Annotated in this window: 55 protein-coding genes and 1 tRNA gene (1 of these 56 only partly in view); 32 read left to right on the top strand and 24 right to left on the bottom strand. The window is 69.1% G+C overall.

All coding sequences use genetic code 11. From position 1 onward, the window contains the following. Positions 1-153: the beginning of a 50S ribosomal protein L21 gene (gene rplU / locus VF522_RS10205; RefSeq protein WP_330908147.1), read on the bottom strand. It extends 159 nt beyond the left edge of the window; 153 of the gene's 312 nt are visible here — the first part of the coding sequence; it begins with the start codon at positions 151-153; its stop codon lies beyond the left edge, outside the window. Positions 154-329: 176 nt separating this feature from the next. Here rplU and VF522_RS10200 point away from each other — a divergent pair, with 176 nt between their 5' ends. From VF522_RS10200 to VF522_RS10165, 8 genes are all read left to right on the top strand, one after another. Beyond that, a complete protein-coding gene (locus VF522_RS10200; RefSeq protein WP_330908146.1) occupies positions 330-1,313 on the top strand; it encodes a polyprenyl synthetase family protein in 984 nt (327 codons plus the stop codon). Between the two features lie 33 nt (positions 1,314-1,346). Beyond that, positions 1,347-1,423 (top strand) — tRNA-Pro (locus VF522_RS10195). Between the two features lie 224 nt (positions 1,424-1,647). Then, positions 1,648-3,384 (top strand): type IV-A pilus assembly ATPase PilB, encoded by a 1,737-nt coding sequence (pilB, locus tag VF522_RS10190; RefSeq protein WP_330908145.1) that lies wholly within the window; start codon positions 1,648-1,650, stop codon positions 3,382-3,384. A gap of 27 nt (positions 3,385-3,411) precedes the next feature. Continuing rightward, positions 3,412-4,623, top strand: a complete 1,212-nt coding sequence (locus tag VF522_RS10185) for a type II secretion system F family protein (RefSeq protein WP_330908144.1) — start codon at positions 3,412-3,414, stop codon at positions 4,621-4,623. After that, entirely contained in the window at positions 4,623-5,483 is an 861-nt protein-coding gene (locus VF522_RS10180; protein ID WP_330908143.1) for a prepilin peptidase, read from the top strand. Before VF522_RS10185 ends, VF522_RS10180 begins: the two co-directional genes overlap by 1 nt. A gap of 7 nt (positions 5,484-5,490) precedes the next feature. After that, complete coding sequence (gene coaE / locus VF522_RS10175) at positions 5,491-6,093, top strand: dephospho-CoA kinase (RefSeq protein ID WP_330908142.1); 603 nt, start codon at positions 5,491-5,493, stop codon at positions 6,091-6,093. Between the two features lie 40 nt (positions 6,094-6,133). Further along, complete coding sequence (zapD, locus tag VF522_RS10170; protein ID WP_330908141.1) at positions 6,134-6,886, top strand: cell division protein ZapD; 753 nt, start codon at positions 6,134-6,136, stop codon at positions 6,884-6,886. An 8-nt stretch (positions 6,887-6,894) separates the two neighbouring features. Continuing rightward, the gene (locus tag VF522_RS10165; protein WP_330908140.1) at positions 6,895-7,110 is read left to right on the top strand and encodes a DNA gyrase inhibitor YacG; all 216 of its coding nucleotides are present in this window, start codon (positions 6,895-6,897) and stop codon (positions 7,108-7,110) included. Between the two features lie 148 nt (positions 7,111-7,258). Here VF522_RS10165 and VF522_RS10160 read toward each other — a convergent pair whose 3' ends face one another. The 5 genes from VF522_RS10160 to VF522_RS10140 are packed head-to-tail and all read right to left on the bottom strand — an operon-like array spanning position 7,259 to position 11,128. Further along, complete coding sequence (locus VF522_RS10160) at positions 7,259-7,729, bottom strand: NUDIX domain-containing protein (protein WP_330908139.1); 471 nt, start codon at positions 7,727-7,729, stop codon at positions 7,259-7,261. Beyond that, complete coding sequence (locus tag VF522_RS10155) at positions 7,726-8,598, bottom strand: ATP-binding protein (protein WP_330908138.1); 873 nt, start codon at positions 8,596-8,598, stop codon at positions 7,726-7,728. The genes VF522_RS10160 and VF522_RS10155 overlap by 4 nt, the downstream gene beginning before the upstream one ends. Continuing rightward, positions 8,595-9,821 (bottom strand): bifunctional glutamate N-acetyltransferase/amino-acid acetyltransferase ArgJ, encoded by a 1,227-nt coding sequence (argJ, locus tag VF522_RS10150; protein WP_330908137.1) that lies wholly within the window; start codon positions 9,819-9,821, stop codon positions 8,595-8,597. The genes VF522_RS10155 and argJ overlap by 4 nt, the downstream gene beginning before the upstream one ends. A 37-nt stretch (positions 9,822-9,858) precedes the next feature. Then, on the bottom strand, positions 9,859-10,302 hold the full coding sequence (locus VF522_RS10145) for a rhodanese-like domain-containing protein (RefSeq protein ID WP_330908136.1): 444 nt from the start codon (positions 10,300-10,302) through the stop codon (positions 9,859-9,861). A 37-nt stretch (positions 10,303-10,339) separates the two neighbouring features. Then, a complete protein-coding gene (locus VF522_RS10140) occupies positions 10,340-11,128 on the bottom strand; it encodes a fumarylacetoacetate hydrolase family protein (RefSeq protein WP_330908135.1) in 789 nt (262 codons plus the stop codon). Between the two features lie 150 nt (positions 11,129-11,278). Between VF522_RS10140 and VF522_RS10135 the strand changes: the two genes are divergently transcribed. The 4 genes from VF522_RS10135 (at position 11,279) to icmF (ending at position 18,569) form a co-directional block, all read left to right on the top strand. Further along, positions 11,279-12,391, top strand: a complete 1,113-nt coding sequence (locus VF522_RS10135; RefSeq protein ID WP_330908134.1) for a TRAP transporter substrate-binding protein — start codon at positions 11,279-11,281, stop codon at positions 12,389-12,391. Positions 12,392-12,494: 103 nt separating this feature from the next. Then, positions 12,495-13,148, top strand: coding sequence for a TRAP transporter small permease subunit (locus tag VF522_RS10130; RefSeq protein ID WP_330908133.1), 654 nt, complete (start codon positions 12,495-12,497; stop codon positions 13,146-13,148). Next, positions 13,148-15,130, top strand: coding sequence for a TRAP transporter large permease subunit (locus VF522_RS10125; protein ID WP_330908132.1), 1,983 nt, complete (start codon positions 13,148-13,150; stop codon positions 15,128-15,130). The genes VF522_RS10130 and VF522_RS10125 overlap by 1 nt, the downstream gene beginning before the upstream one ends. 145 nt (positions 15,131-15,275) lie before the next feature. Continuing rightward, positions 15,276-18,569: a fused isobutyryl-CoA mutase/GTPase IcmF gene (gene icmF, locus VF522_RS10120; protein ID WP_330908131.1), complete on the top strand. Its 3,294-nt coding sequence runs from the start codon at positions 15,276-15,278 to the stop codon at positions 18,567-18,569. Positions 18,570-18,616: 47 nt separating this feature from the next. On the opposite strand, the gene VF522_RS10115 is transcribed toward icmF, so the two are convergent. Then, positions 18,617-19,717, bottom strand: coding sequence for a 3-deoxy-7-phosphoheptulonate synthase (locus VF522_RS10115; protein ID WP_330908130.1), 1,101 nt, complete (start codon positions 19,715-19,717; stop codon positions 18,617-18,619). A gap of 38 nt (positions 19,718-19,755) precedes the next feature. On the opposite strand from VF522_RS10115, the gene VF522_RS10110 reads away from it, so the two are divergent. Beyond that, complete coding sequence (locus VF522_RS10110; RefSeq protein ID WP_330908129.1) at positions 19,756-20,529, top strand: alpha/beta hydrolase; 774 nt, start codon at positions 19,756-19,758, stop codon at positions 20,527-20,529. 101 nt (positions 20,530-20,630) lie between these two features. Here VF522_RS10110 and glgX read toward each other — a convergent pair whose 3' ends face one another. After that, on the bottom strand, positions 20,631-22,751 hold the full coding sequence (glgX, locus tag VF522_RS10105) for a glycogen debranching protein GlgX (RefSeq protein ID WP_330908128.1): 2,121 nt from the start codon (positions 22,749-22,751) through the stop codon (positions 20,631-20,633). Continuing rightward, positions 22,751-23,128, bottom strand: coding sequence for a DUF192 domain-containing protein (locus VF522_RS10100; protein WP_330908127.1), 378 nt, complete (start codon positions 23,126-23,128; stop codon positions 22,751-22,753). Before VF522_RS10100 ends, glgX begins: the two co-directional genes overlap by 1 nt. A 94-nt stretch (positions 23,129-23,222) precedes the next feature. On the opposite strand from VF522_RS10100, the gene VF522_RS10095 reads away from it, so the two are divergent. Genes VF522_RS10095 through VF522_RS10080 form a run of 4 tightly spaced genes read left to right on the top strand, consistent with a single transcriptional unit; the run spans position 23,223 to position 28,006 of the window. Continuing rightward, complete coding sequence (locus VF522_RS10095) at positions 23,223-24,443, top strand: MFS transporter (RefSeq protein WP_330908126.1); 1,221 nt, start codon at positions 23,223-23,225, stop codon at positions 24,441-24,443. Beyond that, positions 24,440-26,167, top strand: coding sequence for a sensor histidine kinase (locus VF522_RS10090; protein WP_330908125.1), 1,728 nt, complete (start codon positions 24,440-24,442; stop codon positions 26,165-26,167). The genes VF522_RS10095 and VF522_RS10090 overlap by 4 nt, the downstream gene beginning before the upstream one ends. 49 nt (positions 26,168-26,216) lie before the next feature. Next, positions 26,217-27,203, top strand: a complete 987-nt coding sequence (locus VF522_RS10085; RefSeq protein ID WP_330908124.1) for an NADPH:quinone reductase — start codon at positions 26,217-26,219, stop codon at positions 27,201-27,203. A 17-nt stretch (positions 27,204-27,220) separates the two neighbouring features. Continuing rightward, the gene (locus VF522_RS10080) at positions 27,221-28,006 is read left to right on the top strand and encodes an SDR family oxidoreductase (RefSeq protein WP_330908123.1); all 786 of its coding nucleotides are present in this window, start codon (positions 27,221-27,223) and stop codon (positions 28,004-28,006) included. A 21-nt stretch (positions 28,007-28,027) separates the two neighbouring features. Here VF522_RS10080 and VF522_RS10075 read toward each other — a convergent pair whose 3' ends face one another. The 7 genes from VF522_RS10075 to VF522_RS10045 all read right to left on the bottom strand — a co-directional run bounded on the left by VF522_RS10075 (position 28,028) and on the right by VF522_RS10045 (position 33,569). Next, positions 28,028-28,444, bottom strand: a complete 417-nt coding sequence (locus VF522_RS10075) for a response regulator (RefSeq protein WP_330908122.1) — start codon at positions 28,442-28,444, stop codon at positions 28,028-28,030. A 144-nt stretch (positions 28,445-28,588) separates the two neighbouring features. Next, positions 28,589-28,807: a hypothetical protein gene (locus VF522_RS10070; RefSeq protein ID WP_330908121.1), complete on the bottom strand. Its 219-nt coding sequence runs from the start codon at positions 28,805-28,807 to the stop codon at positions 28,589-28,591. 61 nt (positions 28,808-28,868) lie between these two features. Continuing rightward, positions 28,869-29,189: a hypothetical protein gene (locus VF522_RS10065; protein ID WP_330908120.1), complete on the bottom strand. Its 321-nt coding sequence runs from the start codon at positions 29,187-29,189 to the stop codon at positions 28,869-28,871. A gap of 83 nt (positions 29,190-29,272) precedes the next feature. Further along, positions 29,273-30,502: an MFS transporter gene (locus VF522_RS10060; protein ID WP_330908119.1), complete on the bottom strand. Its 1,230-nt coding sequence runs from the start codon at positions 30,500-30,502 to the stop codon at positions 29,273-29,275. A 124-nt stretch (positions 30,503-30,626) separates the two neighbouring features. Further along, positions 30,627-31,460, bottom strand: a complete 834-nt coding sequence (gene fghA, locus VF522_RS10055; protein ID WP_330908118.1) for an S-formylglutathione hydrolase — start codon at positions 31,458-31,460, stop codon at positions 30,627-30,629. Next, positions 31,460-32,569, bottom strand: a complete 1,110-nt coding sequence (locus VF522_RS10050; protein ID WP_330908117.1) for an S-(hydroxymethyl)glutathione dehydrogenase/class III alcohol dehydrogenase — start codon at positions 32,567-32,569, stop codon at positions 31,460-31,462. The genes fghA and VF522_RS10050 overlap by 1 nt, the downstream gene beginning before the upstream one ends. A gap of 25 nt (positions 32,570-32,594) precedes the next feature. Beyond that, positions 32,595-33,569 (bottom strand): tripartite tricarboxylate transporter substrate binding protein, encoded by a 975-nt coding sequence (locus VF522_RS10045; protein ID WP_330908116.1) that lies wholly within the window; start codon positions 33,567-33,569, stop codon positions 32,595-32,597. Positions 33,570-33,756: 187 nt separating this feature from the next. On the opposite strand from VF522_RS10045, the gene VF522_RS10040 reads away from it, so the two are divergent. Next, complete coding sequence (locus VF522_RS10040) at positions 33,757-34,011, top strand: DUF6139 family protein (protein WP_330908115.1); 255 nt, start codon at positions 33,757-33,759, stop codon at positions 34,009-34,011. A gap of 215 nt (positions 34,012-34,226) precedes the next feature. On the opposite strand, the gene VF522_RS10035 is transcribed toward VF522_RS10040, so the two are convergent. Genes VF522_RS10035 through VF522_RS10025 form a run of 3 tightly spaced genes read right to left on the bottom strand, consistent with a single transcriptional unit; the run spans position 34,227 to position 40,025 of the window. Next, complete coding sequence (locus tag VF522_RS10035; RefSeq protein WP_330908114.1) at positions 34,227-35,618, bottom strand: efflux transporter outer membrane subunit; 1,392 nt, start codon at positions 35,616-35,618, stop codon at positions 34,227-34,229. A gap of 8 nt (positions 35,619-35,626) precedes the next feature. Beyond that, positions 35,627-38,797 carry an efflux RND transporter permease subunit gene (locus VF522_RS10030; RefSeq protein ID WP_330908113.1) on the bottom strand — a complete coding sequence of 1,057 codons (3,171 nt, stop codon included), beginning with the start codon at positions 38,795-38,797 and terminating at the stop codon, positions 35,627-35,629. A 10-nt stretch (positions 38,798-38,807) separates the two neighbouring features. Continuing rightward, positions 38,808-40,025 (bottom strand): efflux RND transporter periplasmic adaptor subunit, encoded by a 1,218-nt coding sequence (locus tag VF522_RS10025; RefSeq protein ID WP_330908112.1) that lies wholly within the window; start codon positions 40,023-40,025, stop codon positions 38,808-38,810. Positions 40,026-40,121: 96 nt separating this feature from the next. Here VF522_RS10025 and VF522_RS10020 point away from each other — a divergent pair, with 96 nt between their 5' ends. Next, complete coding sequence (locus VF522_RS10020; protein ID WP_330908111.1) at positions 40,122-40,739, top strand: TetR family transcriptional regulator; 618 nt, start codon at positions 40,122-40,124, stop codon at positions 40,737-40,739. Positions 40,740-40,826: 87 nt separating this feature from the next. Here VF522_RS10020 and VF522_RS10015 read toward each other — a convergent pair whose 3' ends face one another. From VF522_RS10015 to VF522_RS10005, 3 genes are all read right to left on the bottom strand, one after another. Next, a complete protein-coding gene (locus VF522_RS10015; protein WP_330908110.1) occupies positions 40,827-41,264 on the bottom strand; it encodes a hypothetical protein in 438 nt (145 codons plus the stop codon). Between the two features lie 131 nt (positions 41,265-41,395). After that, positions 41,396-41,908: a hypothetical protein gene (locus VF522_RS10010; protein ID WP_330908109.1), complete on the bottom strand. Its 513-nt coding sequence runs from the start codon at positions 41,906-41,908 to the stop codon at positions 41,396-41,398. A 78-nt stretch (positions 41,909-41,986) separates the two neighbouring features. Beyond that, complete coding sequence (locus VF522_RS10005; RefSeq protein WP_330908108.1) at positions 41,987-42,376, bottom strand: thiol-disulfide oxidoreductase DCC family protein; 390 nt, start codon at positions 42,374-42,376, stop codon at positions 41,987-41,989. 143 nt (positions 42,377-42,519) lie between these two features. On the opposite strand from VF522_RS10005, the gene VF522_RS10000 reads away from it, so the two are divergent. Together VF522_RS10000 and VF522_RS09995 are read left to right on the top strand one after the other, a co-directional pair. After that, the gene (locus VF522_RS10000) at positions 42,520-42,978 is read left to right on the top strand and encodes a hypothetical protein (protein WP_330908107.1); all 459 of its coding nucleotides are present in this window, start codon (positions 42,520-42,522) and stop codon (positions 42,976-42,978) included. Positions 42,979-43,118: 140 nt separating this feature from the next. After that, on the top strand, positions 43,119-43,970 hold the full coding sequence (locus VF522_RS09995) for a hypothetical protein (protein WP_330908106.1): 852 nt from the start codon (positions 43,119-43,121) through the stop codon (positions 43,968-43,970). A 6-nt stretch (positions 43,971-43,976) separates the two neighbouring features. On the opposite strand, the gene VF522_RS09990 is transcribed toward VF522_RS09995, so the two are convergent. Further along, complete coding sequence (locus VF522_RS09990; protein ID WP_330908105.1) at positions 43,977-44,372, bottom strand: hypothetical protein; 396 nt, start codon at positions 44,370-44,372, stop codon at positions 43,977-43,979. Between the two features lie 49 nt (positions 44,373-44,421). Here VF522_RS09990 and VF522_RS09985 point away from each other — a divergent pair, with 49 nt between their 5' ends. From VF522_RS09985 to VF522_RS09970, 4 genes are read left to right on the top strand one after another with little or no spacing between them, the layout of a single operon-like run. Then, the gene (locus tag VF522_RS09985; RefSeq protein WP_330908104.1) at positions 44,422-44,919 is read left to right on the top strand and encodes a cupin domain-containing protein; all 498 of its coding nucleotides are present in this window, start codon (positions 44,422-44,424) and stop codon (positions 44,917-44,919) included. Between the two features lie 30 nt (positions 44,920-44,949). After that, complete coding sequence (locus VF522_RS09980; RefSeq protein ID WP_330908103.1) at positions 44,950-45,465, top strand: ureidoglycolate lyase; 516 nt, start codon at positions 44,950-44,952, stop codon at positions 45,463-45,465. Further along, positions 45,459-46,673 (top strand): FAD-dependent oxidoreductase, encoded by a 1,215-nt coding sequence (locus tag VF522_RS09975; protein ID WP_330908102.1) that lies wholly within the window; start codon positions 45,459-45,461, stop codon positions 46,671-46,673. The genes VF522_RS09980 and VF522_RS09975 overlap by 7 nt, the downstream gene beginning before the upstream one ends. Continuing rightward, on the top strand, positions 46,670-47,266 hold the full coding sequence (locus VF522_RS09970; RefSeq protein WP_330908101.1) for a DUF6151 family protein: 597 nt from the start codon (positions 46,670-46,672) through the stop codon (positions 47,264-47,266). Before VF522_RS09975 ends, VF522_RS09970 begins: the two co-directional genes overlap by 4 nt. Positions 47,267-47,357: 91 nt before the next feature. Here the strand turns inward: VF522_RS09970 and VF522_RS09965 are convergent, their stop codons facing one another. Next, entirely contained in the window at positions 47,358-48,269 is a 912-nt protein-coding gene (locus VF522_RS09965) for a LysR family transcriptional regulator (protein WP_330908100.1), read from the bottom strand. Between the two features lie 75 nt (positions 48,270-48,344). On the opposite strand from VF522_RS09965, the gene VF522_RS09960 reads away from it, so the two are divergent. The 7 genes from VF522_RS09960 to VF522_RS09930 all read left to right on the top strand — a co-directional run. After that, the gene (locus VF522_RS09960) at positions 48,345-49,328 is read left to right on the top strand and encodes a hydroxyacid dehydrogenase (protein ID WP_330908099.1); all 984 of its coding nucleotides are present in this window, start codon (positions 48,345-48,347) and stop codon (positions 49,326-49,328) included. A 1-nt stretch (position 49,329) separates the two neighbouring features. Further along, complete coding sequence (locus VF522_RS09955; protein ID WP_330908098.1) at positions 49,330-50,022, top strand: RraA family protein; 693 nt, start codon at positions 49,330-49,332, stop codon at positions 50,020-50,022. Between the two features lie 26 nt (positions 50,023-50,048). Further along, positions 50,049-51,017 carry a tripartite tricarboxylate transporter substrate binding protein gene (locus tag VF522_RS09950; RefSeq protein ID WP_330908097.1) on the top strand — a complete coding sequence of 323 codons (969 nt, stop codon included), beginning with the start codon at positions 50,049-50,051 and terminating at the stop codon, positions 51,015-51,017. A gap of 29 nt (positions 51,018-51,046) precedes the next feature. Next, on the top strand, positions 51,047-52,021 hold the full coding sequence (locus tag VF522_RS09945) for a tripartite tricarboxylate transporter substrate binding protein (protein ID WP_330908096.1): 975 nt from the start codon (positions 51,047-51,049) through the stop codon (positions 52,019-52,021). A 13-nt stretch (positions 52,022-52,034) separates the two neighbouring features. Then, positions 52,035-53,273, top strand: a complete 1,239-nt coding sequence (locus VF522_RS09940) for an alpha-hydroxy acid oxidase (protein WP_330908095.1) — start codon at positions 52,035-52,037, stop codon at positions 53,271-53,273. After that, positions 53,270-54,139 (top strand): CoA ester lyase, encoded by an 870-nt coding sequence (locus VF522_RS09935; protein ID WP_330908094.1) that lies wholly within the window; start codon positions 53,270-53,272, stop codon positions 54,137-54,139. Before VF522_RS09940 ends, VF522_RS09935 begins: the two co-directional genes overlap by 4 nt. A gap of 17 nt (positions 54,140-54,156) precedes the next feature. Continuing rightward, on the top strand, positions 54,157-55,116 hold a 960-nt coding region (locus VF522_RS09930; RefSeq protein WP_330908093.1), incomplete at its 3' end, for a CoA transferase.

Genomic DNA, 55,116 nt, shown 5'->3' with positions numbered 1-55,116 from the left:
GGCGCCGATCTTCAGGTCGCTGCCGTTGCCGAGAGCGAGTACCTGGTCGATCGTGATTTCCTGGCCGATGTCCGCAGCAATCTGTTCTACTTTGATCTTGTCGCCGGAAGCAACGCGATACTGCTTGCCACCGGTTTTTATGACCGCGTACATGGTTGACCTTTCAACGAATCGGGACCCTCATGGGCCCCTTCCTTCTTCCCCGGACGGATTTCCGGAAAAGCCCGCGACTATAGCATAGTTGGTGGTTGCTCACAAGGCGGGGCGCCTGCTTCCCCGTAGCGTTGCGGGGTGCTTCCTATAATCCTGCAACTCTGCAGGTTCCCGCCTTGACCGATTCCTCTCCCAGCGCCGCCGCCGTGCTGTCCCTGATCGCGGACGACATGCGGCAGGTCGATGCCGTGATCGCCCGCCGCCTCGATTCGGGCGTGCCCCTGGTAGGCGAGGTGTCGCGCTACATCATCCAGTCCGGCGGCAAGCGCCTGCGCCCCGCGCTGCTGCTCCTGGTCTGCGGCGCGCTCGGCTACCGCGGCGACCAGCAATTCAACCTGGCCGCGGTGGTGGAATTCATCCACACCGCGACCCTGCTGCACGACGACGTGGTCGACGAGTCCACGCTGCGCCGCGGCCGCGCCACCGCCAACGAGAACTTCGGCAATCCGGCCAGCGTGCTGGTGGGCGACTTCCTCTATTCGCGCGCCTTCCAGATGATGCTCGACGCGCACGACATGCGCGTGATGGAGATCCTGGCCGAGGCCACCAACGTCATCGCCGAGGGCGAGGTCATGCAGTTGATGAACATGCACGACCCCGGCCTCGACGAAACGGCCTACCTGCAGGTGATCCGCTCCAAGACGGCGAAGCTGTTCGAAGCCAGCGCGCGCCTCGGCGCGGTGCTGTCGAAGGCCGATCCCCAGGTCGAACGGGCCTGCGCCGATTACGGCCAGGCGCTGGGCACGGCCTTCCAGGTGATCGACGACGTGCTCGATTACACGGGCGATGCCGGCGAGCTCGGGAAGAACCTGGGGGACGACCTGCGCGAGGGCAAGGTCACGCTGCCCCTCATCGCCGCCATGCGCCGCGGCAGCGAGCAGCAGCACGCCGTGATCCGCCGCGCCATCGAGTCCGGCGCGCTGGAAGAACTCGATCACATCCTCGCGATCGTGCGCGAAACCGGCGCGCTGGAAGTGGCGCAGGAAGCCGCGGCATCGGAAGCCCGGCGTGCGATGTCAGCTGCGAAACAGCTACCGGCGAATGAGCACGCTCAGGCTTTGCTACAATTGGCGGCTTCACTGCTGCAGCGTCGTTACTGAGGTTCCTCAGCCACGCGACGAGTCGCCGCGAATCGGGGTGTAGCTTAGCCTGGTAGAGCGCTACGTTCGGGACGTAGAGGCCGGAGGTTCGAATCCTCTCACCCCGACCAGTTTTCACGAACTGGTCACCAGCCCGCAAGCTGGTCCGTTTTCCCCTCGGGAAGTAACAAGTCATTGCGCGATGCAGCCTTCCTGCGTCCGAACGTGACTTCCTGCCAACGCCGGCGACCTGCGTTGGGCCGTTTCGTTTACACCAACTCGGCTTTTCGGGATGATCGGAGCCGACACCGCTCGTTGGGGGCGGAGTATCCGCTCACCCCTAAAAATACACACCATGGCCGCAGTCGATCCCGCAGAACTCTCCGCCGTCGCCCTCCCGGGCCTCGGCCGGGCGCTGGTCTCGGCCGGCAAGCTGGGACAGAAGGCGGCGGAAGAGATCTACCGCAAGGCGAAGCAGAAGCGCACCAGCTTCATCGCCGAACTGACCGGTTCGGGTTCGGTCTCCGCCGCCGACCTCGCGCACACCATGTCCCAGTCCTTCGGGGCCCCGGTGCTGGACATGGATGCCATCGACATCCAGCGCCTGCCCAAGGGCCTCCTGGACGGCAAGATCTGCCAGGACTACCGCGTGGTCGTCCTGTCCAAGCGCAACAACCGCCTGATCTGCGCCACCGCCGACCCGTCGGACCAGCAGGCGGCGGAGAAGATCAAGTTCTCGACCCAGATGGGCGTGGACTGGGTGATCGCGGAATACGACAAGCTGTCCAAGATGGTCGACGGCCTCGCCACCACGGCGACCGAGGCCATGGACAGCATCATCGGCGACGACTTCGAGTTCGACGAGTCGAACATCGACTCCTCGAACCCCGAGGAGGAGGACAAGGGCGCGACCTCCGACGTCGAGGACGCGCCGGTCGTCAAGTTCCTGCACAAGATGCTGCTGGACGCGATCGGCGCGCGCGCCTCGGACCTGCACTTCGAGCCCTACGAGCACACCTACCGCGTGCGCTTCCGCATCGACGGCGAGCTGCGCGAGATCGCGTCGCCGCCGGTGGCGATCAAGGAAAAGCTGGCTTCCCGCATCAAGGTGATCTCCCGCATGGACATCTCCGAGAAGCGGGTGCCGCAGGACGGCCGGATGAAGCTGAAGGTCAGCGCCGACCGCGTGATCGACTTCCGCGTCTCGACGCTGCCCACGCTGTTCGGCGAAAAGATCGTGATCCGTATCCTGGATCCGAGCTCCGCCAAGCTGGGCATCGACGCCCTGGGCTACGAGCCGGAGGAGAAGGCGCGCCTCATGGACGCGATCGTCCGGCCCTACGGGATGATCCTGGTGACCGGTCCGACCGGTTCGGGCAAGACGGTGTCGCTGTACACCTGCCTGAACCTGCTGAACAAGCCGGGCGTGAACATCGCCACCGCGGAAGACCCGGCGGAAATCAACCTCCCCGGGGTGAACCAGGTGAACGTGAACGACAAGGCGGGCCTGACCTTCGCCGTGGCACTGAAGTCCTTCCTGCGCCAGGACCCGGACATCATCATGGTGGGCGAAATCCGCGACCTGGAAACCGCCGACATCGCCATCAAGGCCGCCCAGACCGGCCACATGGTGCTGTCCACGCTGCACACGAACGACGCGCCGACCACCCTCACCCGGATGCGCAACATGGGCATCGCGCCCTTCAACATCGCGTCGTCCGTGATCCTGATCACCGCGCAGCGCCTGGCGCGCCGGCTGTGCGGGCAGTGCAAGAAGCCGCAGGACATCCCCTACGAGAACCTGCTCGACGCGGGCTTCAAGGAGGAGGACGTCGACGGCAGCTGGACGCCCTACCACCCGGTGGGCTGCTCGGCCTGCAACAACGGCTACAAGGGCCGGGTGGGCATCTACCAGGTCATGCCGATCAGCGAGGACATGCAGCGCATCATCCTCGCCGACGGCAGCGCGCTGGAAATCGCCGTGCAGGCGCGCAAGGAAGGCGTGCGCAGCCTGCGCGAGTCCGGCCTGCACAAGGTCCGGCTGGGCCTCACTTCCCTCGAGGAAGTGCTGGCCGTCACGAACGAATCATAAAAGCGAAAGCAGTCAAGAGGAGCGCAGATGGCCACCGCAGCAGCGACGAAAGAATTCGTCTTCGAATGGGAGGGGCGGGACCGCAACGGCAAGACGGTGCGGGGGGAAACGCGCGCTGCCGGCGAGAACCAGGTCATGGCCTCGCTGCGGCGCCAGGGCGTGTCGCCCCTGAAGATCAAGAAGCGCAAGATGCGCTCGGGCGCCAAGATCAGGCCCCGGGACATCGCGATCTTCACCCGCCAGCTGGCCACCATGATGAAGGCGGGCGTGCCGCTGCTGCAGTCCTTCGACATCGTGGGACGCGGCAACACCAACCCCAGCGTCACCAAGCTGCTGAACGACATCCGCACGGACGTCGAGACCGGCACCTCGCTGTCGTCCGCCTTCCGCAAGTACCCCCTGTACTTCGACAGCCTGTACTGCAACCTGGTGGAGGCCGGTGAAGCGGCCGGTATCCTGGAAAGCCTGCTGGACCGCCTCGCCGTCTACATGGAAAAGACGGAGGCGATCAAGTCCAAGATCAAGTCCGCGCTGATGTACCCGATCGCGGTGATGGTGGTGGCCTTCGTGGTGGTGTCGGTGATCATGATCTTCGTGATCCCGGCGTTCAAGGAGGTGTTCACCTCCTTCGGCGCCGACCTGCCCGCGCCCACGCTGTTCGTGATGTCCATGAGCGAAATTTTCGTGAAGTGGTGGTGGCTGATCTTCGGCAGCATCGGCGGCGGCCTCTACTTCTTCATGCAGGCGTGGAAGCGCAACGAGAAGGTCCAGATGTTCATGGACCGCCTGATGCTCAAGCTCCCGCTGTTCGGCGCCCTGGTCTACAAGTCGGTCATCGCCCGCTGGACGCGCACGCTGGCGACCATGTTCGCGGCCGGCGTGCCGCTGGTGGAAGCGCTCGACTCCGTGGGCGGCGCCTCCGGCAACTCGGTCTACGAAATGGCCACCCAGAAGATCCAGCAGGAAGTGTCCACCGGCACCAGCCTGACGGCGGCCATGACCAACGCCAACGTGTTCCCCTCGATGGTGCTGCAGATGTGCGCCATCGGCGAAGAATCCGGCTCGATCGACCACATGCTGGGCAAGGCCGCCGATTTCTTCGAAGCGGAAGTCGACGAGATGGTGGCCGGCCTGTCCAGCCTGATGGAGCCGATCATCATCGTGTTCCTGGGCACCATCATCGGCGGCATCGTGGTCTCCATGTACCTCCCGATCTTCAAGCTGGGCGCGGTGGTCTGATGGGCTTCGGTACGGGACTCGACGCCGCGCTCGTCGCCGGCGTCCTCGGGCTGCTCGTGGGCAGCTTCCTCAACGTGGTGATCCACCGCCTGCCCAAGATGATGGAGCGGGAGTGGGCGGCCGACTGCGCGGAGTTCTCCGGCCAGCCGGCGCCCGAGCAGGAGCGCCTCGACCTGCTGGTGCCGCGCTCGCGCTGCCCGCACTGCGGCCACGCGATCCGCTGGTACGAGAACATCCCGGTGGTGAGCTGGCTGGTGCTGCGCGGCAAGTGCTCCAGCTGCAAGGCGGCGATCGGCGTGCGCTACCCCATCGTGGAACTGGTCACCGCGGCCTTCTTCTTCCTGTGCGGCTGGCGCTGGGGCCTGACCCTGCAGGCCGCGGCCTGGGCCGCCTTCGCCGCGCTGCTGATCTGCCTGTTCCTGATCGACATGGACACGCAGATCCTGCCCGACGACCTCAACTACATGCTGCTGTGGCTCGGCCTGCTCGTGTCCGCGGTGGGGTGGACCGTGCCGCTGCGCTCGGCCGTGTGGGGCGCGGCCCTGGGCTACCTCGTCTTCTGGGCGATCTTCAAGGCCTACAAGCTCGCCACCGGCAAGGAAGGCATGGGCTACGGCGACTTCAAGCTGCTGGCCGCGCTGGGCGCCTGGCTGGGCGCGGAGTACCTCCTGGCCATCATCCTGCTGTCGTCCATCGTGGGCGCGGTGATCGGCGTCCTGCTGCTGGTGATCGGCAAGCTGGCCAACAAGGACATCCCCATGCCCTTCGGCCCCTACCTGGCCGGTGCCGGCCTGCTGGCACTGGCCCTGAGCCCGGCCACGGTGCCGGTGCTGCTGCCCTTCGCCTTCCCCTTCCGGTAGGGACGCCATGGCGGTGCGCATCGGGCTCACCGGCGGCATCGGCAGCGGCAAGAGCACGGTGCTGCAGATGCTGGTGGAGCATGGCGCGGCGGCGGTCGACGCCGATGCGATCTCCCGCGCAACCACCGCCCCGGGCGGCGCCGCCCTTGCGCACATCGTCGCGAGGTTCGGGCCGGAATTCATGGCGGCCGACGGAGGGCTGGACCGCGCGCGCATGCGCGAACGCGCCTATGCCCACCCCGAAGCGCGCCGCGAGCTGGAACGGATCGTCCATCCGCTGGTGGGCGAGGAGATCGCGCGGCAGGTCGACGCGGCGCTGGCCGCCGGCGCCCGCTGCATCGTGTTCGACATCCCGCTGCTGGTGGAGACCGGCCGCTGGCGCGCCCAGGTCGATCGCGTGCTGGTGGTGGACTGCGAGCCGGAAACGCAGGTTGCCCGCGTGACCGCACGCAGCGGCCTGGCGCCGGACGAAGTGCGCGCCATCATCGCGGCACAGGCCCCGCGCGCGCTGCGGCTCGCGGCGGCCGACCTCGTGATCTGCAACGAGGGCCTGAGCCTCGAAGCACTGCGCAACGAAGTGGAACAGGCGGCGCGATCCTTCGGGCTATGATGGCGCCCTGCCGCCCGTCAGCCCCGCACGACACCTCCGCGTGATCCTCTACGAATATCCCTTCAACGAACGCATCCGGACCTACCTGCGGCTCGAACACCTGTTCCGCCGCCTGGGCGAGCTGATCCCCCGCAGCCACCCGCTGGACCACCACTACGCGCTGTCGACCATCTTCGAAGTGATGGACGTGGCCGCGCGGGCGGACCTGAAGTCCGACGTGCTGAAGGACCTGGAACGCCAGAAGCAGGTGCTCCATGGCTACCGCGGCAACCCCGGCGTGTCCGAGCGCGTGCTCGACGAAGTCATCGCGCAGATCGAGTCCTGCTTCGCCCAGGTCAACGGCACACCCGGCAAGGCGGGCCATTCGCTCACCGAGAACGAGTGGCTGATGAGCATCCGCAGCCGCGCGAACATCCCCGGCGGCACCTGCGAGTTCGACCTGCCCGGCTACTACGCCTGGCAGCACCTGGCGGCCGAAGTGCGCCGTGCCGACCTGGAGCGCTGGGCCGGCACGCTGGCGCCGCTGGCGGACTCCATCTACCTGCTGCTCAAGATGCTGCGCGATTCCGGCGTGCCGCAAAAGGTGATCGCCACCGGCGGCCAGCTGCAGCAGACGCTGCCGCAGGGCCGCACCTTCCAGCTGCTGCGGCTGCGCATCGATCCCGCGCTGGGCCTGGTGCCCGAGATCAGCGGCAACCGCCTGATCGTGTCGGTGCGCCTGATGCGCCAGGACAGCGAGCGCATGCAGCCGAGCAGCGACAACGCGCCCTTCGAGCTGACGCTCTGCGCCTGAGTCCCGCCATGGCGACCCGCGCCGACAAGCCCGCCAAGCCGCGCATCGTGCGCTGCCCCGCCTGCAACGGCGACAGCGTCTACGCGCCCGGCAATCCCTACCGGCCGTTCTGCAGCGAGCGCTGCCGGAACATGGACCTCGGCGCCTGGGCAAGCGAGAGTTTCCGCGTGCCGGACGAAACGCCGCCGGACGACCTGCCGTTCGGGGATCCGAAGGAGCAGTAGAAGACGGACTTCCGGACGCAGAGGACGCAGAGGACGCAGAAGACGCAGAAGATACGCAGAGGACGCAAAAGAAACAGGAAGACCTTTCAAAGGTTTTTTTTGCGTCCTCTGCGTACCCTTTGCGTCCTCTGCGTCCGGCTGTTGGCCTTCAGGAGTGCGTCGCCCCCTCGAACCCGCGCTCCTCGGCGAACCACCGCAACACCGGCACCGTCCCCGGCAGCACCGGCTGCACCGTCACCGGCAGCTGCTGCCACGCGCACTGCTGCCCCTCGTGCATGTGCAGCTCGCCGGTCCACTCGTACACCTTGCAGAAATTCAGGCGCACCAGCGCGTGCGGATAGTCGACGCGCTCGACGCGCCAGGGATGCACGGCGCCGATGGTGACGCCGATCTCCTCCTGCAGCTCGCGGCGCAAGGCCTGTTCGACCGACTCGCCGGCTTCGACCTTGCCGCCCGGGAATTCCCAATAGCCTTCGTACACCTTGCCCGGCGGGCGCGACGTGAGCAGGAAGGCGCCGTCGCCACGCAGCAGTACGCCCACCGCGACTTCGACTTCCTTGCGGTCCGCCCCGCCCTCGCGCGGGCGGTCGCCGTCCGCGACGAGCACGCCGGAACTCATCCCGTGTGCCGCCCCGCGTAGTCGCGCGCGAACTGGTACGCCACCCGCCCGCTGCGCGAACCGCGCTCCAGCGCCCACACCAGCGCCTGCGGACGCGCGGCCTCGATATCGGCCTTCTTCACGCCGAAGTGCTCCAGCCAGGTCGCCGTGATGTGCAGGTATTCCTCCTGGCTGAAGGGATAGAAGCTCACCCACAGGCCGAAGCGTTCGGACAGCGAGATCTTCTCCTCCACCACCTCGCCCGGATGCACTTCGCCGTCCTCGGTGTGGGTGTACGTGAGGTTCTCCTTCATGTACTCGGGCAGCAGGTGGCGCCGGTTGCTGGTGGCGTAGATCAGCACGTTGGGCGTGGACGCGGCCACCGATCCGTCGAGGATGGACTTGAGCGCCTTGTAGCCGGCCTCGCCCTCCTCGAAGCTCAGGTCGTCGCAGAACACCATGAACTTCTCCGGCCGCCCCGCGCACACCTCCACGATGTCCGGCAGGTCGGTGAGGTCCGCCTTGTCGACCTCGATCAGCCGCAGGCCCTGCTTCGCGTATTCGTTCAGGCAGGCCTTGATCAGCGAGGACTTGCCGGTGCCGCGCGCACCGGTCAGCAGCACGTTGTTGGCCGGATGGCCCTGCACGAACTGCAGCGTGTTGCGCTGGATCTTCTCCTTCTGCGGCTCGATCTCCTTCAGGTCGTCGAGGCCGATGGCGGCGACGTGCCGCACTGGCTCCAGCGCGCCATGGCCGCTGGAACGCTTGCGGTAGCGCCAGGCGATCGCCGCATTCCAGTCGGGCGCGGACAGCGGCTGCGGCAGGATGGCCTCGATGCGGGCCAGCAACTGCGTGGCGCGCTCGATGAGGGAGTCGAACTTGTCGGTCATGAACGGTAATCGGCGTTGATCGTGACGTAGTCGTGGCTGAAGTCGCAGGTCCACACCTGGTCGGCGGCGCTGCCGCGCCCCAGCACCACGCGCACCGTGATCTCGGACTGCTTCATCACGCGCTGGCCGTCCTCCTCGCGGTACGAGGGATTGCGGCCGCCCTGCTTCGCGACGTGCACGTCGTCGAGGTACAGGTCGATCTTCGTCTGGTCCAGGTCGGCGATGCCGGCATAGCCGACCGCCGCCAGGATGCGGCCCAAGTTGGGGTCGCTCGCGAAGAATGCGGTCTTGACCAGCGGCGAATGCGCGATCGCATAGGCGACCTTGCGGCACTCCTCGCCGTCCTTGCCGCCTTCGACGCGCACGGTGATGAACTTGGTGGCACCCTCGCCGTCGCGCACGATGGCCTGCGCGAGCAGCCGCGCGACTTCCAGCATCGCGCCCTTCAGCGCCGCGCCGGCCGGGCTGTCCAGCGAAGTGATGCGGGCATGCTTCGCCTTGTTGGTCGCCACCACCACGAAGGAATCGTTGGTGGAGGTGTCGCCGTCCACCGTGACGCGGTTGAACGAGCCTTCGGCGAGCTCGAACGCGAGCTTGGGCAGCAACGGCGCGTCGACCTGTGCGTCGGTGGCCAGGAAGCCCAGCATCGTCGCCATGTTCGGGCGGATCATGCCGGCGCCCTTGCCGATGCCGGTGACGGTGACCGTCACACCTTCGACCTGCACCTGCCGGCTGAAGGCCTTGGGCAGCGTATCGGTGGTCATGATGCCCTCGGCCGCGCGCAGCCAGTGCTCCGGCTTCGCGTCGGCGAGCGCCGCGGGCAGGCCCTTCTCGATGCGGTCCAGCGGCAGCGGCTCCATGATCACGCCGGTGGAGAACGGCAGCACCTGCTCGGGCGCCAGGTTCAGCAGCCGCGCCGCGGCGATGCAGGTGGCGCGCGCGCGCACCAGGCCGTCGTCGCCGGTGCCCGCGTTCGCGTTGCCGGTGTTGATCACCATCGCGCGGATGTCGCCGCGCGCCAGGTGCTCGCGGCCCACCTGCACGGGCGCCGCGCAGAAGCGGTTCTGGGTGAAGACGCCGCCGACCGCCGCGCCCTCGTCGAGCAGGAAGACGGTGAGGTCCTTGCGGTTGGCCTTGCGGATGCCGGCCTCGGCGACGCCGATGCGCACGCCCGGCACCGGGTGCAGCGAGGCCGCGCTCGGCGCGCTCAGGTTGACTGCCATGGTGAGTCCTTGTTCTGGGAAATGGGAAAGCGCGCGATCAGCCCTGGCGCCAGGGCAGCCCGCGCACGCGCCAGCCGCCGATCGTGTCGCGGTGGCCCTGCGGGTCGGGGTCGCCCTGGAAACCTTCCAGGATGTTGTAGGCCTCGTAGCCGAGTTCGGTGGCCCGCTTCGACGACGCGATCGAGCGGATGCCGCTGCGGCAAAGCATCACCAGCCTGCCGCCCGCCGGCACCCTGGCGCGCAGGTCTTCGTCGAATTGGGCCCGGATCTGCATGCCGGGCCAGTGCTTCCACTCGATGTTCACCGCGCCGGGGACGAAGCCCACCCAGTCGCGTTCGGCATCGGTGCGGATGTCCACCAGCACCGCCTCGCCGGCCTGCCACCAGCGGCAGGCGAGCTCGGGCGTGACGTCGCCCGCATAGCCCTGCGCGGGGCGGGGCTGGTCGCTATTTGTGGGGGAAGGGTTCGGGGCGGCGCTCATGCCGGCAATTCTGCCAGCGCGCCGCCCCGGGGGACGATCAGACGATCTTGACGCTGAGGTTCGGCAGCCTGTCGATGTGGATCTCGATCACGTCGCCGCGCACCACGGGGCCGACGTTCTCCGGCGTGCCCGAGTAGATGATGTCGCCGGGCTGGAGCTCGTTGGCCTCCGACAGGTTGGCGATCTGCTCGGCCACCGACCAGATCATCTGGTTCAGGTTGGCGTTCTGCTTGGTCTGGCCGTTGACCTTCAGCCAGATGTTGCCCGCGTTGAAGTGCCCGACCTGCGCCACGCGGTGGACCGGACCGATCACCGCGGAATTGTCGAAGCTCTTGCCGATCTCCCAGGGCTTCTTCTGGTCGCCCATGGCGCGCTGCAGGTCGCGGCGGGTCATGTCCAGGCCCAGCGTGTAGCCGTACACGTGGTCGAGCGCGCTCGCCGCCGGGATGTTGCGGCCGCCGCGGCCGATCGCCGCCACCAGCTCCACCTCGTAGTGGTAGTTCTTCGTGAGCGACGGGTAAGCGTGGTCCGCCACCTTGCCCGGCGCCACCAGCTGGATCGCGTCGGTCGGCTTCTGGAAGAAGAAGGGCGGCTCGCGGTCGGGGTTGGAACCCATCTCGATCGCATGGGCGCGGTAGTTGCGGCCGATGCAATAGACGCGCCGCACCGGGAACACCTCGTCACTGCCCACGATGGGGATGGTGCTTCCCCGTATCGCGAAGGGCGTGCGCGCATTCGCCGCGGCGGTGGTGCCGGTGCTGGCGCAACCGGCCAGTCCGGCAGCAGCGGCCGCCGCTGATCCTTGGAAGAAGTGTCGTCTATCCACGTGGTCTCCTTGATTTGCGTGGTGTTTCCTGCAAAGGCGACAGCATCTCGTCAGCAATGGGGCTCCGTGCTCCGTGTAAACCCTATTTCTACTTGAAAGGGCCGAATCAAAGATAGCTTGCTAACTATTCCAACGCAAAGGAGACAACCGATGTCCGAAGCCCAGACCCCCCGCCGCCGCAGCCTCCTGAAGGGCGCAGCCGTCGCCGCCGGTGCCATGTCGGCCCCGATGGTGGCAGTGGCCCAGACCACGTCGTTCCGCTTCCAGAGCACCTGGCCGGCGAAGGACATCTTCCACGAGTACGCCAACGACTTCGCCAAGAAGGTGAACGACATGGCGGGCGGCCGCCTGAAGATCGAGGTGCTGCCCTCCGGCGCCGTGGTGCCCGCGTTCCAGCTGCTGGAAGCCGTCAACAAGGGCACGCTCGATGGCGGCCACGGCGTGGTGGCGTACCACTACGGCAAGAACTCCGCGCTGGCCCTGTGGGGCTCGGGCCCGGCCTACGGCATGGACCCCAACATGGTGCTGGCCTGGCACAACTACGGCGGCGGCAAGGCGCTGCTGGAAGAGATCTACAAGGCGATCAACATGGACGTCGTGTCGTACCTGTACGGCCCGATGCCCACCCAGCCCCTCGGCTGGTTCAAGAAGCCCGTGTCGAACGTGGCGCAGATCAAGGGCCTGAAGTTCCGCACGGTGGGCCTGTCGGTGGACATCTTCACCGAGCTGGGCGCCGCGGTGAACCCGCTGCCCGGCGGCGAGATCGTCCCCGCGCTGGACCGCGGCCTGATCGACGCGGCGGAATTCAACAACGCCTCCTCGGACCGCGCGCTCGGCTTCCAGGACGTGTCGAAGAACTGCATGCTGCAAAGCTTCCACCAGTCCGGCGAGCAGTTCGAGATCCTGTTCAACAAGGCCAAGTACAACGCCCTGCCGGCGGAGCTCAAGGCGATCATCGACTACGCCGTGCAGGCCTCCAGCGCCGACATGAGCTGGAAGGCGATCGACCGCAACTCCAAGGACTACATCGAGCTGAAGACCAAGGACAAGGTGAAGTTCTACAAGACGCCTGATGCGATCCTGAAGGCGCAGCTCGATGCCTGGGACAAGGTGATCGCCAAGAAGCAGACCGACAACCCGCACTTCAAGAAGGTGCTGGACTCGCAGAAGGCCTTCGCGCAGCGCGCCGGCCAGTGGCAGAACGACTACATGGTGGACTTCAAGATGGCCTGGAACCGCTACTTCTCCGGTAAGAAGGCCTGACGCGAAGCTTCCGCCCTGCGGCGGCCAGCCTCGGGATCATCCCGGCGCTGGCCGTTTTTTTGGCCTCGTGACGCAGCGAGACGACGGAAACCGAGCACAAAGCATGACAATTCAGAAACTGCTCCACGGCGTGGAATCCCTGAGCACCCTGATCGGCAAGGCCTTCGCCTGGCTGATCGTGGCGCTGATGCTCATGGTGTGCGTGGAGGTCTTCAAGCGCTACATCATGAACATGCCCACCGCGTGGGTGTTCGACGTCAGCAACATGATGTACGGCACGCTGTTCATGATGGCGGGCGCGTACGCGCTGGCGCATGACGCGCACGTGCGCGGCGACTTCCTCTACGGCAGCATGAAGCCGCGCCGCCAGGCGAGCCTGGACCTGATCCTCTTCGTCGTCTTCTTCCTCCCCGGCATCATGGCGCTCACCTGGTCGGGCTGGGTCTATGCGGGAGACGCACTGAAGATCCGCGAGACGACGTTCAACGCGACGCCGCTGCCGATCTATCCCTTCAAGTACATCATCCCGATCGCGGGAGCCACGGTGCTGCTGCAGGGGATCTCCGAGATGCTGCGCTGCATCGTGTGCCTGCGCACCGGCGAATGGACGCCGCGCCTGCAGGACGCGCAGGAAATCGACGTGGTGGAGCAGCAGCTCGCCAGCAGCACCTACGTGGACGAAGAAGCGCGCCGCGACGCCATCGCGCGCGCCAAGAACATCGACGAAATCGCGCGCCAGCGCATGGAGCAGGAGTGATGAGCGACGCCGCCCTCGGGCTCACCATGTTGGGCCTCATCGTGGTCGTGATCATGATGGGGTTTCCCACCGCCTTCACCCTCATGGGTCTCGGGATCATGTTCGGCTGGGTCGCCTTCTACGACCCCAACGTGCATTTCTGGGACAACCGGGTCTTCGACCTGATGGTGCAGCGCGCCTTCGGCGCGATGAACAACGACACGCTGCTGTCCATCCCGTTGTTCGTTCTGATGGGATACGTCATGGAACGCGGGGCGCTGGTGGACAAGATGTTCCACAGCGTGCAGCTCGCGTTCCGCCGCCTGCCCGGATCGCTCGCGATCACCACGCTGATCATCTGCACCTTCTGGGGCATCGCCTCGGGCCTGGTCGGCGCGGTGGTGGTGCTGATGGGCGTGATCGCGATGCGCCCCATGCTCAACGCGGGCTACGACGTGCGCCTCGCCTCGGGCGTGATCACCGCCGGCGGCACGCTGGGCATCCTGATCCCGCCCTCGGTGATGATCATCGTGTACGCCGCGGTGGCGGGCCAGTCGGTGGTGAAGCTGTATGCCGCCGCGATGTTCCCGGGCTTCTTCCTGGCGCTGCTCTACGTGATCTACGTGGTCGGCTGGGTGCTGCTCAACCCGAAGATCGCGCCCAAGCTGCCGGCCGACCAGATGAAGGTGGCGATCCCCGGCTGGCTGCAGCACCTGTCGGCGACCTACTCGCGGCGCATCCTGCCGGCGCTGGCCGCCGCCGTCGTGGCGCCCCGCCGCGCGCTGGCCGCCGCCGGCGCGGAAACGTCGCTGCGCTGGAGCAACCTGGCGCGCGCGCTGGGCCTGTCGCTCGTGCCGGTGCTGCTCACCGTCGTCCTGCTGGGCACCGTGTGGTGGTACGTGACGATCTATTCGCAGAAGACCGAAGCGCCGCCGGCCGTGACCGCGCCCGCGGACAAGAGCCCCGCGCCGGCGACCCTGCCGGAACCTGCCGCCGGTGGCCTGCAGGAGCCCCCCGCGGCCGGGGGCCTGCAGGAACCGCCGGCTGCCGGTGGCTTGCAGGAACCTCCCGCCAGCGGCGGCGTGCAGGAACCTCCGGGAGCCGCCGAATCGGCGGGTGTGCAGGAGCCTCCGGGCGCCGCTGCGTCGAGCGGCGTGCAGTTGCCGCCCGGCGCGGCGTCCTCCGACGGTGAACTCCAGAGCCTGAACGGCACGACGGTCGCCGACGCGCCCGAGCCCGTGCCGCAAGCCTTCTACATCGGCTTCTGGATCGCCTGCGCGCTCGCGGCGCTGGCGCTCGCCTGGTACTACTGGCGCTTCGACGCCGAGCAGTTCGAGATCCTGCGCATGCTCACCTCCTCGGTGATGCCGCTGGCGATCCTGACCTTCGTGGTACTGGCGGTGATCCTGTTCGGCATCACCACCGCCACGGAGTCGGCCGCCGTCGGCGCGGCGGGCGCCTTCCTGATGGCGTGGCAGGCGCGCACGCTCAACTGGCAGCGCACCAAGGAGGCGGTGTTCCTCACCGCCAAGACGACCGCCATGGTGTGCTGGCTGTTCATCGGCTCGGCGATCTTCTCCGCGGTGTTCGCCATCCTGGGCGGGCAGGCGCTGGTGGAGCGCTGGGTGCTGAGCATGGACCTGTCGCCGATCCAGTTCATGCTGCTGTCGCAGGCGATCATCTTCGTGCTGGGCTGGCCGCTGGAGTGGACCGAGATCATCGTGATCTTCGTGCCGATCTTCCTGCCGCTGCTGCAGCACTTCCAGATCGACCCGATGCTGTGGGGGGTGCTGGTGTTCGTCAACCTGCAGGCGGCCTTCCTCTCGCCGCCGGTGGCCATGTCGGCCTTCTACCTGAAGGGCGTCTCGCCACCGCACGTGACGATCAACCAGATCTTCGCGGGGATGATGCCGTACATGCTGATCGTGATCGTCTGCATGGTGCTGATGTACATCTGGCCGAGCCTGACGCTCTGGCTGCCGAACTACCTGTACGGCCGCTGAGCAGCCTCAGCGTCGTAGGGTGGGCAAGCTGCGCTTGCCCACCGTGTCCAGCAAGGGCGCCCGCGGGCGCCCTTTTTTCGTCCCCCGCGCCGTTGACGTTGACGTAAACGTCAATTACGCTCGCGGTTCCTGGAGACATGCCCCCATGACCGACCTGTCCGCCGAATTCAAGGCGCTGGCGAACTACCGCCCCACGAACAAAGTCCGCTTCGTCACCGCCGCCAGCCTGTTCGACGGCCACGACGCGGCCATCAACATCATGCGGCGCATCCTGCAGGGCATGGGCGCGGAGGTGGTCCACCTCGGGCACAACCGCAGCGTCGACGAGGTCGTCACCGCCGCCCTGCAGGAGGACGTGCAGGGCATCGCGGTCAGCTCCTACCAGGGCGGCCACGTCGAGTACTTCAAGTACATGGTCGACCTGCTGCGGCAGCGCGGCGGCGAGCACATCCAGGTGTTCGGCGGCGGCGGCGGCGTCATCGTGCCTTCGGAGATCCGCGAACTGCAGGACTACGGCGTCGCGCGCATCTACAGCCCCGAGGACGGCCAGCGCATGGGCCTCGCGGGCATGATCGGCGAGATGGTGATGCGCTGCGACCAGGACGTGTCGCAGCGCGCGCCGACGGCGCTCGGGGCGATCCAGGGCCACGAAGAGAAGCACTGGCGCGCCCTCGCCCAGCTGATCACCGCGCTGGAGAACGGCAACGCCGACGCCCAGCTGCTGCAGGCGATCCGCAGGGAAGCGGACCAGCGCCCTGCCCCCGTGCTGGGCATCACCGGCACCGGCGGCGCCGGCAAGTCCTCGCTCACCGACGAACTGGTGCGGCGCCTGCGCCTCGACCAGGACGACAGCCTGCGCATCGCCATCATTTCGATCGACCCCTCGCGGCGCAAGACCGGTGGCGCCCTGCTGGGCGACCGCATCCGCATGAACGCGATCTCGCCCTGGCAGCAAGGTCCGCGCGTGTACATGCGCTCGCTCGCCACCCGCGACTTCGGCAGCGAGATCAGCAAGGCGCTGCCCGACGTGGTCGCCGCCTGCAAGGCCGCTGGCTTCGACCTGGTGATCGTCGAGACCTCCGGCATCGGCCAGGGCGACGCCGCGATCGTGCCGCACGTGGACATCCCCGTGTACGTGATGACGCCGGAATTCGGCGCCGCCAGCCAGCTCGAGAAGATCGACATGCTGGACTTCGCCGAGTTCGTGGCGATCAACAAGTTCGACCGCAAGGGAGCGGCCGACGCGCTGCGCGACGTCGCCAAGCAGGTTCAGCGCAACCGCAATGCCTTCGGCCAGCGGCCGGAGGAAATGCCGGTGTTCGGCACCATGGCGGCGCGCTTCAACGACGACGGCGTCACCGCGCTGTACCAGGCATTGAAGCCGCGGCTCGCCGCGGCGGGATTGCAGTTGAAGGAAGGCCGCCTGCCGGCCGCGAACGTGCGGCACAGCACCAACCAGTCACCGGTGGTGCCGCCCGCGCGCACGCGATACCTCGCCGATATCAGCGAGACGGTGCGCGGCTACAAGAAGCGCGGGCGCGAACAGGTGCAGCTCGCGCGCGAGATCCAGCAACTGAAGGAAGCCGCGCGCATGCTCAAGGTCGGCAAGCCCGACCGCGCGCCGGCGGCCGAAGCTTCCCTCGACCTCGCCGCGCAGCGCCTGTCCCGCATGGACAAGGATGCGCTGCACCTGCTCAAGCAGTGGCCCGACATGCAGAAGGCCTACGCCGGCGACGAGTACGTGGTGAAGATCCGCGACCGCGAGATCCGCACCAAGCTCACGTACACCTCGCTCTCCGGCACCACCGTGCGCAAGGTGAGCTTGCCGCCCTACGAGGACCACGGCGAGATCCTGAAGTGGCTGATGCTGGAGAACGTGCCCGGCAGCTTTCCGTACACCGCCGGCGTGTTCGCCTTCAAGCGCGAGAACGAGGACCCGACGCGCATGTTCGCCGGCGAGGGAGACGCCTTCCGCACCAACCGGCGCTTCAAGCTGCTGTCGCACGGCCTGCCGGCCAAGCGCCTGTCGACCGCCTTCGATTCGGTCACGCTGTACGGCAACGATCCCGATCCGCGGCCCGACATCTACGGCAAGGTGGGCAACTCCGGCGTGTCGATCGCGACGCTGGACGACATGGAGGTGCTCTACTCGGGTTTCGACCTGTGCGACCCGGCGACTTCCGTGTCGATGACGATCAACGGCCCGGCGCCGACCATCCTGGCGATGTTCATGAACACCGCCATCGACCAGAACATCGACAAGTTCAAGGCCGACAACGGCCGCGAGCCGACCCACACCGAAACCGCCAAGATCAGGGAATGGGTGCTGGCCAACGTGCGCGGCACGGTGCAGGCCGACATCCTGAAGGAAGACCAGGGCCAGAACACCTGCATCTTCTCCACCGAGTTCTCGCTCAAGGTGATGGGCGACATCGCCGAGTACTTCGTGCACCACGACGTGCGCAACTTCTATTCGGTGTCGATCTCGGGCTACCACATCGCCGAGGCGGGCGCGAACCCGATCTCGCAGCTGGCCTTCACGCTGTCGAACGGCTTCACCTTCGTCGAGGCCTATCTCGCCCGCGGGATGCACATCGACGACTTCGCGCCCAACCTCTCCTTCTTCTTCTCCAACGGCATGGATCCGGAGTACACGGTGCTGGGCCGCGTGGCGCGCCGCATCTGGGCGGTGGCGATGAGGGACAAGTACGGCGCCAACGAGCGCAGCCAGAAGCTGAAGTACCACATCCAGACTTCCGGCCGCTCGCTGCACGCCCAGGAGATCGCCTTCAACGACATCCGCACCACGCTGCAGGCGCTGATCGCGATCTACGACAACTGCAACTCGCTGCACACCAACGCCTACGACGAGGCGATCACCACGCCCACCGAGGAGAGCGTGCGGCGCGCGATGGCGATCCAGCTGGTCATCAACCGCGAATGGGGCCTGGCGAAGAACGAGAACCCGAACCAGGGTGCGTTCGTGATCGAGGAGCTCACCGAGCTGGTGGAAGAGGCAGTGCTCGCGGAATTCGAGCGCATCGCGGAGCGCGGCGGCGTGCTGGGCGCGATGGAGACCGGCTACCAGCGCGGGCGCATCCAGGACGAGAGCATGCACTACGAGATGCTCAAGCACACGGGCGAGCTGCCCATCATCGGCGTCAACACCTTCCGCAATCCGCATGGCGACGCGATCCACGACAAGCTGGAGCTGGCGCGCTCCACCGAAGAGGAGAAGCAGGGCCAGCTGCAGCGGCTGCGCGACTTCCACGCACGCAACGCGGCGCAGGCGCCGGCGATGCTTCAGCGCCTGCAGCAGGCGGTGATCGAGAACCGCAACGTGTTCGACGTCCTGATGGATGCGGTGCGGGTGTGCTCGCTGGGGCAGATCACGAGCGCGCTGTTCGAGGTGGGCGGGCAGTATCGGCGGAATATGTAGAAGCGCGGCGGCTGTTCGCTGGGGTTGCACCCCAGCGATGCGAAGCGTCAACCGCGTTTCCGCACCGCTCCCGCCAACTCCCGCAACACCTCCTCCGTCTGCTCCCACCCGATGCACCCATCGGTGATGGACACCCCGTGCTGCAGCGCCACCCCCGGCTTCAGGTCCTGCTTGCCCGGCTGCAGGTGGCTTTCGATCATCACCCCGAGAATGCGCTGCTCGCCGCGCTCGATCTGCGCGGCGACGTCGCGCGCCACCTCGGCCTGGCGCCGGTAATCCTTGGCCGAATTCGCGTGCGAGCAGTCCACCATCACGCGCCCGGTCACGCCCGCCTTGCGCAGCCGCGCGCACGCGTCCTCGACGTCTTGCGCCTTGTAGTTCGGCCCGCCGGAGCCGCCACGCAGGATGATGTGGCAGTCGCCGTTACCCTCGGTCTCGAACACCGCCGCCACGCCCATCTTGGTCATGCCCATGAAGGCATGCGGCGAGCGGCAGGCGATCAGCGCATCGGCGGCCATCTGCACGCTGCCGTCGGTGCCGTTCTTGAAGCCGATCGGGCAGGACAGGCCGGAGGCGAGCTGCCGGTGGCTGGGACTCTCGGTGGTGCGCGCGCCGATCGCGCCCCAGCTCACCAGGTCCGAGATGTACTGCGGGCTCAGGAGGTCGAGGAACTCGGTGGCCGCGGGCAGTCCCAGCTGCGCGACTTCCAGCAGCAGCTGGCGCGCGAGCCGCAAGCCCTCGTTGATGCGGAAGCTGCCGTCCAGGCGCGGGTCGTTGATGTAGCCCTTCCAGCCCACCGTGGTGCGCGGCTTCTCGAAGTAGACCCGCATGACCACCAGCAGGTCTTCGCGCAGTTCGTCCGCCAGGGCGCGCAGGCGCCGCGCGTACTCCATCGCCTGCGCGTGGTCGTGGATCGAGCAGGGCCCGACGATCGCCAGCAGGCGCCGGTCGTTGCCGTGCACGATGGCCGCCACGTCGTCGCGGCTGCGTTCCACGAAGGCCTGCACCGCATCGTCGGCCGGCAGTTCGTACTGCAGCAGCGCCGGCGAGATCAGCGGGCGGACGTCGCGGATGCGCACGTCGTCCAGGCGCGTGGCCTGCGGCATTTCCTCGTCGCCCTCGGGGCGCACGGGATGGCTGGGATTCATCGGCATCTCTCCAGGAGCTATCCACTATATTGTCCGCCATGGCCTTCGCATCCCTGGGCGCCGCCGGCATGGCGCTGCGCATCGAGTACGAATGGGCCGGCACCGCGGGCGCGGGCGCGCCGGTGCTGGTGTTCCTGCACGAGGGCCTGGGCTCGGTCTCGATGTGGCGGGATTTCCCGGCGCGGCTGTGCGAAGCGGTGGGCATGCGCGGCCTGGTCTATTCGCGGCCGGGGTATGGCCGTTCGACGCCGCGTCCGGCGGACATCAAGTGGCAGCCGGATTTCATGCACGTGCAGGCGCGGGACGTGCTGCCGGCGCTGCTGGAGGAACTGGGGGTGGACCAGCCCTGGCTGTTCGGCCACAGCGATGGCGGCTCGATCGCGCTGCTGTACGCCGCGGCTTTCCCCGACGCACTGCGCGGGGCGATCGTGCTCGCGCCGCATATCCTGGTCGAGGACATTTCCGTGACGAGCATCGAGAAAGCGAAGCAGGCCTATTCGCAGACCGACCTGCGGCAGAAGCTCGCGCGCCATCACGACGACGTCGATTCGGCTTTCCGGGGCTGGAACGACGTGTGGCTCTCGCCGGCGTTCCGCGGCTGGAGCATCGAGGAGGAGATCCGGGCGATCCGGTGCCCGCTGCTGGCGATGCAGGGCCTCGACGACGAATACGGCACGCTGGAGCAGGTCCGCGGGATCGCGCGGCGGGTGCCGCAGGCCAGGTTGCTGGAGATTCCGAAGTGCGGGCATTCGCCGCACAAGGACCAGCCGGAAGCGGTGATCGAGGCGGTGAAGACCTTCGTCAGCCAATAGGCGTCATCCCCGCGGAGGCGGGGATCCAGGGCATCAATGAAGCCGCGCGTTGCGCGGCGTGCAAGGGAAGCCCTGGGTCCCCGCCTGCGCGGGGGTGACGGCTATTTCAACGCGCACCTGAACAGCTTCATCGTCCGCGCCGGCAACAGCGTCTTCTCCCCAGCGACGTGCATTTCCCGCGCATCGTCGTTGCTGGTATCCAGCACCAGCTCCCACCCCTCGCCATCCGCCAGTTCCGGCAAGGTGAACTCCAGGTCCTCGTGCGACGCCGACAGCATCAGCAGCAGGTGGTCGTCCTTCAGCGCTTGCCCCTGGCGATCGGTCGCCCGCAAGCCGTTGCCCGCCAGGAACATCGCCAGCGACTGCGTGTGCGCGTTCTGCCAGTCCTCGTCCGTCATGATCTCGCCGTCATGCCGGTACCACATCACGTCGTGGATGTCGGTGCCGCGGATGGGACGGCCGGAAAAGAACTTCTGGCGGTGCAGCGCCGGGTGCTCCTTGCGCACGCGGATCAGCCGGCGCGTGAATTCCAGCAATGAAGCGTCGACCGCCTTCCAGTCGAACCAGCTGATCGCGTTGTCCTGGCAGTAGGCGTTGTTGTTGCCGTTCTGCGTGCGGCCGAACTCGTCGCCCCCCAGCAGCATCGGCGTGCCCTGCGACAGCAGCAGCGTCGCCAGGAAGTTGCGCTGCTGACGCGCGCGCAGCCGGTTGACCTCCGCGTCGTCCGTCGGTCCTTCCGCCCCGCAGTTCCAGGACCGGTTGTCGTTGTGGCCGTCCTGGTTGTTTTCCTGTTTGGCCTCGTTGTGCTTGTCGTTGTAGCTCACCGTGTCGCGCAGCGTGAAGCCGTCGTGCGCCGTCACGAAGTTGATGCTGGCCGAGGGCTTGCGGCCGTCGTCCTTGTACAGGTCGCTCGATCCCGTGAGCCGGTAGCCGAGATCGCTGGCCAGCCCGCCCTCGCCTTTCCAGAAGGCGCGGATCGAATCGCGGTAGATGCCGTTCCACTCGGCCCACTTCACCGGGAAGTTGCCCACCTGGTAGCCGCCGTCGCCCACGTCCCAGGGCTCCGCGATCAGCTTGACCTGGCTCAGCACCGGGTCCTGGTGGATGATGGTGAAGAAGCCCGAGAGCTGGTCGACCTCGTGCAGCCCGCGCGCCAGCGTGCTCGCCAGGTCGAAGCGGAAACCGTCGACGCGCATCTCCTGGCGCCAGTAGCGCAGCGAATCCATGATCAGCTGCAGCGTCTGCGGATGCCGCACGTTGAGCGTGTTGCCGGTGCCGGTGTAGTCGAAGTAGAAGCGCGGGTCGTCCGGCACCAGGCGGTAGTAGGTCGGGTTGTCGATGCCCTTGAAGCTCAAGGTCGGGCCCAGGTGATTGCCCTCGGAGGTATGGTTGTAGACCACGTCCAGGATCACCTCCAGCCCCGCCGCGTGCAGCGCCTTCACCATCTCCTTGAACTCGCGCACGGCGCCCGTGGCGTCGCCGCGGCGGAAAGCCGCGCTGTAGCGCAGTTCCGGCGCGAAGAAGTTGAGCGTCGAATAGCCCCAGTAGTTGGTGAGCTGCCGGTCCAGCAGGAAGGGATCGTCCAGGTGCGCGTGCACCGGCATCAGTTCCACCGCCGTCACGCCCAGTTTCGTCAGGTAGTCCAGCATCGCCGGATGCGCGAGGCCGGCGTAGGTGCCGCGCAGTTCCCCGGGCACGTCGGGGTGCAGCATCGTCATGCCCTTGACGTGCGCTTCGTAGATCACGCTCTCGTGCAGCGGCGTGTTGGGCCAGCGGTCGCCCGACCAGTCGAAGCGGTTGTCGGCGACCACGCCCAGCGGCACGCCGCGGCGGTCCTCGCGCACCATCGCGTGGTCCTCGCGCTCGTGCCCCAGCTCGTACGCGAACACGCCGCGCCCGAAATCCTCCAGCCCGTCGAGCGCCCGCGCATACGGATCGAGCAGCACCATGTTCGGGTTGAAGCGCAGGCCCTGGTCCGGCTCGTAAGGACCGTGCACGCGGAATCCGTAACGCTGGCCGGGCCGCACGCCGGGCAGGTAGCCGTGCCAGACGAAGTGGGTCTGCTCGCGCAGGGTGGTGCGCGTCTCCTGGCCGTCGTCGTCGAACAGGCAGACCTCGACCTTCGTCGCATTCTCCGAATACAAGGCGAAGTTCACGCCCTCGCCGTCCCAGGTGGCGCCCAGGGGATAGGACTCGCCCGGATGGACCGTCACGCCGGCCATCACGCGTTCTCCAGGAAGACGGGGCCGGTGAAGCGGTCGCCCGCGACGATGCCGCGCTCGTCGAACCAGCCCTGGTTCACCTCCAGCACGAAGCGCACCGGATGCCCCGAGGACTCGCCCTCCAGGTCGTGAGGCTCCAGGTCGGCGATCCGCAGGATGGTGCCGTCCTCGTCGAGGAAGGCGATCGACAGCGGCAGGGGCGTGTCCTTCATCCAGAAGTTCTGCACCTCGCAGTCGTCGCACATGAACAGCATGCCTTCGTCCTCGGGCAGCTCGCGGCGGAACATGAGGCCCTGCGCGCGCTCCTCGTCGCTGCGGGCGACATGGACCTGGATCGGATGGTCGCCGGCGGTGAGCTGCACACGGGGAAGGTTCATGGGACAGCATCGTCGCCGCTTCCCGGCGGCGCGGCCGTAGGACGGCGCCAATGGCTGGGCCGGAGGCGACAATGCGTGCGTTGTAGGATGCCCCGTGACCTCCCAAGCAGTGACCACCCCCACCGGCGCCAGCGAAGCCGCCACGTCTTCCGCCGTCAACCTGCTCTCCTTCGCCAGCTTCTTCAGCGGCGCCGCCCTGCGCATCTGCGACGGCCTGCTGCCCCGGCTGGCCGGCGACTTCGCGATCACGCCCGGCACGGCCGGCCAGGTGGTCCTGACCTTCGCCATCGCCTACGGCGTCTCGCAGCTGGTCTTCGGGCCGCTGGGTGACCGCTACGGCAAGGCGCGCGTGATGTGCGCGGCGCTGTTCGCCTGCGCCCTCACCTCGCTGGCCTGCGCGCTGGCGCCCGGCTTCGAGGCGCTGGTACGGCTGCGCATCTTCTGGGGCATCGCCGCCGCCGGGGTGATTCCGCTGGCGATCGCCTGGATCGGCGACGCGGTGCATTACGAGCAGCGGCAGGCGACGCTGGCGCGCCTGCTCATGGGAACGCTGTCGGGCATGACGGCGGGCCAGCTGGGCGGCGGCCTGTTCGCCGATTCCCCGCTCGGCTGGCGCGGCGCCTTCGGCGCGCTGTGCATCGGCTACGTCGTCGTCGCCGTGATGCTGCTCGCGCGGCTGCGCACCATCCCCGCCGCCCCGCCGGTGCGCTCCGAAGGCCGCTTCGCCTTCGCCCGGCAGCTCGGGTCGGTGCTGGCGATCCCCTGGGCGCGGGTGGTCGTGCTCGCCGTGTTCGCCGAAGGCGTGTTCCTGCTCGGCCCCCTGGCCTTCCTGCCGGCCTACCTGCACCAGCGCTTCGGCCTCTCGCTGTCGGCAGCCTCCTCCTTCATCGCGCTCTATGCGGTGGGCGGCCTGCTCTATGCGATGGTGGCGCGGCACGTGGTGCGCCGCTTCGGCGAGCGCCGCATGGTGCTGGCCGGCGGCGTCGTCATGGGCCTGGGCTTCCTCGCCTGGTACGCCACGCCCGTCGCCTGGATCGCCGCGCCGGTGGCATTCTTGATCGGCTTCGGCACCTACCTGTTCCACAACACGCTGCAGACGAACGCGACGCAGATGGCGCCCGCCATGCGCGGCACCGGCATGGCCCTGTTCGCCTTCTGCTTCTTCAACGGCCAGGCGATCGGCGTGTCGCTGGCCGGCCTGGCCTACGACCATGGCGGGCCGCTGCCGCTGCTGGTGGTGCCCGCCGTCGTGCTGCCCCTCATCGGCTGGGCCTTCGCCCGCGGGCTGCGGCGGCGGCATGCGGCTGCATCGTGACGGACACCGGCGATCCCGACGACTTCGAGCAGGTCCGCGCGCTGCGGCGGTCCGGCCGGCGCTGGCTCGCGTTGCTGGTGGGATCCATGCTGCTGCTGCTGGCGCTCGCATGGATCGGCTTCGTCCAGCAAACGCACTACGAACGCCGGCAGACGCTGGAGGCGGTCGCCGCGCGCGACGGCAACCTGGCGACGGCCGTCATGCACTACGCCGTGCGCGTGTTCCGCCTGTCGGGCGCCGTCGGCACCTACCTGGAGGGCGCGTACCGCAGCGGTGTCAGCGAGGACGTCTTCCTGGAGCTGTTGCTGGACCGCCTGCGCGCCAACGAAATCTTCGTCGAAATGGCGGCCTGCCTCGACGACGGCCGCATCCTGAGCACGCGGCTGGCGCAGGGCACCCTGACGGCGGAGGACTGCGCGCGGCTCGCGAAAGACGGCCAGGAGCTCACGATGGCACTGCCGCAGCGCGGTGCCGGCCTGCTGCTGGTGCCCTTCACCCTGCCCTTGCAAGGCGCGCCCGGACGCCCCGGCGGCCTGCTGGTTGCGATGACCCCGGTGACGCGGCTGCTCGGCGTGATGGACGAAGCCTCGCTGCAGGAAGAGACCACCGCGGTCATCGTTGGCCGTGATGGCCAGCCGCGCGCGGCCTGGCACTCCGGACAGGGCGTCCTGACCGAGATCGCCCCCATGGAGGCGCTGGCGCCGCTGCTGCAGGGCCGGCCCGATCCGGTGCTGCAGGGCCGCGCGCAGCTGGTGTCCGAACGCGGCGCACCGGGCGGGGAGCTGAACGTGCTGGTCGCCACCGCGCGCGACGATGCGCTGGCCGAATTCCATCGCCGCCGCACCGTCGGCCTGCTGGCCTGCGGGCTGCTGTCGCTGGGCATGATCGCCGTGACGCTGGTGCTCGCCCGCATGCAGGCCCGCGCCACGCGGCAGGCCGCCTCGCTGGCCCGCGCGCGCGGACGGCTGCAGGCGCTCAACAGCGGCCTCGACGAGCAGGTGCGGCAGCGCACGGTCGAACTGGAGCAGGCCTACCGCGACCTGGAGACCTTCTCGTACACGATCGCGCACGACGTGCGGGCGCCGCTGGCCGCGATCGGCACCTACGCCGAGGAACTGGAGCCCGCGGTGGCCGCCGGCGGCACGGAACGCCACCAGCGTTACCTGCAGCGCATCCGCGCCAATGCAGCGCAGATGGACACGCTCACGCGCCACCTGCTGGATCTCGGCCGGCTCACGCGCGCGCCGCTGCAGTTCACCACCCTGGACCTCGCCGCGATGGCGCGGGAGATCCTCGCGGGCCTGCAGGAATGCGATCCGCTGCGGCCGGTGCAGTGGGAAGTGCAGGACGGCCTGGCGGTCCGCGGCGACCCGGCGCTGCTGCGGCAGGTGCTGGAGAACCTGCTCGGCAACGCCTGGAAGTTCAGCGCCGGCCGCGACCCGGCCCGCATTTCGGTGAGCGCCTCCGAGGAACGCGGCGCGCCGGGATGGAACGTCTTCACGGTGCGCGACAACGGCGCCGGCTTCGACAGCAGCACGGCGACGGGCCTGTTCCAGCCCTTCCGCCGCATGCACTCCAGCGACGAATTCCCCGGCACCGGCGTCGGCCTCGCGACCGTGCAACGCATCGTCGCCCTGCATGGCGGCAAGATCTGGTGCGAGGCGCGCGAGGGCGAAGGCGCCGCGTTCTTCTTCACCCTGCCGGCGGCGGAGGCTGCCGGCTGACGGCGCGCGCGCCATCGCTTACCCTTCGTTCCCGCAGACAGGAGACGACATGCAGGCAGCGTTCTACAGCCGCCAGGGTCCGGCGGCCGAAGTGCTCGAAGTCGGCGAGCAGCCCATGCCGCGACCCGGCGCCGGGGAAGTCCGGGTGCGGCTGCGCACCTCGGGCGTCAATCCCTCGGACTTCAAGACGCGCAAGGGCGGACCGGGCCGGCCGCCGCTCGCCTGGCCGCTGGTGATCCCGCACAGCGACGGCGCCGGCGTGATCGATGCGGTCGGCGAAGGCGTCCCGGCCTCCCGCGTGGGAGAGCGCGTGTGGCTGTGGAACGGCCAGTGGAACCGCGCCTTCGGCACCGCGGCGCAATCCATCGCCGTGCCGTCGGCGCTCGCAGTGTGCATGCCCGACAAGCTTGGCGACGCCGAAGCCGCCTGCCTCGGCATCCCCGCCTTCACCGCGTTGCACGCCGTGCGTCTCGCCAACCTGCAGCCCGGCGCCACGGTGCTGGTCGCGGGCGGTGCCGGCTCCGTCGGCCACTACGCGATCCAGTTCGCCAGGCGCCGCGGCGCCACCGTGCTGGCCACCGTGAGTTCCGAAGAGAAGGCCGCCCACGCGCGACGTGCCGGCGCCGACCACGTGATCCACTATCGCAGCGAGGACGTCGGCGCGCGCGTCAAGGAACTCACGGCCGGGCGCGGCGTCGACGCCGTGATCGAGATGGACCTCAGCGCCAACGGCAAGCTGTATCCCGCCTGCCTGCGGCCTGCCGCCACCGTCGTCGTCTACGGCATGGGCCAGACGGAGTCCACGCTGCCCACCTGGTGGTTCATGCGCAACCGGCTCACGCTGAAGTTCGTGTTCGTCTACGAGATGGACGACGCCGACCGCCAGGCCTGCCTGCGCGAACTCGAACCGTTGCTGCGCGAAGGCGCGCTGCAGCATACCGTCGCCCTGCGCCTGCCGCTCGCGGAGATCGCGCGGGCGCACGACCTGGTCGAACAAGGCCGGTTGTTCGGCAACGTGGTGCTCGACATCCCCTGAAGGAGAAGGAAGGAAACATGGATCTGCAACTCGATGGCAAGCACGTTCTCGTCACCGGCGGCAGCCGCGGCATCGGCCTCGCCTGCGCGCGCGAATTCCTGGCGGAAGGCTGCCGCGTGAGCCTCGTCGGCCGCAGCGCCTCGCACATGGAAAAGGCGCTGGCGGAGCTGAAGGGGCTCGGCGCCGTCTCCGGCCATTGCGCCGACCTCACCGATCCGGCGGCGGCCGCGCGAGCGGTCGAGACCGCCGAAGGGACGCACGGCCCGATCGACGTCCTGGTGAACTCGGCCGGCGCCGCCAAGCGCACGCCCTTCGACGAACTCAAGCCGCAGGCCTGGCACGACGCGATGCAGGCCAAGTTCTTCACCTACGTGCACGTGATGGACAGCGTGCTGCCGCGCATGGGCGCCCGCGGCGCCGGCGTGGTGGTCAACGTGATCGGCATGGGCGGCAAGGTCGCCACCACCACCCACTTGCCGGGCGGCGCGGCCAACGCGGCGCTGATGCTGGCGACGGCGGGCCTCGCCGCGGCCTGGGGCCCGCGCGGCGTGCGCGTGAACGCGGTGAACCCGACGCTGACGTTCACCGACCGGCTGGCCCAAGGCTTCGCGGTCGACGCGCGGCTGCGCAACACCACGCAGGAAGAAGTGCAGCGCCAGGCCGAGAAGAAGCTGCCGCTGGGCCGGCTGGCCAGGCCCGAGGAGGTCGCCGCGGCGGTGCTGTTCCTCGCCTCGCCGCGGGCGTCCTATGTGTCGGGCGCGATCCTGTCCATGGACGGCGCCGCCGTGCCGATGGTCGTGTAGGGCCCGTCGCGAGCGGTGTTTCTAGTGCGCCAGCGTCGCGCGCTCGGCGATCAGCTGGTCCAGGGCGGCGAGCAGCGCATCGGGGTCGATGGGCGCCGGCATGTAGGCGTCGGCGCCGGTCTGGATGCCGTGCACCTGGTCCTGCTCGGACTTGTACATCGACGAGACGCAGATCACCGGCAGTTTCGAGGTGGCGGGCCGCTCGCGCACCAGGCGGCACACCTCGAAGCCCATCAGGTCGGGCAGGTGCACGTCGAGCACGAGGGCGGAGACGAAATCGACCAGTTCCAGCGCCTTGGCGCCGCCGCTGGCTTCCACCACGTTGAAGCCGCCGGCGCGCAGCTGGCGGGCGATGGCGTACAGCGCGGCGTCGTTGTCGTCCACGACCAGGACGCTGTACTGCGCCCGGTCGAGCGATGGGGTGTTCGGGACCAGCATGGAGCCGAGTGTAGGGGAATGCGGGTCCTGCTGACCAGCGTCGCTTCCCCTAACGCCGTACTCATCCATTGGCGAGGCCGGGCTGGCCTGGATCACGGCAGAGGCGCGCAGCGGCGCCATCGAGCGCGTCGAAGGCTCAGCCGATCAGGTGCGGGTGACCGCCGCGAGGTCCCACTCGCCCGAGCGGTCGTCGCGGCGCAGCACGTAGAGGCCGTCGCCCGTTTCGAGCTTCCACCAGCGCTGCCGCGGTCCGTACCAGTGATCGACGATCGCCAGCACGGGCAGCCGGCGGCTCCCGAACCAGATCACCTCGGGTTCCGGGTCGCCGCCTGCCGCCGTCCCGCATTCGACGCGGATGTCCATGCCGCCACGATACAGGCACGGGGCCCGCGCCTCCATCGTGCCGCGGCCGGACTGGCGGGCGTCACTGCTTCGGGGACTCCTTCACGTGCTTTTCCACCAGCTGTTGCAGCGACGCCGGCGTGCTGGTCGCCTGGCAGGACGCCATCTCGCTGCCTCCCGCCGGCGCCAGCTTCGCCGCCGGCATGTCGCAGGCGGTGGCCGCGATGCCGACCGGCACGCTCACCGACGCCGGGATCTTGTCCACATCGACCTTGATGTCCGTCGCCAGCATGCTGGCGACGCTTCCGAGATCGACCTTGACCATGCCTTGCGGCTGCTGCGCGAACACCGAGGCGGCAAACAGGCCAGGGGCGACCAGCAGGAACACGTGCGATCGTTTCATGACGACTCCTTCAGTAGCGAGGGAGCCGCCACCTTAGGCGCGCGAAGGGCCCGGCAGTGCTCAGCGCCGCACTCTTACCCGGCTTACCGCCGCCTAACGCGCGTGACATGCGGTTCCGTTCGCTCCTCCGGCGGCCGCACCTTGCTGAACATCGCGAGCAGCAGCAGGTCGTAGACGATCTTCACCGCACCACCGACCACCAGCGGCCAGCCGAAGGCGGACACCCCCAGCAGGTAGCCCGCGAGGGCGGGGCTCACCGCCGCGGCGAGGCTGCGCGGAACGGAGGTGACGCTGGCCGCCGCCGTTCGCTCCGGCGGCGTGACCACGGCCATGACGTAGGAACTGCGCGTGGGCACGTCCATCTGCGAGAGCGTGCTGCGCACCAGGAGCAGCGCGATGGCCCAGGACACTTCGGTGCAGAACGGGATCGCGAGCAGGCACAGGCTCGATGGCAGGTGCGTGTACACCATCGTGCGCACCAGGCCGATCCGGTCGGCGATGCGCACCGCCACCAGGTAGGAGAAGGCCGTGAGCACGCCGGTCCAGAAGAACAGGGTCCCGGTCGCTTCGATCGACAGGCCGAAGCGCTGGTACAGCCATAGCGCGACGAGCGACTGCACCAGGAAGCCGCCGCCGAAGGCATCGAGGCTGAAGAGCGCGGCGAGGAGATGCACCCTGCGGCGAGAGGGTCCGAGCCGCGAGGGCGGCGCACTCGCCGCGCCTTCATGGGTCCTGGGAAGCCCCCGGTACACCACGGCGGCCAGCGCCGCGACGAGCGCGTACACGAGAAACATCCACTTCACGGCGAGTGGCAGGTCGACGCCGATCGAGGACGCCAGCAATGCCGGCACGCCCGCGGCCAGCGCACCGCACGCCGCGGAGAGGCTTCCGACGAGGCTGTAGCGCGCGAAGGCCGCGGTGCGCCGTTTGGGGTCCACGCTGGCGGACAACAGGGCGTGCTCCAGCGGCAGGAACACGCTGACGTCGCCGCCGGAGGGATTGATCGTGCCGACCAGTGCGACCAGCATCAGGGGCCAGAATCCCTCGAGCGACGCCAGCGCGAGGCCGGTGGCGGCCATGAGTCCCGTCGCCGCCAGCAGCAGCGTGCGCCAGGCGTAGCGGCCACCGTGCGATCCGGCCAGCAGCGTCAGCGCGCCCGAACCCAGGAGCGTGGTGGTCGCGACGCAGCCCACCTGGAACGGCGTGAATCCCAGGTGCAACAGGTGCAGGGGCAGCAGCAGGCTGACGAAACCGTCGGCGAAGCCGCGCAGGGCCTTCGCGAGGAGGAGGCGATCGACGGATGGATTGCGCAAGCCGGACTCCCAACTGGGCGGCGCCCAGGGTCAGGAGCAGAACTTGGAGGCTGGCGCCTCTTGCGCGACGCGGGGAGTCTGCCGAAGTCCCCGCCACGGCCATTCTAGACGCCGGGGCTGACGGTCAGCCCTGCAGCGCCGCAGCATGGTGCGCGACATGCTCGCCGAGGAAACTCGCGATGAAGTAGTAGCTGTGGTCGTACCCGGCATGCAGTCGCAGGTTCAGCGGGTGGCCGGCGGCGCTGCAGGCGGCGCGCAGCAGCTCGGGGCGCAATTGCGCCGCCAGGAATTCATCGGCGTCGCCCTGGTCCACCAGCAGCGGCAGCCGCTCGGAAGCGCCGGCGATGAGTTCCACGGCGTCCCACGCCTTCCACGCGTCGCGGTCCTCGCCGAGGTAAGTGCCGAGCGCCTTGCGGCCCCAGGCAACCTGCGAGGGCGCGACGATCGGCGCGAAGGCGGAGACGCTGCGGTAGCGGCCCGGATGGCGCAGCGCCGTCACCAGCGCGCCATGGCCTCCCATCGAGTGGCCGCAGATGGCGCGCGACGACGTCGCCGGGAAGTGGCGCTCGACGAGCGACGGCAGCTCCTGCGCCACGTAGTCCTGCATGCGGTAGTGCGCCGCCCAGGGCTGCTGCGTGGCGTTCACGTAGAAGCCCGCGCCTTGCCCCAGGTCGTAGGCGGGATCGTCGGCGACGCCCTCGCCGCGCGGGCTGGTATCCGGCGCCACGACGATGATTCCGTGCCGCGCCGCATGCTCCTGCGCATTCGCCTTGGTGATGAAGTTCTGCTCGGTGCAGGTCAGCCCCGAGAGCCAGTAGAGCACCGGGCACGGCTGGCCGCGCACCGCCGCTTCGGGCAGGTAGATGCCGAACTTCATGTCGCATCCGAGCACCGCGGATGCGTGCTTCCACACCTCCTGGCGGCCGCCGAAGCTGGCGTGCCGTTCGACCCGTTCCATCAGTAATGCACCACGGAGCGGATCGACTTGCCTTCGTGCATCAGGTCGAAGGCCTCGTTGATGCCGGTGAGCGGCATCGTGTGCGTCACGAAGGGCGCCAGCTGGATGGTGCCGTTCATGGCGTCCTCCACCATCCCGGGCAGCTGGCTGCGGCCCTTGACGCCGCCGAACGCCGTGCCCAGCCAGCGCCGGCCCGTGACCAGCTGGAAGGGCCGGGTGGAGATCTCCTGGCCCGCACCGGCCACGCCGATGACCACGGACTGTCCCCAGCCGCGATGCGCGCACTCCAGTGCCGCCCGCATGACGTTGACGTTGCCGATGCACTCGAAGGAGTGGTCCACGCCCCAGCCCGTCATCTCCACGATGACCTGCTGGATCGGCTTGTCGTGGTCCCTGGGGTTGACGCAGTCCGTCGCGCCGAAGGTCCTCGCGAGTTCGAACTTGCCCGGGTTGGTGTCGATGGCGACGATGCGGCCGGCCTTGGCCATCTTCGCGCCCTGGATCACCGCCAGGCCGATGCCGCCGAGGCCGAACACGGCCACCGTGTCGCCTTCCTGCACCTTGGCCGTGTTCTTCACGGCGCCCAGGCCGGTGGTGACGCCGCAACCGAGCAGGCACACCTGCTCGGGATTCGCGTCCGGGTGGATCTTCGCCAGCGACACTTCGGCGACGACGGTGTACTCGCTGAAGGTGGAGCAGCCCATGTAGTGGTAGACCGGTTGGCCGTCGTACGAGAAGCGGCTCGTCCCATCGGGCATCACGCCCTTGCCCTGCGTCGCGCGCACGGCCACGCACAGGTTGGTCTTGCCGCTCCTGCAGAACAGGCACTGGCCGCATTCGGCGGTGTACAGCGGGATCACGTGGTCGCCGGGCCGCACGCTGGTCACGCCCTCGCCCGTTTCGACGACGATGCCGGCGCCCTCGTGGCCCAGCACCGCCGGGAACAGTCCTTCGGGATCGTCGCCCGACAAGGTGAAGGCATCGGTGTGGCAGACGCCGGTGTGCGTGATGCGGACCAGCACCTCGCCCTTTTTCGGCGGTGCGACATCGATTTCGACGATCTGCAGCGGCTGGCCGGCTGCGAAGGCCACGGCGGCACGGGATTTCATGATGGGTACTTCCAGGAAACGAGGGTCAGTCGGCCTTGATGCCGACGGCGCGGATGATGCGGAGGTTCGCTTCGGACTCCGCCGCGATCTCCTTGCCGAAGGCCTCGGCGCTGCCGCCGGTGGGCACGTTGTTCGTCGCGAGCAGGCGGCTGCGGATCTCCGGCAGCTGCAGCACCGCATTCACCTGCGCGTTCAGCTTGTCCACCACCGGCTTCGGCGTCCCGCCCGGGGCGACGATGCCGAACTGCGAGGACAGGTTGGCGCGCGCGTAGCCGAGCTCGGCGAGCGTCGGCACGTTCGGCAGCGAGTCCAGGCGCCGGGGGGCGCCCACGGCGAGCGGCCGCAGCTTGCCGGCCTTGATGTGCTCGTTGACCGCCGGACCGGCGTTGGTGGAGAGGATCTCGAACTGGCCGCTCAGCGCATCGGTCATCTGCTGGCCGCCGCCCTTGTACGGGACGTGCACCATCGCCACGCCGGCCTGGTCCTGCAGCTGTTCCAGCATCAGATGCCCCAGCGAAGCGGAGCCGGAAGTGGCCCAGCGCACCGCGCGCGGCTTGCCCTTCGCCATCGCGACCAGTTCGCGGAAGTCGCGTGCCGCCAACGCCGGCGTGGCCAGCAGCAGCACCGGCGAGTACATGACGCTCACGACGGGCGCGAGGTGGGAGTCGGGGTCGTACGGCACCTTGCCCAGATGCGGACTGAGCACCAGCGGGCTGATCGCGGTGAAGGCGATCGTGTGGCCGTCCGGCGCCGCCTTGGCCACGGCGTCTACGCCGATCGTGCCGCTGGCGCCCGCCTTGTTGTCCACCACGAAGGGCTGTCCCATCTGCGCGGCCAGCTTCTCGCCGATGGCCCGGGCGACCGCGTCGCTCACGCCGCCCGGCGGATACGGCACGACGATGCGAACGGGCCTGGAGGGATAAGCCTGCTGCGCGGCGGCAGGCAGCGCGAGGGCGGCGACACCGGCGGCCAGGACGGCGCGGCGCTGGATCGAATGCATGTCGGGGAATCGCTTGGAAGGAAACGCCGATTATCCGCATCGCATCACCGCCTGCCTCCTCGCAGGGTGGGCAAGCCTCGCTTGCCCACCATCCACGGCCGAGCTGCGATAAGGTGAAGTCCTACACCGCAGTCGGAACACCGCCTCTTAGGATGGCTTCACCAGCCACAGGAAAGGAGCGCCGCCGATGAAGGTCGACATCTACCGCCGCAGTGAGCCCAGGAACAAGCTCACTTACCTCATCGTCCCCTCCGGCCAGCCGATTCCGGAAGAAGCAACCAATATCGACTGGCAGGCCCGGCAGCAGGGCGTGCATGTCGACGAAACGCAGGACCTCCTGCACCCCTTCGAGATCGATCATCCGCGGGCGCAGATCGAGGAAAAGGGCTACGCCATCACCAGCGTCTACCACCAGGTGGAAGCCGGGCAGAGCGCCCCCTGAATACCTTGGGCTGACTGGACAGTCCTACGGCTGTCCGCAGCGCGGCGACAAGCATTGCCGCGCCGCCACTACGGGCAGCAGCCCTGCCCGGGGGGAAGATGCGTGCACCACGGTTCGAACATCCCCAGGACATTCACGCATGTTGCTCGCTGTCTCCCTCCTCTAGTCCCTCGCCCGCGAACGCCTGGAAGCCCTGGCCCGCGCGGCCTCGTCGCTCACGCGCCGTTTCGGCTGAGATCGCCTTCGGTCCAGCCGCCTCCCAGCGACCGGTACAGCTGCACCTGGTTCTGCAGGCGCGCCAGCCGGACCTGCACCAGCGCCTGTTCCGCCGCGAACAGGGAACGTTGCGCGTCGAGCAGGTCGAGGTAGCTCGCGATCCCGTTTTCGTAACGCAGCCGCGCGAGGCGGTAGCGCACCGATTCGGCTTCCACCACGCGGGCCTGCGCATCCACCTGGTCGGTCAACGTGGCGCGGCCGGCCAATGCATCGGCGACGTCGCGGAAGGCCTGCTGGATCGCGCGCTCGTACTGCGCCACCGCGATGTCGCGCGACACCTCGGCCGACGCCAGCCCCGCGCGGTTGCGGCCCGCATCGAAGATCGGCTGCAGCAGGGTCGGCGCGACCGTGAAGCCCCAGGAACCGCCCTTGAAGAGTCCCGACAGATCGCCGCTCGCCGTGCCGATGCCGGCCGTGAGCGAGATGCGCGGGAAGAAGGCGGCACGGGCGGCGCCGATGTTGGCATTGGCCGCGACCAGCTGCTGCTCCGCCTGGCGCACGTCCGGACGGCGCACCAGCACTTCCGAGGGCAGGCCGGCCGGCACGTCCGGCAAGGTCAGGTTCGCCGTCGTCATGCCCACGGTGTAGTCGGGACCGACCGGCTCCCCCACCAGGAACGCCAGCAGGTTGATGTCGGCGGCGCGCTGCCGCTGCAACTGCGCGAACGTCGCCCGCGCGCTCTCGTACAGAGACTGCGCCAGGCGGAAGTCGATCTCCGACGATGCGCCGTTCTCGAAGCGCAGGCGCGTGAGGCGCAGCGATTCCTCGCGCGTCGCGAGCGTCTGCTGCGTGAGCGCGAGCAGTTCCTCGTCGGCGGCGAGGTTCAGCCAGGCGTTGGCGACGCTGGACACCAGCGTGACCTGCGCCGCCTTGCGTCCTTCCTCGGTGCCGAAGTACTGGGCCAGCGCCGCTTCCGACAGGCTGGCGATGCGGCCGAAGAAATCGATCTCCCAGGCGCTGAGGGCGAGTCCTGCGGTATAGGTGGTGTTGCTGCCGCCGTTGGAAGTGGGCGTGCGCGAGCCGGCCACCTGCGCGCCGATCGTGGGGAAGCGGTCGGCGTTGCGGATGTCGTACTGCGCGCGGGCCTGCGCGATGTTCAGCACCGCCACGCGCAGGTCGCGGTTGTTGGCGAGCGCGCGGTCGATCAGCGTGCGCAGGCGCGCATCGGCGAAGAACTGCTGCCAGGGCAGCTGCGCCGCCGGCGTGCCGGCCTGGGCCGAGGGATAGGGGAAGGCGCCGGCGACGGGCGCCGCCGGGCGCTCGTACTTCGGCATCATCGAGCAGCCCGCCGCGAGCAGCGCGGCGGCCAGCGGCAGCAGGAGTTTTTGCATGCGCTTCATCAGATCTGGTCCCCCGCCGTCGCGCCCGCGGGTATCTCGCGATCGAGTTCGTGCGTATAGAGCTTGCGCTGGCGCTCGCTGCCCTGGAAGAAGCCGCGCACCACCACGAAGAACACCGGCACGAAGAACACCGCCAGCGCGGTGCCGGTGAGCATCCCGCCCAGCACGCCGGTGCCGATCGCGCGCTGGCTCGCCGAGCCGGCGCCGCTGGCGATGGCCAGGGGCAGCACGCCGAGGCCGAAGGCCATCGAGGTCATCACGATCGGGCGGAAGCGCAGGTGCGCCGCCGCCAGCGCCGACTCGATCACGCTCTTGCCCTGCGCCTGCAGGTCCTTGGCGAACTCGATGATCAGGATGGCGTTCTTCGCCGACAGGCCGATGATGGTGATCAGGCCCACCTGGAAATACACGTCGTTGGAGTAGCCGCGCAGCAGCGTCGCCAGCAGCACCCCCAGCACGCCCAGCGGCACCACCAGGATCACCGCCATCGGGATCGACCAGCTCTCGTACAGCGCCGCGAGGCACAGGAACACCGCCAGGATGGCGAAGCCGTAGAGGATCAGCGCCTGCGAACCCGCGAGCTTCTCCTCGCGCGACTGGCCGGTCCACTCGTAGGCGAAGCCCGCCGGCAGTTGCGCCGCCAGCTTTTCCATTTCGTCCATGGCCGCGCCGCTGCTGTAGCCCGGCGCCGCCGCGCCGGAGATGCGCATCGCCGGATAGCCGTTGTAGCGCACCGTCTGCATCGCGCCGTTCACCCAGCGCGTCGTCGCGAAGGCCGACAGCGGCACCGGCTTGCCCTGGTTGCTGATCGCGTTCAGGCGCAGCAGGTCTTCCGGCTGCATGCGCGCCGGCGCATCGGCCTGCACCACCACGCGCTGCAGGCGGCCGCGGTTGGGGAAGTCGTTGACGTAAGCCGAGCCGAGCGCCGTCGACAGCGTGCTGTTGACGGCATCGAAGCTCACGCCCAGCGCATTGGCCTTGTCACGGTCGATGTCCAGCTGCAGCTGCGGCGCGTCTTCCAGGCCGTCGGGGCGCACCTGCGCCAGCACCTTGCTCTTGGAAGCGAGTCCCATCAGCTGGTTGCGCGCGGCGATCAGCGCGTCGCGGCCGTTGCCGCCGCGGTCCTGCAGGCGGAAGGTGAAGCCGGAGGCCGTGCCCAGTTCCGGGATCGGCGGCGGGCTGAGCGGGAAGATGAAGGCGTCGCGGATGCCCGAGAGCGCGCCGAAGGCACGGCCCGCCAGCGCCTGCGCGGAGTGCGCGTCGTCCTTGCGCTCGTCCCAGGGCTTCAGCGTCACGAAGGCGAGCGCCGCGTTCTGTCCCTGGCCGGAGAAGGAGAAGCCCAGCACGCCGACCATGCTTTCCACTTCGGGCTGCTTCAGCACCCAGCCCTCCACCTGCTCCATCACGGCGCGGGTGCGTTCCACCGTCGCGCCGGGCGGCAGCTGCACGTTCACCAGCATGTTGCCCTGGTCCTCCTGCGGCAGGAAGGAAGTGGGCAGGCGCATGTAGATCAGGCCGGCGACCGCGGCGATCAGGCCGTAGACGATCAGCATGCGCGGCGCGCGGCGCAGGATGCGGGCGACGAAGCCCTCGTAGCCGTGCGCCGTGCGCGTGAACAGGCGGTTGAAGGCGCCGAAGAAGCCGCGTTTCTCGTGGTGGTGCCCCGCTTCCACCGGCTTGAGCAGCGTGGCGCACAGCGCCGGCGTGAGCGACAGCGCCATGAAGGCGGAGAAGCCGATCGAGGCCACCATCACCGCGGAGAACTGGCGGTAGATGTTGCCGGTCGAGCCGGCGAAGAAGGCCAGCGGCACGAACACCGACACCAGCACCACCGTCACGCCGACGATGGCACCCTGGATCTGGCCCATGGCCTTGCGGGTCGCCTCGCGTGGCGGCAGGCCCTCGTGGCTCATGATGCGCTCGACGTTCTCCACCACCACGACGGCGTCGTCCACCACGATGCCGATCACCAGCACCATGCCGAACATGGTGAGCACGTTGATCGAGAAGCCCAGCGCCAGCAGCGCGGCGAAGGTTCCGAGCAGCGCCACCGGCACCACCAGCGTCGGGATGATGGTGTAGCGCCAGTTCTGCAGGAACAGGAACATCACCAGGAACACCAGCACCACGGCCTCGACCAGCGTCTCCACCACCTGCGAGATGGAGATCTTGATGAAGCGCGAGCTGTCGTAGGGGATGCCCCACTTCATGCCGCTCGGGAAGTAGGGGGCGAGCTCGCCCATGCGCTTGCGCACCGCTTCGGCGGTGGCCAGCGCGTTGCCCGAAGGCGAGAGCTGCACGCCGATGCCGGTGGACGGCTTGCCGTTCAGGCGGGCCGCGGTGGCGAAGTTCTGCGCGTTGAGTTCGACCCGCGCGACGTCCTTGAGCCGCACGGTGGAGCCGTCGGGGTTGGCGCGCAGCACGACGTTGCGGAACTGTTCGACGGTGCCGAGCTGGCCGTTCACCACCACGGTGGCGGCGATGCCCTGTCCCGCGACGTTGGGCAGTTCACCGATCGAGCCGGAGGATACCTGCGCGTTCTGCGCGCGGATCGCCGCCGTCACCTCGGTGGACGACATGTTGTAGCCGACCAGCTTTTCCGGGTCGATCCACACGCGCATCGCCGCTTCGGTGCCGAACAGCTGCGCCTGGCCCACGCCCGGCAGCCGCTGGATCTCGGGCAGCACGTTGCGCGAGGCGTAGTCGCCGAGGTCCACCGGCGTGAAGTTGGGATCGTCGGACGACAGGATCGTGAACAGCAGGAAGTTGGAGCGCGACTTCTCCACGCGCACGCCCTGCTGCGTCACCGCCGAAGGCAGGCGCGGCGTCGCGCGCGAGAGGCGGTTCTGCACGTCCACCTGCGCGAGGTCCGCGTTGGTGCCGGGCTGGAAGCTCAGGGTGATCTGGCCGGTGCCGTTGGCCTGGGTCACCGACTCCATGTAGATCAGGCCCGGGGAGCCGTTCATTTCCTGCTCGATCACGCCGATCACGCTCTCTTCGAGCGTGCGCGCGGACGCGCCGGGATAGGTCGCCGAGATCACGATGGCGGGCGGCGCCACCGGGGGGTACTGCGCGATGGGCAGCTGCGTGATGGACACCAGGCCCAGCACGATGACGAACAGTGCGATCACCCACGCGAAGATGGGCCGGTCGATGAAGAACTTGGCCATGCGTGCGGCCTCAGCTCTTGGCGGCGGACGCAGGGGCGGAAGCCGCCGACGCGGGCTTGGCCGCCGGGGTGGCCGCCGCGGCGCCCGCGCCCCAGGGCACCGGCTTCACCGGCGCGCCCGGACGCAGCTTCTGGAAGCCGTCGACCATCACCTGCTCGCCCGGCTGCAGGCCCGACAGCACGACCCACTGACCGTTCTGCGAGCCGCCGACCTTGATCGTGCGCGGGCCCACCTTGCCGTCGGCTGCCACCACCATCACGCTGTCGCCCTGCGGCGAGCGCGTCACGGCCTGTTGCGGGATCAGCATCGCGTTGGAGGCCTTGGCCTGCTCCAGCCGCACGCGCACGTACATGCCGGGCAGCAGCATCAGGCGGGGGTTCGGCACTTCGGCGCGCAGGCTGACCTGGCCGGTGTTCTGGTCGACGCTGAGGTCGGCGAACAGCAGCTTGCCCGCTTGCGGATGCTCGGTGCCGTCTTCCAGGATCACGCGCACCTGCGCGCCTTCGGCGCCTGCGCGTTTCAGCCGGCCCTCTTCCAGCGCGCGGCGCAGGTTCATCACCTCGGTCACCGGCTGGTTGAAGTTGACGTACAGCGTGTCGATCTGCTGCACGATCGCCAGCGGCGTGGCCTCGCCCTGCCCCACCAGCGCGCCTTCGGTCACGAGCGCGCGGCCGATGCGGCCGGAGATCGGCGCGGTGACCGAGGCGTAACCCAGGTTGATCTCGCTGGTGCGCAGCGCGGCGCGTGCCGACGCGACGTCGGCCTCGGCCTGCTTCTCGGAGGCGACCGCGTTGGCGTATTCCTGCTTGCTGATCGCGTTGGCTTCCACCAGCGGCTTGTAGCGCTGGGCGAGCGCCGCGGCCTGCGCGTGATTGGCCTGCGCCTTGGCGAGCGCGGCCTGGGCGCTGGAGTTGGCCGCGGCGTAAGGACCCGGGTCGATGCGGAACAGCGGCTGGCCGGCCTTGACGTCGCTGCCTTCGCGGAACAGGCGCTGCAGCACGATGCCGGCGGCGCGCGCGCGCACCTGCGCCACGCGCGCGGGCTCCAGCCGGCCGGGCAGTTCCGTCACGAGGCCGACGTCGCCGGTGGAGACGGTGATCACGCCGACTTCGGGCGGCGGCGGCGCCCCCGCTCCGGCGGGCGGCGTGCTGCCGTTGCCCTGGCCGCAGGCGGCCAGCAAGGCGGAGACGAGGAGCAACAGGGGTACGAGCGGCAGGCGAGCGGCCATGGACTTTTGTGCGAAAGGGAAAGGGAAAGCCGGCCCGTACCGCAGCCTGGCGCGAAGCCCGCAGTATACATACACGATTGAATGTATATTCGCGGGATGGTCCGCCGCACCAAGGAAGACGCCCTCGCCACCCGCAACAGCCTGCTGGATGCGGCGGAACGCGTGTTCCTCGCGCAGGGCGTGGCGGGCACGTCGCTGAACGACATCGCCGTGGCCGCGGGCACCACCCGCGGCGCGATCTACTGGCACTTCAAGGACAAGGCGGACCTGTTCAACGCGATGATGGACCGGGTCGCGATGCCCCTGCAGAACGCCATGGATTTCGTGGACCGATCGCCCGGCGGGGATCCGCTGCCCTGCATGAAGAAGGCCATCCGCGAGGCCCTGCACCAGACCGTGACGGATCCGCAGACCCGCCGCGTCTTCGAAGTGGCGACGCACAAGGTCGAATACGTGGACAGCCTGTGCGCCGTGCGCATGCGGCACCTGGAGGTGCGCTCGCAGTGGGTCGAGCGTTTCCGGCACGTCCTGCTGAAAAGCGCGGCGGCCCGCGGCGTGCGCCTCACGCTGCCGGCGGCCGCCGCGGCGCAGGGTCTGCACGCGCTGATCGACGGCGCCGTGCAGAACTGGCTACTGGACACCGGCGCCTACGACCTCGAGGCGCTCGGCATGAAGGCGATCGAGGTCTACCTGCGCGGCCTCGGTCTCGAGTAGCGGCCGGGAAGAACCCTCGTCATGCCGGGCTCGACCCGGCATCCAGTACGGCGGCCGCACGGGGCGGCCGCCGCCGTCAAGACACGATCAGGACTTCTTCTCGGCAGCCTTCGGCTTCGCGCTGGCCTGCTTGATGTCGGCCTTGACCTTGTCGTAGCCCATCTTGGCGTCCTTCTTGCACGCCATCATGGCTTCGGCCTTCTGGTCTTCGCACTTCTCCTTGGCGACTTCGTATTCGCCTTCGGCCTTCATCAGCTTGACCTTCTCGTCGGCCTTGGCGCCGGGCTTGCGCTGCGCGTCGAGTTCGGCCTTCGCGATCTTCTCCTTCGCCTTGGCCTCGGCCTGGCAGATGTCCTTGGCGTTCTCCTTCATCGCGTCGCAGGCCTTCTTGTCGGCCTTGGCCTGGTCCTCGATCTTGTTCTTGGCGTCCTTGTAGGCGTCCTTGCTCATGGCATCGGCGGCGAAAGCGCCGCCACCGAACGTGAGGGCGAGCGCGGCGGTCAGAGCAACGAGGGACTTGTGCATGGGGTGTCCTTTCATGAGGTTTGCACGGGTGCAGACATCAAACGGAACCGGCCCCTGCCCCAGCCGTCGGCACGGCGCGGCAGCGGATGTCGGAAGACGACTACAGGGCGGTACGGCGGCGCTGCGGCGCTTCAGGACTTCGGCAGCTTCGCGGCAGCCTTGCCCACCCCGCCCTCGCCGTAGATGCCGCCGGTGCTCTCGACCTTCTCCACCCGGGCCTGGCGGCGCGCCGCCTCGCGCCCGGCCTTGGCTTCCGCCACGCAGCGGCTCCTGGCCTTGCCCTTGCGCGCCTCGCACTTCACTTTCTCGACCTCGAAATTGGCGTCCGCGGTCGCGAACTTCGCCGCTTCGGCGGCATCGGGACCCGGCTTGTAGCGCGCCTCCAGCAGGGCGCGGTCGGCCTTCTGCTTGCCTTGGGCCTGGGCGTGGCACACGTCCGCGGCATTGCCGCGCAGGCGGTCGCACGCCTTCTTGTCGACGTCGAGCTGGCGATCGATCGCCGCCTTCGCGGCGTCGAAAGCCGCCTGGGTCAGCGGCGCCTTCTCGGCTGCCGGCACTTCGAGGGCCTTGTTCTTCGCGAACGCGCCCGCACCGCCGGCGGCGATGGCGACGGCCAGGAAAAATCGGATGAGCTGGTACTGCATTGGCTTCATGGTGTGCATGAAGACTAGGCGAGCTGCCGCGGATCGCTTGTCGGAGCTCTTCCACTCCGCATGCCGACTTCAGTCCAGGAAACGGTGGGCGCTTCCTTCGGGGGGCAGCATGCACGCATCGCTGCGCCCGAAGAGGCGGTAACGGCGTGTTGCGGCCCACCGGTAGGCCCCGTCGCGCCAGGGCGCCGGCACGATCCAGCCGGCCCAGGCCAGCTTCCACGGCCAGCCGAGCGCATCGAGCACGCGCAGGATGGCCGCGGTGTTCTGCCAGGACCGTCCGCGATCCAGCACCAGCAGGGTCTGCAAGGCGTCGGGCTGCAGGCCCGCCTGCAGCAGCAGCGAGCGGCCGGTCGGCCCCTGCACGGAAGCGAAGCGGATGTGCTGCCCGCCGCGCCGGCGCAGGAGGAAGCGCACCCAGCCGCTGCAGACGAGGCAGTGGGCGTCGAAGACGACGATCATGATCCCAGTGTAGGCCGCTGAGCCATGCACGGCCGTGCCTGCGCGCGACTACGCACGCCATCCGCAACGTCCGACAGTCCGCAGCCCCGGCGGGCGCGTTTTGAAGGGACCATCCCACACATCCCCTCGAAGGAGGTCTCCCCATGAAGCTCCATGCCCTGATGTTCGCCGTGGCCGTCGCCACCGGCTCGGCCTTCGCCGCCGGCGCCTACGACACGCAGCCGGCTCCGCAAACGAAGGCCGGCGAGACGATGCACAAGGCCGGGTCCGAAGTCCGCGAGGCCGGCGCGGAAGCCAAGGCCGACGCGAAGAAGGCCGGCTCGGAAGTCAAGCACGCCGTGAAGAAGCACCAGGTCCGCCACACGGCGAAAAAGGTCCACAAGGAACATCACGCCAGCGCGAAGCACCATGGCACGAAGCACGCGAGCGCGAAGCACCACCCGATGCACGCCGCGGCGAAGCACCCCGGCCAGCACATGGCCTCCCGCAGCGACACCCGCATGATGGGAGGCGCCCCGGCGCCGGTCACCGACCTGAATGCCGGTGCGCGCGAGCGCCGCATGGACGATGCGTATGCGCACTGGCGCGCTCTGCCTCGCTAGGGCGAAATAAGGGCTTACAAGCCGCGTAAAGGCCTGGAGATTCTCCAGGCCTTTTACATTCGCGCCGTTGCTTCGCCGTGCCGGGTACCTCAACATCCTCATGAGAGCCCGATGTTGTTGAGGGTGACGCAGGAGGCGACATGGCGCGGAGTTCGAAAGTCGGTCTGCTTGGACTGCTGGTTCTCGCAAGCAGTGCGTCGGCCACCACGGTCGGGGACCTCAAGGGCCGGCCGCTCGCCGGGCAAGCCCTGGAGGTGAACATCCCTTTCGCGGTTGACGAGCCCAGGGACAAGGCCTGCGCCAGTGCCAGCGTCCGTTATGGCGGCGCGCCCGTGCGCTCGACGCTTCACGTGCAGGGGAGCGGCCTGAAGAGGAATCTCCTGGTGACCTCACGGGCGAAGGTGAGCGATGAACCCGTCACGGTCAACGTTCGCGCGGGATGCGGCAGCAGGGCCGTCACGCGCAGGTTCGTGATGGCGACGGGCATGACGGCGGCCAAGGCGCCGCCCATGGGCAGGCCGGCTGCCAGGCCGGCGGCCTTCCGCTTCGGCGGCAAGCCGGTTCCAGGTCCGGTCGCCTTGTTGCCTGCCGGGGAACCGCTGTTTCCCCCTGCGGCTCCGGAAGCCCTCCCCCACGACAGCAGCGCGCAGAAGGCAGACGCTTCGCTGGCGGAAGAATTGCGCCAGGCGCGAACCGATGCCGCTGCCGCCATCACCCAGCTCGATGCCGCACGCAAGGAACTGGCCGCGGTGCTCGACGTGGAGCGACGCACGCAACAGACGCTCATCCACTCCGGGCACCAGATCCAGGACGCGCAGTCCGAAGCCGCCCGCATGCGGCTGGTGCTGAAGTGGGTCGGAGCGGTGTTGACACTCGGCGCCGCGGGCCTGGTCTGGTGGGAGGTCCAGCGCGTGGCGTTCAGGAGGCGTACGGCAAGGGCACGTCCCCCGCAGGAACCCACCATCCTTTCCAGCGGCGAGATGCCGGCTTGAGACGATTCAGGGCAGCGGGACCTGCACGATCGCCGCGGCCCTGAGCTCCCTCACCCGTTCCTCCACGTAGTACCCCCCGTACTCCGTATAGCGCAGGAACGGCCGCGCGCACTGGACGCACTGCCACACCTCGCAGCGGTTGTACGGAAAGAAGCCCGGCGCGATCGGCGCATCCGGCGCCCACGCGCGCGTGCCGGCCGGGTGGTATTCCTCCAGCGTGGGATCGTCCACCTCCGGCCGGCGCAGCGTGCCGACGGGGCGCAGCCGCTCGCGGTCGAGCGACGAGGGCATCGCCTCCCAGCCCGGCGCCCTGACCGCGGCGCAGGCGGGGCAAGGCTGGCCGTCGTGCGCGGCGGCGAGCGCCTTCAGCTGATCGGTGTCCAGGAGCGGGAGGTCGGCCATGGCGGCATTGTGCTTGGAACGGCCGGGCGACCGGTGTACGCTGCCCGGCATGAGCCACGAGCACTCCGACCCTCCGCACGAGCACGCGACGAAATGGAAGCACGACGGCGTGCGGGTGATCCCCGCCGGCCAGCTCGATCCCAACGTGCCTTCGACGGCGGGCATGGACCGCAAGGCGGCGATCACCTTCGCCCGCGTCGGCGCGCAGAAGCTGTGGGCCGGCACGGTGACCATCCACGCCAATGCGAAGACCGGCGCGCATCACCACGGCCACCTGGAAAGCGTGATCTACGTCGTGAAGGGCCGCGCGCGCATGCGCTGGGGCGAGCACCTCGAGTTCACCGCCGAAGCGGGCCCGGGCGACTTCATCTACGTGCCGCCCTACGTGCCGCACCAGGAGATCAACGCCAGCCCCACCGAGGTGCTGGAGTGCGTGCTGTGCCGCAGCGACGGCCAGGCCGTGGCGATCAACCTCGACATCGAACCGGCCGAAAAGCCGGAGACGGTGCTCTGGATCGATCCCACGCATCCGACCGGAGCCGCCTGAGCGGCGCCTTGCATCCGAAGGTCCCGCATCGTGTCCCTGCCCACCCTGCTGCTGCGACCGCTGGACGCGCACGATTTCGCGCCCTACGGCGAGGTGCTGGAGCTTGCGCAGGGCCCCGCCCACGGCATCAACGAGGGCACCAGCGTCCGCCGCGACCTGCCCTCGCACCTGGAACTCACGCGGCACGGCGGCGCGCCGGCGCTCGCCACCTTCGACGCGCAGGCCCAGCCGGCCGAAGGTCCATGGAAGATGCTCGAGCGGCACCTGTGGGGCAGCCAGACCTTCGTGCCGCTGCAGGCCGGGCGCTGGGTGGTGCTGGTCGCGCGCGGCCACACGGCGCCGGATCCAGGAACGTTCGCCGCCTTCGCGGTGGGGCCCCGCCAGGGCGTGACGCTGCATGCGGGCACCTGGCACCACCCGCTGATCGCGGTCGATCCGGGCCTGTTCCTCGTGGTGGAGAGGATGGGCCCGGCGGTGGATTGCGAGGTGGCGCAGCTGGATCCTCCAGTGCGGCTCGGTGCGCCGGCAAGGGGACTGCCATGGTGAAGACCCAGTGCTGCATCGCCGGCGGCGGGCCCGCCGGCCTCATGCTCGGCTACCTGCTGGCGCGCGCCGGCGTCGACGTCGTCGTGCTGGAGAAGCACGACGACTTCCTGCGCGATTTCCGCGGCGACACCATCCATCCCTCCACGCTGACGGTGCTGGAGGACCTCGGGCTGCTGGAGGAATTCCTGCGCCTGCCGCACCAGGAGGTCGCCGAGCTCACCGGCGAGGTGTACGGCCAGCTCGTGACGCTGGCCGACTTCCGCCACCTGCCCGCCGCCCGGCCCTTCCTGGTGCTCGTGCCGCAATGGGACTTCCTCGATTTCATGGCGCGCAAGGCGAAGCTGTTGCCCACCTTCACGCTGCGCACCGGCGCGAAGGTGGAACGGGTGCTGGAGGAAGGCGGGCGCGTGGTGGGCGTGGAAGTCGCGCAAAAGGGCGAGGCTTTCGCGATCCATGCCGACCTCGTGGTCGCAGCCGACGGCCGCCACACCACCGTGCGCGAAAGCGCCGGCCTCGCCACGACCGACCTCGGCGCGCCGATCGACGCGCTCTGGTTCCACCTGGAGCGCACCGCGGAGGACCCGCCGCGCACCGGCGGCATCATCCAGCCCGGCGCCATGCTGGTCACGCTCAACCGCGACACCTATTGGCAATGCGCGTACGTGATCCCGAAGGATGGATTCGGCAAGCTGCAGGAGGAGGGACTGGAAGCCTTCCGGCAGCGCGTCGCCCGCTACGCACCCTTCCTGGCCGACGTGGTGCACAGCCTGCGCAGCTGGGACGACGTGAAGCTGCTCAACGTGCAGATCAACCGCATGCCGCGCTGGTGGCGCGAAGGCCTGCTGTGCATCGGCGACGCGGCGCATGCGATGTCGCCGGTGGGCGGCGTCGGCATCAACCTGGCGATCCAGGACGCGGTGGCCGCGGCCAACCTCCTCGCGCAGCCGCTGCGCGAGGGCCGCGTCACCACGCGATTGCTGGAAGCCGTGCAGCGGCGCCGCGAATGGCCCACGCGCGTGACGCAGCGCATGCAGGTGGCGGTGCAGGACGAAGTGCTCTCTCCGGTGCTGGCGCGCAGCGACGCGCCTTCCAGCGTGCCGCTGCCGGTGCGGATGCTGCAGCGCCTGCCGCTGCTGCGCCGCATCCCGGCCCGCGTGATCGGCATCGGCGTGCGGCCCGAGCGCGTGCGGCCGGAGCTGCGCGGATGAAGCACCGCTTCCAGTGCCTGTGCGGCAAGGTGGCCGGCGAAGTGGACGAGCCCCGGCGCGCCATGCGCGCGGTCTGCTATTGCCGCGACTGCCAGGCCTATGCGCACCTGCTCAAGCGGCCGGAGCGCGTGCTCGATGCGCTCGGCGGCACCGACATCGTCGCCACCCATGCACGCTACGTGCGCTTCACGCGCGGCCTGGACTCGCTGGCCTGCCTGTCGCTGTCGCCCAAGGGGCTGCTGCGCTGGTACGCGCGCTGCTGCAACACGCCGATCGCCAACACGCCGCGCGCCTGGAAGCTGCCCTACATCGGCTTCGTGCACACGTGCCTGCGGCAGCCCGATCCGTTCGAGCGCGATTTCCCGAAGGTGCAGATGCGCATCAACACCGGAAGCGCGCACGGCACGCCGCCGAAGGACAACTCGCCGCTCGGCTACGCGCGCTTCATGGCGATGGTGATGCGGCTCGGCGCCTCGCGGCTGGCGGGCGGCGCGAAGGTGCATCCCTTCTTCGGCGCGCAAGGGTCACCGGTGGTACCGATCCAGCTGGCCGACCGGGCGGCAGTCGACGCCGCGCGGCACGCAGCTGCTTGACTTGTAGGGTGGGAAACTTCGTTGCCCACCATTCAGCGCGCATGGTGGGCAAGCAAGCTTGCCCACCCTACACATTGCGGTCGCAGGACGTTCAGGCCGGCTTGCCGAACAACGCCTTCCCCTTCTGCCTGAGCAGCTTCAACACCCGCTCCGCCGCCGGCGACAGGTAACCCGCCTTGCGATAGGTCACCCCCAGGTCGCGCCGCAAGGTCGTCGCCTGCAGCTTCACCTCGCGCAGGTCCGCGCTGCGCTCCAGCGCCAGCGTGTGCCGCGACACGAAGGTCAGGAGCTCGGTGCGCGCCACCATCCGCGGCAGCAGCGCGATCGAGCCGCTTTCGAGCTTCACGTCCGGCGGCGGCAGGCCGCGCGCGCTGAAGGCGAGGTCCAGCCACTGGCGGCTGGGGATGTGCGCGCTGGGCAGCGCCCAGCCGTAGTCGAGCAGGTTCGCCATCTCCAGCTTGCGCCTCCGGAACACCGGATGGCTGCGGCTCGCGGCGACCACCACCACGTCCTCCACCAGCGCATGCGAGACGAGTTCGGGGTCGCTGTCGACGGCCAGGCCCACCAGCAAATCCAGCTTGCCCTGCCGCAGCTGCGAGCGCAGGTCGAAGCTGGGGCCCACCACCACGTCGACCTTCACCCGCGGCGCTTCCGCCAGCACGGCGCGGCACAGCTCCGGCACCAGGTGCTCCGCCGCGATCGGTCCGCTGCCCAGGGTGACGTGGCCGGCGGCACCCTGCGCGAAGTCGCGCACCTCGCGCACGACCTCGTCGCTCGCCGCGCGCAGCAGCCGGCAGCGCGCCAGCAGCACCTCGCCCACGGGCGTGAGCCGGATGCCGCGGCCGGCGCGCTCGAACAGGGGGCTGCCGATCACTTCCTCCAGGCGCTGGATGCACTTGGTGAGCGCGGGCTGCGAACGCCCCACCTCCTGGGCGGCGCGGCCCATGTGCCCCAGTTCCGCCACGGTCTCGAAGAAGCGCAGGTCGCGCAGGTGCAGGTCCATCGATTTCCAAAGGTGATGAATCGATGATCATTATCGAATGGACGGAATGAGTCGCGCCACCCAGAATCCGCCGCCATGACGTTCCAGGTTTTCGTGACGGCGCCGCGGCTCGCACCCGCCGGCCTCGCGCTGCTGCAGCAACAGGGCTGCACGGTGCGCTTCCTGCAGGACGCCAACAGCGCCGCCGAAGTCGAGGCGCAGATGGCTTCCACCCCCTTCGACGCGGTGATCTCGCGCACCGCCGACCTGAGTGCCGGCGCAATCGCGTCCTGCCCCACGCTGAAGGTGATCTCCAAGCACGGCGTGGGCGTCACCAACATCGCCGTCGACGCGGCCACGCGGCGCGGCGTGCCGGTCTACGTGACGCCGGGCGCCAATGCGCAGTCGGTCGCCGAGCTCACCATCGGCCTCATGCTCGCGGTTGCCCGCCGCATCGCCCACCTCGACCACGAACTGCGCGCCGGCCGCTGGACCCGCTCGCAGGACGGCCAGCAGCTGGCGGGCCGCCGCCTCGGCCTGGTCGGCTTCGGCCAGATCGGGCAGCGGGTCGCGCGCATCGCGCAGGCGCTGGGCATGGAAGTGCACGCCTACGATCCCGCCCTGCCCGCTACGTCGCCCGTTCCCGAGGTGAAGCTGCACGCGTCGCTCGCCACGCTGCTGCCGGTGGCCGACGTGCTGAGCCTGCACGTGCCCCTGTCCCGCGAAACGCGCAACCTCATCGATGCCCGCGCCCTGGATGCGATCCCGCGCGGCGCGCTGCTGGTGAACACCGCGCGCGGCGAGGTGGTCGACGAAGCCGCCCTCATCGAACGCCTGCGCGACGGCCGCCTGGCCGGCGCCGGCCTCGACACCATGGCCGAAGAGCCCCTGCCTCCCGGCCATCCCCTCACGCAGCTGCCCACCGTGGTCCTCACGCCGCACGTGGGCGGATCCACCGCCGCCGCGCTCGACGCGATGGCCGAAGGCGCCGCGCGCAACGTGCTCGGCTTCCTGCAGGGCCGCGCGCCCGATCCGCGCAGCTGCGTCAATCCCGAAGTCCTCCGTCCCCTCACCGTCTGACATGAGCACCAACGCATCCTGGCCGCCCGGCTACGCCATCCACCCGCGCGTCACCGCCCTCGATCCCGAACTGGTCACCGCCTTCCGCACGGTGCCCGCCGCGCACGCCAGCGACTGCATGGGCCGCGGCGTCGGCGCGCTGGGCCTCACCGCCTACCACCGCGACCTGAAACTGGCGCTCTGCGGCCCGGCGCTCACCGTGCGCGTGCGCCCCGGCGACAACCTGATGATCCACGTGGCGCTGCAGATGGCACGGCCCGGCGACGTGATCGTGATCGACGGCGCCGGCGACCTCACGCAGGCCTTGATCGGCGGGCTGATGCGTACCACCGCCATCGCGCGCGGCGTCGCCGGCTTCGTCGTCGACGGCGCGGTGCGCGACCTCGCCGAGTGGGCCGAAGGCGGCATCGCGGTCTACGCGCGCGGCCACACGCACCGCGGCCCGAGCAAGGACGGCCCGGGCGAAGTCAACGTGCCCATCGCCTGCGCCGGCCTGAGCGTCGCGCCCGGGGACCTGATCCTGGGCGATGCCGACGGCGTCGTCTGCGTGCCGGCCGCGCAGGCCGCGACCCTGCTGCCCCAGGTGCGCGCGCACGCCGCGCGCGAGGAGAAGATCCGCGCCGGCAACCGCGCCGGCACGCCCGATCCCGAACGCTTCAACGCCCTGCTGCGCCAGAAGGGCTGCCCGGTCTGATTCAACGACACGCAAGGAGACAAGACATGCAAAGACGCCAGGTCCTCGCCGCCGCCCTCGCGGCCACCGCTTCCACCGCCTTCGGGCAAGGCCCCACGTATCCGGCCAGGCCGGTCCGCTTCGTCGTGCCCTTCCCGCCCGGCGGCGGCACCGACACCACCTCGCGGATGATCTGCGAGAAATTCAGCACCCTCCTCGGATGGACGATGGTCGTCGACAACAAGCCCGGCGCCGGCGGCAACATCGGCCTGGACTTCGTCGCGAAGGCCGCGCCGGACGGCTACACGATCGGCATGGGCCAGGCCTCCAACCTCGCGGTCAATCCCTCGCTGTACGCGAAGATGCCTTTCGACCCGCTGAAGGACCTGACGCCCATCGTGTCGATCGCCGAACAGCCGGTGGTGCTGGTCGTGCGGGCCGACTCGCCGTTCAAGACGCTGGCCGACTTCGTGCAGGCGGCGAAGGCGCGTCCCGGCAGGGTCGGCATCGCGCAGGCGGGCAACGGCACCGTGGGCCATCTCGCGGGTGAACTGCTCGAGCGCCGCGCCGGCATCCAGGTGCTGCAGGTGCCGTACAAGGGCGCCGGCCCGGCCATGAACGACCTGCTCGCCAGCCAGGTCGAGACCTACTTCGGCAATTCCGTGTCCGTGATGGGCCAGCTGGCCGCGGGCAAGATCCGCGCGCTGGCCGTGAGCTCGGCCCGCCGGATCAGCGCACTGCCCAATGTCCCCACGGTGGCCGAACAAGGCTACGCCGGCTTCGACGCGACGACCTGGCTGGGACTCGTCGGCCCCGCCGGTTTGCCCGCCGACATCGTGGCGAAGATCAACGCGGAGACGGTGAAGATCCTCGCGCGCTCCGACGTGAAGGACAAGCTGGTGCAGGAAGGCAGCGAGCCGACGCCGGGCACGCCGCAACAGTTCGCCGCGCACATCCGCGCCGAGCACGCGAAATGGGGTACGCTGATCCGCGAGGCCAACATCCGCATCGAATGACCTCGATCAGAACCACGGAGACAATACCGATGAAAACTTTCGCATTGCGCGGCGCCGCGTTCGCGCTCGCCTGCACCCTGCCCTTCGTTGCAATCGCGCAAACGCCGGCCTGGCCGGCCAGGCCGATCACGCTGGTGGTGGGCAGCGCGGCCGGCGGCTCCAACGACACCTTCGCGCGTGCGATCGGCAAGAAGCTGTCCGACGTGCTGGGCCAGCCCGTGGTGGTCGACAACAAGCCCGCGGGCGGCGGCGTGCTCGCCAACGCCTTCGTCGCCAAGGCGCCGCCCGATGGCTACAACCTGGTGGTGCTGTCGTCGACCTTCACGACGGGCGCCGCGATCCGCACCAACCTGCAGTACGACGCCATCAAGAGCTTCAAGCCGGTGGCGATGCTGGGCAAGGGCCCGCTGCTGGTGACGGTGGCGAACGATTCGCCGTACAAGACCATCGGCGATCTCGTCGCGGCGGCGAAAGCGAATCCCGGCAAGCTGAATTACGGCACTTCGGGCGCCGGCAGTATCAACCACTTCGCCACCGAACTCTTCACCGACGCGGCCCGCATCAAGATGACGCACGTGCCGTACAAGGGCATGGGCCCCGCGACCAACGACCTGCTGGGCGGCCAGATCCAGGTGCTGGTGGCGAGCGCGCCTTCGATCCTCGGACAGGTGAAGGGCGGCCGCGTGCGCGCGCTGGCGGTGACCACGGCGCAACGTTCGCCGGTCGCGCCGGAACTGCCTTCGCTGGAGCAGTCCGGCTACAAGGGCAGCGCCACGGAACTCTGGTGGGGCGTGCTGGCACCGGCGGGAACGCCGCAGCCGGTGGTCGATCGCCTCAACACCGAGATCAACAAGATCGTCGCCTCCGCCGAGATGAAGGAGTTCTTCCTGAAGGAAGGCGCCGAGCCGGCCCCGATGAAGGCGGCCGATTTCGAGGCCTTCATCGCCGCCGAGATCGAGCGCTGGAAGCAGGTCGCCAAGGCCGCCGACATCAAGCCGGAATAAGCGCTTCTTCTCCATGACCGCCACGCCCCTGCCCGCGCTCGCGGGCGGATCGCGCACCGTCGCGGCCGGCACGCCGCGGCGGCTGCGCCGCATCCTCTCGCTGGAGGATTTCGAGCCGGCGGCGCGGGCGGTGCTGCCGAAACCGATCTTCGGCTACGTCTCCGGCGGCTGCGAGACCGATGCCTCGCTGCAAGGCAACCGCGCTGGCTTCGCCGACTACGGCTTCGTCACCCGCGTGCTGCAGGGCGTGGCGCAGCGCTCGCCGGCCACCACGCTGTTCGGGCAGACCTGGTCGGCGCCCTTCGGCATCGCGCCGATGGGGATGTGCGCGCTGAGCGCGTATCGCGGCGACATCGTGCTGGCCCAGGCCGCGGGTGCGGCCAACATCCCGATGCTGTGCAGCGGCACCGGCCTGATCGCGCTGGAGGACGTGCGGCGCGCGAACCCCGACGCCTGGTTCCAGGCCTACGTGCCCGGCGAGCCGGCGCGCATCGAGGCGCTGGTGGAGCGCGTGGCGCGCGCCGGTTACGGCACGCTGGTGGTGACGGCGGACACGGCCGTATCGGGCAATCGCGAGAACCACGTGCGCGTGGGCTTCTCCAGTCCGCTGCGCCCGAGCGTTTCGCTGGCGTGGCAGGGGATCACGCATCCGCGCTGGCTGTTCGGCACCGCGCTGCGCACTCTGGCCACCCACGGCATGCCGCACTTCGAGAACTCGCAGGCCGTGCGCGGCGCGCCGATCCTGGCGCGCAACGTGGTGCGCGACTTCGGCGCCCGCGACCACCTCGGGTGGGACCACCTGCGGCTGATCCGCAAGCTGTGGACGGGCCGGCTGGTGGTGAAGGGCCTGCTCAGCGCGGAGGATGCGCGTTCGGCCCGCGACTGCGGCGCCGACGGCATCATCGTGTCCAACCATGGCGGCCGCCAGCTCGATGGCGCCGTGTCGCCGCTGCAGGTGCTGCCGGAGATCGTCGCCGCCGTGCCCGACCTTCCCGTGATGATGGACAGCGGCGTGCGCCGCGGCAACGACGTGCTGAAGGCGATCGCGCTGGGCGCGAGCTTCGTCTTCATAGGCCGTCCCTTCCTCTACGCCGCCGCCGTGGCCGGCGAGCCCGGCGTGCGCCACGCGATCGACATCCTGCAGCAGGAGATCCACCGCAACATGGCGCTGCTGGGCATCACGCGGCTGGAGCAGGTGCGCGAGGGCCGCGTGGTGCGCACCCGCCCGGACGGCTATCCTCCCGCTCCATGAGAAGCAAGCTGTTCGTCCCCGGCTCGCGGCCGGAACTGTTCGCCAAGGCGCTGGCCTCGGGCGCCGATGCGATCTCCATCGACCTGGAAGATGCGGTGGTGGAAGAGCGCAAGGCCGAGGCGCGCGAGGGCGTGCGCGACTGGCTGCGCACGCGCACGGAAACCGCGGGTCCGCTCGTCATCGTGCGCGTGAACGCCATGGACACGCCGCACTTCGAAGCCGACGTGGCTGCCGTGGTGCAACCCGGCCTCGACATCCTCAACCTGCCCAAGCCGGAGAGCGCCGACGACGTGCGCGCCGCCGCCGAGGCGATAGCGCGCGCCGAGCGCGCCAACGGCGTCACGCGGCCGGTCCGCCTGCTGCTCAACATCGAGTCGCCGCGCGCCTTGCGCGAGGCGGCCTCCATCGCCGCGGCCAGCGAGCGCGTGATGGGCCTGCAGGTCGGGCTCGGCGACCTGTTCGAGCCGCTGGGCGTCGACCGGCGCGAGAACGCGGCGGTGCAGCAGGTGCTGTTCGCCGTGCGGATGGCGGCCGCCGAAGCCGGTGTCGACGCCTACGACGGCGCCTTCGCCAACGTCAAGGACACCGAAGGCTACCTCGCCGAAGCCCGCCTAGCGCGCCGCCTCGGCCTTTCCGGCAAGACCTGCATCCACCCGAGCCAGGTGGCGCTGGCGAACGAAGCCTTCCGCCCCAGCGACGCCGAGATCGAACACGCCGTGCGCGTGACGCAGGCGGCTGCGCAGGCGGACGCCTCCGGCACCGGCGCCTTCCTCGTCGACGGCCGCATGATCGACAAACCCTTCCTGCAGCGCGCCCGCGTGGTCGTCTCCATCGCCGAGCGCCTCGGCCTGCTGCCCGACGCCTGAACCCACGGAGCCCTCCGATGACTGCCCGCAACGCCGGACCGCTGACCGGCATCCGCGTCCTCGACCTCAGCGCCTACATCGCCGGCCCCTACGGCTGCGCGCTGCTGGCCGACCTCGGCGCCGAGGTGATCAAGGTCGAGCCCCCCGAGGGCGACAACCTGCGCAAGTACCCGTCGACCCTCGCTGCCGAGAGCCGCGCCTTCGTCGGCGTGAACCGCAGCAAGCGCGGCGTGGTGCTGGACCTGAAGAACGCCGGGGACAGGCAGCGACTGCTCGCGCTCGTGCGCACGGCCGACGTGCTGGTGCACAACTTCCGTCCCAGCGTCCCCGCGCGGCTGGGCATCGCCTACGAGCAGCTGCGCGACGTCAACCCGCGCCTCGTCTACTGCGCCGTGACCGGCTACGGCGAAGCCGGCCCGCTGAAGGACAAGGCCGGCTACGACCAGGTGCTGCAGACCATGACCGGCATGTGCACGCTGCAGGGCCCGGCCGGCGGTCCGCCCGAGATCGTCTACGGTTCGGTGGTGGACTACTACGCCGCTTCGCTCGTGGCCGGCGGCGTGTCGGCCGCGCTGTACGAGCGTGAGAAGAGCGGCGAAGGCCAGTACGTCGGCGTGTCGCTGCTGCGCTCGGCGCTGGCGATGCAGTCGGCCCGCATGGTGTGGGCCGACAGCGAGCCGCGCGAAGTCGGCCGCGACATGCGCTCCGGCGGCATCACCGGCCTGCATCCGACCCGCGAGGGCCACCTCTACATCTCCGCCAACACGCCGCATTTCTGGCAGGCGCTGTGCACGAAGACCGGCCTGCAGGAGCTGCTGGTCGAGCGCTACGACAGCGTGCGCAAGCGCGCGCAGCACCACGACGAGATCGTGCCGAAGCTGCGCGCCGCGCTGGCCGCGCGCAGCGCGCTCGAATGGGAAGCGCTGTTCGGCGAGGAAGTGCCTTGCGCGGCCGCGCGTTCCGTCGAGGACATGTTC

This window comes from Ramlibacter sp., assembly GCF_036383835.1.
Classification (GTDB): Bacteria; Pseudomonadota; Gammaproteobacteria; order Burkholderiales; family Burkholderiaceae_C; genus Ramlibacter.
This window is presented reverse-complemented; position numbering and strand designations above follow the sequence as displayed.

Excerpts from the sequence above, each read along its gene's own strand:
- VF522_RS09940 (WP_330908095.1), top strand. The coding sequence starts at position 52,035 with ATGACCGCCACGCCCCTGCCCGCGCTCGCGGGCGGATCGCGCACCGTC.
- VF522_RS10050 (WP_330908117.1), bottom strand. The coding sequence starts at position 32,569 with ATGAAATCCCGTGCCGCCGTGGCCTTCGCAGCCGGCCAGCCGCTGCAG.
- glgX (WP_330908128.1), bottom strand. The coding sequence starts at position 22,751 with ATGGCCGGCGTGACGGTCCATCCGGGCGAGTCCTATCCCCTGGGCGCC.
- VF522_RS10130 (WP_330908133.1), top strand. The coding sequence starts at position 12,495 with ATGACAATTCAGAAACTGCTCCACGGCGTGGAATCCCTGAGCACCCTG.
- VF522_RS10065 (WP_330908120.1), bottom strand. The coding sequence starts at position 29,189 with ATGAAACGATCGCACGTGTTCCTGCTGGTCGCCCCTGGCCTGTTTGCC.
- VF522_RS10145 (WP_330908136.1), bottom strand. The coding sequence starts at position 10,302 with ATGAGCGCCGCCCCGAACCCTTCCCCCACAAATAGCGACCAGCCCCGC.
- VF522_RS10115 (WP_330908130.1), bottom strand. The coding sequence starts at position 19,717 with ATGAATCCCAGCCATCCCGTGCGCCCCGAGGGCGACGAGGAAATGCCG.
- VF522_RS10070 (WP_330908121.1), bottom strand. The coding sequence starts at position 28,807 with ATGGACATCCGCGTCGAATGCGGGACGGCGGCAGGCGGCGACCCGGAA.
- VF522_RS09960 (WP_330908099.1), top strand. The coding sequence starts at position 48,345 with ATGACGTTCCAGGTTTTCGTGACGGCGCCGCGGCTCGCACCCGCCGGC.
- VF522_RS10180 (WP_330908143.1), top strand. The coding sequence starts at position 4,623 with ATGGGCTTCGGTACGGGACTCGACGCCGCGCTCGTCGCCGGCGTCCTC.
- icmF (WP_330908131.1), top strand. The coding sequence starts at position 15,276 with ATGACCGACCTGTCCGCCGAATTCAAGGCGCTGGCGAACTACCGCCCC.
- VF522_RS09950 (WP_330908097.1), top strand. The coding sequence starts at position 50,049 with ATGCAAAGACGCCAGGTCCTCGCCGCCGCCCTCGCGGCCACCGCTTCC.
- VF522_RS10125 (WP_330908132.1), top strand. The coding sequence starts at position 13,148 with ATGAGCGACGCCGCCCTCGGGCTCACCATGTTGGGCCTCATCGTGGTC.
- VF522_RS09945 (WP_330908096.1), top strand. The coding sequence starts at position 51,047 with ATGAAAACTTTCGCATTGCGCGGCGCCGCGTTCGCGCTCGCCTGCACC.
- VF522_RS09935 (WP_330908094.1), top strand. The coding sequence starts at position 53,270 with ATGAGAAGCAAGCTGTTCGTCCCCGGCTCGCGGCCGGAACTGTTCGCC.
- VF522_RS09955 (WP_330908098.1), top strand. The coding sequence starts at position 49,330 with ATGAGCACCAACGCATCCTGGCCGCCCGGCTACGCCATCCACCCGCGC.
- VF522_RS10025 (WP_330908112.1), bottom strand. The coding sequence starts at position 40,025 with ATGGCCGCTCGCCTGCCGCTCGTACCCCTGTTGCTCCTCGTCTCCGCC.
- VF522_RS09995 (WP_330908106.1), top strand. The coding sequence starts at position 43,119 with ATGGCGCGGAGTTCGAAAGTCGGTCTGCTTGGACTGCTGGTTCTCGCA.
- VF522_RS10110 (WP_330908129.1), top strand. The coding sequence starts at position 19,756 with ATGGCCTTCGCATCCCTGGGCGCCGCCGGCATGGCGCTGCGCATCGAG.
- VF522_RS09985 (WP_330908104.1), top strand. The coding sequence starts at position 44,422 with ATGAGCCACGAGCACTCCGACCCTCCGCACGAGCACGCGACGAAATGG.
- VF522_RS10080 (WP_330908123.1), top strand. The coding sequence starts at position 27,221 with ATGGATCTGCAACTCGATGGCAAGCACGTTCTCGTCACCGGCGGCAGC.
- VF522_RS10185 (WP_330908144.1), top strand. The coding sequence starts at position 3,412 with ATGGCCACCGCAGCAGCGACGAAAGAATTCGTCTTCGAATGGGAGGGG.
- VF522_RS09975 (WP_330908102.1), top strand. The coding sequence starts at position 45,459 with ATGGTGAAGACCCAGTGCTGCATCGCCGGCGGCGGGCCCGCCGGCCTC.
- VF522_RS10075 (WP_330908122.1), bottom strand. The coding sequence starts at position 28,444 with ATGCTGGTCCCGAACACCCCATCGCTCGACCGGGCGCAGTACAGCGTC.
- VF522_RS10035 (WP_330908114.1), bottom strand. The coding sequence starts at position 35,618 with ATGCAAAAACTCCTGCTGCCGCTGGCCGCCGCGCTGCTCGCGGCGGGC.
- argJ (WP_330908137.1), bottom strand. The coding sequence starts at position 9,821 with ATGGCAGTCAACCTGAGCGCGCCGAGCGCGGCCTCGCTGCACCCGGTG.
- VF522_RS10005 (WP_330908108.1), bottom strand. The coding sequence starts at position 42,376 with ATGATCGTCGTCTTCGACGCCCACTGCCTCGTCTGCAGCGGCTGGGTG.
- VF522_RS10020 (WP_330908111.1), top strand. The coding sequence starts at position 40,122 with ATGGTCCGCCGCACCAAGGAAGACGCCCTCGCCACCCGCAACAGCCTG.
- pilB (WP_330908145.1), top strand. The coding sequence starts at position 1,648 with ATGGCCGCAGTCGATCCCGCAGAACTCTCCGCCGTCGCCCTCCCGGGC.
- coaE (WP_330908142.1), top strand. The coding sequence starts at position 5,491 with ATGGCGGTGCGCATCGGGCTCACCGGCGGCATCGGCAGCGGCAAGAGC.
- VF522_RS10045 (WP_330908116.1), bottom strand. The coding sequence starts at position 33,569 with ATGCATTCGATCCAGCGCCGCGCCGTCCTGGCCGCCGGTGTCGCCGCC.
- fghA (WP_330908118.1), bottom strand. The coding sequence starts at position 31,460 with ATGGAACGGGTCGAACGGCACGCCAGCTTCGGCGGCCGCCAGGAGGTG.
- VF522_RS10160 (WP_330908139.1), bottom strand. The coding sequence starts at position 7,729 with ATGAGTTCCGGCGTGCTCGTCGCGGACGGCGACCGCCCGCGCGAGGGC.
- VF522_RS10030 (WP_330908113.1), bottom strand. The coding sequence starts at position 38,797 with ATGGCCAAGTTCTTCATCGACCGGCCCATCTTCGCGTGGGTGATCGCA.
- VF522_RS09965 (WP_330908100.1), bottom strand. The coding sequence starts at position 48,269 with ATGGACCTGCACCTGCGCGACCTGCGCTTCTTCGAGACCGTGGCGGAA.
- VF522_RS10040 (WP_330908115.1), top strand. The coding sequence starts at position 33,757 with ATGAAGGTCGACATCTACCGCCGCAGTGAGCCCAGGAACAAGCTCACT.
- VF522_RS10010 (WP_330908109.1), bottom strand. The coding sequence starts at position 41,908 with ATGCAGTACCAGCTCATCCGATTTTTCCTGGCCGTCGCCATCGCCGCC.
- VF522_RS10100 (WP_330908127.1), bottom strand. The coding sequence starts at position 23,128 with ATGAACCTTCCCCGTGTGCAGCTCACCGCCGGCGACCATCCGATCCAG.
- VF522_RS10135 (WP_330908134.1), top strand. The coding sequence starts at position 11,279 with ATGTCCGAAGCCCAGACCCCCCGCCGCCGCAGCCTCCTGAAGGGCGCA.
- VF522_RS10085 (WP_330908124.1), top strand. The coding sequence starts at position 26,217 with ATGCAGGCAGCGTTCTACAGCCGCCAGGGTCCGGCGGCCGAAGTGCTC.
- VF522_RS09990 (WP_330908105.1), bottom strand. The coding sequence starts at position 44,372 with ATGGCCGACCTCCCGCTCCTGGACACCGATCAGCTGAAGGCGCTCGCC.
- VF522_RS09970 (WP_330908101.1), top strand. The coding sequence starts at position 46,670 with ATGAAGCACCGCTTCCAGTGCCTGTGCGGCAAGGTGGCCGGCGAAGTG.
- VF522_RS10155 (WP_330908138.1), bottom strand. The coding sequence starts at position 8,598 with ATGACCGACAAGTTCGACTCCCTCATCGAGCGCGCCACGCAGTTGCTG.
- VF522_RS10165 (WP_330908140.1), top strand. The coding sequence starts at position 6,895 with ATGGCGACCCGCGCCGACAAGCCCGCCAAGCCGCGCATCGTGCGCTGC.
- VF522_RS10015 (WP_330908110.1), bottom strand. The coding sequence starts at position 41,264 with ATGCACAAGTCCCTCGTTGCTCTGACCGCCGCGCTCGCCCTCACGTTC.
- VF522_RS10000 (WP_330908107.1), top strand. The coding sequence starts at position 42,520 with ATGAAGCTCCATGCCCTGATGTTCGCCGTGGCCGTCGCCACCGGCTCG.